Annotated in this window: 45 protein-coding genes (2 of these 45 cut by a window edge); 17 read left to right on the top strand and 28 right to left on the bottom strand. The window is 69.9% G+C overall.

The annotated features are described in order from the left end of the window. Positions 1-1,078, top strand: partial view of an ATP-grasp domain-containing protein gene (locus tag AN215_RS18680; RefSeq protein WP_070011852.1) — the 3' portion only. 182 nt of this gene lie to the left of the window's left edge; only the last 1,078 of its 1,260 coding nucleotides appear in the window; its start codon lies off the left edge, out of view; its stop codon occupies positions 1,076-1,078. Positions 1,079-1,202: 124 nt separating this feature from the next. Next, positions 1,203-1,745, top strand: a complete 543-nt coding sequence (locus AN215_RS18675; RefSeq protein WP_070011851.1) for an MOSC domain-containing protein — start codon at positions 1,203-1,205, stop codon at positions 1,743-1,745. An 80-nt stretch (positions 1,746-1,825) separates the two neighbouring features. Here the strand turns inward: AN215_RS18675 and AN215_RS18670 are convergent, their stop codons facing one another. From AN215_RS18670 to AN215_RS18650, 5 genes are read right to left on the bottom strand one after another with little or no spacing between them, the layout of a single operon-like run. Continuing rightward, complete coding sequence (locus AN215_RS18670; protein WP_070011850.1) at positions 1,826-4,375, bottom strand: acyl-CoA reductase; 2,550 nt, start codon at positions 4,373-4,375, stop codon at positions 1,826-1,828. Then, complete coding sequence (locus AN215_RS18665; protein WP_070011849.1) at positions 4,372-5,538, bottom strand: LuxE/PaaK family acyltransferase; 1,167 nt, start codon at positions 5,536-5,538, stop codon at positions 4,372-4,374. The genes AN215_RS18670 and AN215_RS18665 overlap by 4 nt, the downstream gene beginning before the upstream one ends. Continuing rightward, positions 5,535-6,686, bottom strand: a complete 1,152-nt coding sequence (locus AN215_RS18660; protein ID WP_070011848.1) for a GNAT family N-acetyltransferase — start codon at positions 6,684-6,686, stop codon at positions 5,535-5,537. Before AN215_RS18660 ends, AN215_RS18665 begins: the two co-directional genes overlap by 4 nt. After that, the gene (locus tag AN215_RS18655) at positions 6,683-8,164 is read right to left on the bottom strand and encodes an MFS transporter (protein ID WP_070011847.1); all 1,482 of its coding nucleotides are present in this window, start codon (positions 8,162-8,164) and stop codon (positions 6,683-6,685) included. The genes AN215_RS18660 and AN215_RS18655 overlap by 4 nt, the downstream gene beginning before the upstream one ends. After that, a complete protein-coding gene (locus AN215_RS18650; protein ID WP_070011846.1) occupies positions 8,161-9,423 on the bottom strand; it encodes a phenylacetate--CoA ligase family protein in 1,263 nt (420 codons plus the stop codon). The genes AN215_RS18655 and AN215_RS18650 overlap by 4 nt, the downstream gene beginning before the upstream one ends. Before the next feature lie 523 nt (positions 9,424-9,946). Here AN215_RS18650 and AN215_RS18645 point away from each other — a divergent pair. From AN215_RS18645 to AN215_RS28750, 3 genes are all read left to right on the top strand, one after another. Then, positions 9,947-11,188 (top strand): ATP-grasp domain-containing protein, encoded by a 1,242-nt coding sequence (locus tag AN215_RS18645; protein ID WP_070011845.1) that lies wholly within the window; start codon positions 9,947-9,949, stop codon positions 11,186-11,188. Between the two features lie 41 nt (positions 11,189-11,229). Beyond that, positions 11,230-13,260 (top strand): hypothetical protein, encoded by a 2,031-nt coding sequence (locus AN215_RS18640; RefSeq protein ID WP_070011844.1) that lies wholly within the window; start codon positions 11,230-11,232, stop codon positions 13,258-13,260. 467 nt (positions 13,261-13,727) lie between these two features. Further along, complete coding sequence (locus AN215_RS28750; protein ID WP_079123178.1) at positions 13,728-14,756, top strand: lamin tail domain-containing protein; 1,029 nt, start codon at positions 13,728-13,730, stop codon at positions 14,754-14,756. Positions 14,757-15,140: 384 nt separating this feature from the next. Here AN215_RS28750 and AN215_RS29620 read toward each other — a convergent pair whose 3' ends face one another. After that, positions 15,141-15,434, bottom strand: coding sequence for a hypothetical protein (locus AN215_RS29620; protein WP_139140759.1), 294 nt, complete (start codon positions 15,432-15,434; stop codon positions 15,141-15,143). 36 nt (positions 15,435-15,470) lie between these two features. Here AN215_RS29620 and AN215_RS29615 point away from each other — a divergent pair, with 36 nt between their 5' ends. Next, a complete protein-coding gene (locus AN215_RS29615) occupies positions 15,471-15,791 on the top strand; it encodes a hypothetical protein (protein ID WP_139140758.1) in 321 nt (106 codons plus the stop codon). Positions 15,792-16,288: 497 nt separating this feature from the next. Here AN215_RS29615 and AN215_RS18630 read toward each other — a convergent pair whose 3' ends face one another. Next, on the bottom strand, positions 16,289-18,868 hold the full coding sequence (locus AN215_RS18630; protein WP_070031203.1) for an ATP-binding protein: 2,580 nt from the start codon (positions 18,866-18,868) through the stop codon (positions 16,289-16,291). A gap of 981 nt (positions 18,869-19,849) precedes the next feature. On the opposite strand from AN215_RS18630, the gene AN215_RS18625 reads away from it, so the two are divergent. Next, complete coding sequence (locus AN215_RS18625; RefSeq protein ID WP_070011842.1) at positions 19,850-20,824, top strand: helix-turn-helix transcriptional regulator; 975 nt, start codon at positions 19,850-19,852, stop codon at positions 20,822-20,824. 7 nt (positions 20,825-20,831) lie between these two features. On the opposite strand, the gene AN215_RS18620 is transcribed toward AN215_RS18625, so the two are convergent. From AN215_RS18620 to AN215_RS18585, 8 genes are all read right to left on the bottom strand, one after another. After that, positions 20,832-22,310 (bottom strand): phytoene desaturase family protein, encoded by a 1,479-nt coding sequence (locus tag AN215_RS18620; protein WP_070011841.1) that lies wholly within the window; start codon positions 22,308-22,310, stop codon positions 20,832-20,834. Beyond that, positions 22,307-24,313, bottom strand: coding sequence for an ABC transporter ATP-binding protein (locus tag AN215_RS18615; protein WP_245694543.1), 2,007 nt, complete (start codon positions 24,311-24,313; stop codon positions 22,307-22,309). The genes AN215_RS18620 and AN215_RS18615 overlap by 4 nt, the downstream gene beginning before the upstream one ends. A 107-nt stretch (positions 24,314-24,420) precedes the next feature. Then, on the bottom strand, positions 24,421-25,191 hold the full coding sequence (locus AN215_RS18610; protein ID WP_070011840.1) for a class I SAM-dependent methyltransferase: 771 nt from the start codon (positions 25,189-25,191) through the stop codon (positions 24,421-24,423). Beyond that, entirely contained in the window at positions 25,188-25,808 is a 621-nt protein-coding gene (locus AN215_RS18605; protein WP_070011839.1) for a hypothetical protein, read from the bottom strand. Before AN215_RS18605 ends, AN215_RS18610 begins: the two co-directional genes overlap by 4 nt. Next, positions 25,808-26,848 carry an alpha/beta hydrolase gene (locus AN215_RS29315; RefSeq protein WP_070011838.1) on the bottom strand — a complete coding sequence of 347 codons (1,041 nt, stop codon included), beginning with the start codon at positions 26,846-26,848 and terminating at the stop codon, positions 25,808-25,810. Before AN215_RS29315 ends, AN215_RS18605 begins: the two co-directional genes overlap by 1 nt. Then, on the bottom strand, positions 26,845-27,717 hold the full coding sequence (locus tag AN215_RS29310) for an HTTM domain-containing protein (protein WP_139140757.1): 873 nt from the start codon (positions 27,715-27,717) through the stop codon (positions 26,845-26,847). The genes AN215_RS29315 and AN215_RS29310 overlap by 4 nt, the downstream gene beginning before the upstream one ends. A gap of 103 nt (positions 27,718-27,820) precedes the next feature. Continuing rightward, the gene (locus AN215_RS29885; protein WP_070011836.1) at positions 27,821-28,033 is read right to left on the bottom strand and encodes a hypothetical protein; all 213 of its coding nucleotides are present in this window, start codon (positions 28,031-28,033) and stop codon (positions 27,821-27,823) included. Between the two features lie 54 nt (positions 28,034-28,087). Beyond that, the gene (locus tag AN215_RS18585; protein ID WP_070011835.1) at positions 28,088-28,282 is read right to left on the bottom strand and encodes a hypothetical protein; all 195 of its coding nucleotides are present in this window, start codon (positions 28,280-28,282) and stop codon (positions 28,088-28,090) included. Between the two features lie 262 nt (positions 28,283-28,544). Between AN215_RS18585 and AN215_RS18580 the strand changes: the two genes are divergently transcribed. Next, positions 28,545-29,201 (top strand): GOLPH3/VPS74 family protein, encoded by a 657-nt coding sequence (locus AN215_RS18580; protein ID WP_171904219.1) that lies wholly within the window; start codon positions 28,545-28,547, stop codon positions 29,199-29,201. Between the two features lie 151 nt (positions 29,202-29,352). On the opposite strand, the gene glnA is transcribed toward AN215_RS18580, so the two are convergent. Continuing rightward, entirely contained in the window at positions 29,353-30,768 is a 1,416-nt protein-coding gene (glnA, locus tag AN215_RS18575; protein ID WP_070011833.1) for a type I glutamate--ammonia ligase, read from the bottom strand. A gap of 201 nt (positions 30,769-30,969) precedes the next feature. Here glnA and AN215_RS18570 point away from each other — a divergent pair, with 201 nt between their 5' ends. Continuing rightward, entirely contained in the window at positions 30,970-31,440 is a 471-nt protein-coding gene (locus AN215_RS18570) for an RDD family protein (RefSeq protein WP_070011832.1), read from the top strand. A gap of 163 nt (positions 31,441-31,603) precedes the next feature. On the opposite strand, the gene AN215_RS18565 is transcribed toward AN215_RS18570, so the two are convergent. The 3 genes from AN215_RS18565 to lipB all read right to left on the bottom strand — a co-directional run bounded on the left by AN215_RS18565 (position 31,604) and on the right by lipB (position 34,549). After that, positions 31,604-32,296 (bottom strand): DUF4191 domain-containing protein, encoded by a 693-nt coding sequence (locus tag AN215_RS18565; RefSeq protein WP_070011831.1) that lies wholly within the window; start codon positions 32,294-32,296, stop codon positions 31,604-31,606. A 359-nt stretch (positions 32,297-32,655) separates the two neighbouring features. Next, on the bottom strand, positions 32,656-33,594 hold the full coding sequence (gene lipA, locus AN215_RS18555) for a lipoyl synthase (protein ID WP_070011829.1): 939 nt from the start codon (positions 33,592-33,594) through the stop codon (positions 32,656-32,658). Positions 33,595-33,754: 160 nt separating this feature from the next. Continuing rightward, a complete protein-coding gene (gene lipB, locus AN215_RS18550; protein ID WP_070011828.1) occupies positions 33,755-34,549 on the bottom strand; it encodes a lipoyl(octanoyl) transferase LipB in 795 nt (264 codons plus the stop codon). 277 nt (positions 34,550-34,826) lie between these two features. Between lipB and AN215_RS18545 the strand changes: the two genes are divergently transcribed. Beyond that, complete coding sequence (locus AN215_RS18545) at positions 34,827-36,611, top strand: NsdA family TPR-like regulatory protein (protein WP_245694542.1); 1,785 nt, start codon at positions 34,827-34,829, stop codon at positions 36,609-36,611. A gap of 343 nt (positions 36,612-36,954) precedes the next feature. Here the strand turns inward: AN215_RS18545 and AN215_RS18540 are convergent, their stop codons facing one another. From AN215_RS18540 to AN215_RS18530, 3 genes are all read right to left on the bottom strand, one after another. Beyond that, a complete protein-coding gene (locus AN215_RS18540; protein WP_070011827.1) occupies positions 36,955-37,476 on the bottom strand; it encodes a DinB family protein in 522 nt (173 codons plus the stop codon). A 49-nt stretch (positions 37,477-37,525) separates the two neighbouring features. Next, positions 37,526-37,897, bottom strand: a complete 372-nt coding sequence (locus AN215_RS18535; RefSeq protein ID WP_245694541.1) for a GNAT family N-acetyltransferase — start codon at positions 37,895-37,897, stop codon at positions 37,526-37,528. Positions 37,898-37,980: 83 nt separating this feature from the next. After that, the gene (locus tag AN215_RS18530; protein ID WP_070011826.1) at positions 37,981-39,312 is read right to left on the bottom strand and encodes a sensor histidine kinase; all 1,332 of its coding nucleotides are present in this window, start codon (positions 39,310-39,312) and stop codon (positions 37,981-37,983) included. A gap of 327 nt (positions 39,313-39,639) precedes the next feature. Between AN215_RS18530 and AN215_RS18525 the strand changes: the two genes are divergently transcribed. From AN215_RS18525 to AN215_RS18505, 5 genes are all read left to right on the top strand, one after another. Further along, a complete protein-coding gene (locus AN215_RS18525; protein WP_070011825.1) occupies positions 39,640-42,069 on the top strand; it encodes an MMPL family transporter in 2,430 nt (809 codons plus the stop codon). Positions 42,070-42,311: 242 nt separating this feature from the next. Then, a complete protein-coding gene (locus tag AN215_RS18520) occupies positions 42,312-42,683 on the top strand; it encodes a 5-carboxymethyl-2-hydroxymuconate Delta-isomerase (RefSeq protein ID WP_070011824.1) in 372 nt (123 codons plus the stop codon). Further along, complete coding sequence (locus tag AN215_RS18515) at positions 42,680-43,567, top strand: Gfo/Idh/MocA family protein (protein ID WP_070011823.1); 888 nt, start codon at positions 42,680-42,682, stop codon at positions 43,565-43,567. Before AN215_RS18520 ends, AN215_RS18515 begins: the two co-directional genes overlap by 4 nt. 159 nt (positions 43,568-43,726) lie before the next feature. After that, positions 43,727-44,383, top strand: a complete 657-nt coding sequence (locus AN215_RS18510; RefSeq protein ID WP_070011822.1) for a response regulator transcription factor — start codon at positions 43,727-43,729, stop codon at positions 44,381-44,383. Between the two features lie 108 nt (positions 44,384-44,491). After that, entirely contained in the window at positions 44,492-47,605 is a 3,114-nt protein-coding gene (locus tag AN215_RS18505) for an alpha-N-acetylglucosaminidase (protein WP_070012093.1), read from the top strand. Positions 47,606-47,678: 73 nt separating this feature from the next. Here the strand turns inward: AN215_RS18505 and AN215_RS18500 are convergent, their stop codons facing one another. Next, positions 47,679-48,089, bottom strand: coding sequence for an ester cyclase (locus AN215_RS18500; protein ID WP_079123174.1), 411 nt, complete (start codon positions 48,087-48,089; stop codon positions 47,679-47,681). A 214-nt stretch (positions 48,090-48,303) separates the two neighbouring features. Here AN215_RS18500 and AN215_RS18495 point away from each other — a divergent pair, with 214 nt between their 5' ends. Next, positions 48,304-50,331, top strand: coding sequence for a hypothetical protein (locus AN215_RS18495; protein WP_245694540.1), 2,028 nt, complete (start codon positions 48,304-48,306; stop codon positions 50,329-50,331). Between the two features lie 246 nt (positions 50,332-50,577). Here the strand turns inward: AN215_RS18495 and AN215_RS18490 are convergent, their stop codons facing one another. From AN215_RS18490 to AN215_RS18470, 5 genes are all read right to left on the bottom strand, one after another. Further along, positions 50,578-51,648: a LacI family DNA-binding transcriptional regulator gene (locus AN215_RS18490; RefSeq protein ID WP_070011821.1), complete on the bottom strand. Its 1,071-nt coding sequence runs from the start codon at positions 51,646-51,648 to the stop codon at positions 50,578-50,580. After that, positions 51,645-53,333, bottom strand: a complete 1,689-nt coding sequence (locus AN215_RS18485) for a glycoside hydrolase family 13 protein (RefSeq protein ID WP_070011820.1) — start codon at positions 53,331-53,333, stop codon at positions 51,645-51,647. Before AN215_RS18485 ends, AN215_RS18490 begins: the two co-directional genes overlap by 4 nt. Positions 53,334-53,405: 72 nt before the next feature. Next, entirely contained in the window at positions 53,406-54,320 is a 915-nt protein-coding gene (locus AN215_RS18480; protein WP_079123173.1) for a sugar ABC transporter permease, read from the bottom strand. A gap of 2 nt (positions 54,321-54,322) precedes the next feature. Beyond that, positions 54,323-55,375, bottom strand: coding sequence for a carbohydrate ABC transporter permease (locus tag AN215_RS18475; RefSeq protein WP_070011819.1), 1,053 nt, complete (start codon positions 55,373-55,375; stop codon positions 54,323-54,325). Between the two features lie 32 nt (positions 55,376-55,407). After that, a complete protein-coding gene (locus AN215_RS18470) occupies positions 55,408-56,685 on the bottom strand; it encodes an extracellular solute-binding protein (protein ID WP_070011818.1) in 1,278 nt (425 codons plus the stop codon). A gap of 195 nt (positions 56,686-56,880) precedes the next feature. Here AN215_RS18470 and AN215_RS18465 point away from each other — a divergent pair, with 195 nt between their 5' ends. Beyond that, positions 56,881-57,671 carry the 5' portion of a LacI family DNA-binding transcriptional regulator gene (locus AN215_RS18465; protein WP_070011817.1) on the top strand. It continues 298 nt past the right edge of the window, so only the first 791 of its 1,089 coding nucleotides appear in the window; its start codon is at positions 56,881-56,883; its stop codon lies off the right edge, out of view.

Below are 57,671 nucleotides of genomic sequence, written 5' to 3'. Positions count from 1 at the left end.
GCACACGGGGGATGCCGACGCCACGGTCGCGGCCCTCGCAGCGCACACGCCTGTGAGTCTGCTGGCAGGCATAGAGAGCGGAGTCGAGGTCGCGGACCTGTTGAGCGAGGCGCTCGGCCTGCGGACGAACGGCACGGCGCTCAGCCCGGCCCGCCGGGACAAGTTCCGCATGATGGAGACGGTCAAGGAGGCAGGGGTGCCCGGCGCGGGTCAGATCCTGGCCTCCGACCTGGACACGCTGCTCGCCTGGTACCAGGAGGCCGAAGGCCGGGTGGTACTGAAGCCGTTGCAGAGCGCGGGAAGCGACGGCGTCCACTTCTGTGACGACGAGGACCAGGTGCGCGCTGCGTTCGAGGCGCTCATCGGCACCGAGAGCGCGCTGGAGCTGCACAACCACGCGGTCCTGGCACAGGAATACCTGGTCGGCAGCGAGTACATCGTGAACACCGTCAGCCTGGACGGCAAGCACCACGTCACGGACATCTGGAAGATGCACCACCTCCGTGCCAACGGCGTGCACGACATGGCGGCCGGGGCGCAGCTGATGCCCCGTCATGGTGCGGACCAGGACGCGCTGGTCGAGTACAACGGCCTGGTCCTGGACGCCCTGGGGGTGCGCAACGGTCCCGCGCACACCGAGCTCAAGCTGACGCCGCAGGGCCCGCGGCTGGTCGAGAGTGCCGCCCGGATCTGCGGCGCGGACGTGCATGTGCCGGCCAAGGGCGCGATCGGCAGTAGCCAGCTGGACTGGACCGTGGACGCGTACGTCGACCCCGAGCGCTTCCTCGAGCGCTGGGAGACCGGCTACGAACTGACCCGGCACGCCGGGATCGTCAACATGGTCTCGCCGACGACGGGCAAGCTCGTCGGCTATCCGAAGATGGCCGAACTCCGCGGGCTGGAGAGCTTCCACGACATCACCCTGAACGTGCACCCGGGGGACGAGATCCATCGCTCGATCGACGACTGGACCTATCCCATGCGCGTGTACCTCGTGCATGAGACCGAGAGCGTCGTCATGCACAACATCCTGTCGGCGCGGTACATGGACGGCGAGGGCTTCTACGAGGTGGTCTGACCGTGACGTCCGACCGCGTCAGTTGCGGTCCGCCCCGGATTGAGGGTGGCTGCCGCGCCTGGCGGTCGAGGGTCAGGGTCGTGGCTGATCATTGTTACGGCGGAGGAGGAGGGGGTTCCGAGGTATGAGCGGGATGGTGACGGCGGTCAGCAGCAACGGCCAGTACTCGTTCACCAAGCCGAACCGGGGCAGCATCACGCTGCTCGCCGGGCTTGGTGTGGAGGGCGATGTACACGCTGGTGTGACGGTCAAGCACCGCTCGCGCGTCGCTCAGGACCCCACCCAGCCGAACCTGCGTCAGGTCCACCTCATCCATGAGGAGCTATTCGCCGAGGTCGGCGAAGAAGGGTTCGCGGTGGCGCCCGGTGAGCTCGGCGAGAACATCACCACCCGCGGCATCGATCTGCTCGGCCTGCCCGCCGGGACCCTGCTGCGCATCGGCGACGAGGCAGTCCTCGAGGTGACCGGCCTGCGGAATCCCTGCCTGCAGATCGACAACTTCCAGGAGGGGCTCCTGAAGCAGGTCGTCGGCCGTGACGAGGCCGGGAACGTCGTACGCAAGGCCGGAATCATGAGCATCGTGAAGGAAGGCGGCACGGTGCGCCCCGGCGACACGATCAAGGCGGAGCGCCCCAATGGGCCGCATCGGGCTCTGGAGCGGGTCTGACGTCTCTCCTGGGCAGCAGTGTGGCCCGCGGAAGACGCCGGAAGGCGTTTCCCGCGGGCCACCAGGGCCACGCACGAACGTCATCCCGTCCTGCGCCGGTCCACGAACGTGCGCAACTTGCCGCTGGCCGAGGTCCGTTCGAACGCGGCCCCGTCGGTGATCTCGACCGTGCAGGTGAGGAGGTCCTCCTCCTCGACCGCGGAGCGCAGGCCCGGAACCTCCGCCAGGAAGGCGGCCCGGGCCGAGTCGGCGGACGGGGCGTAGCACTCGTCGAGCCGGACGGTGAGCCGCTCCCGCGCTGCCTCCGAGGTGAGGACGATCTGGAGTTCGCCGCGGTAGCCGAGGTGCCTCTCGGCGGCGTCGACGAAGCGCCGGTAGTGGTAGGAGTTCGTGCCGATGCGTGCCACATCGCCGTGTCGGCCGAGGAGTTCGATCCGCGGGGCACGGCTGCCGCAGGGGCACACACCGCTCAGTGCCCGGCCGATGTCGCCGATCTGGTAGCGCTCGAGCCGCTGCCCGGACCGGGCCCGGCTGGTGAAGACCAGTCGCCCGGGTTCCCCGTCCCGTACCGGCCGGTCCTCCTCCGGGTCGAGGATCTCCAGGGTGTGCAGGTCGGTCAGCACATGATGGACGGAGCCTTCGGCGTGCTCGCACTGGTACGCCAGCGGCCCGAGATCGGTGCTGCCGTACGCGGCCGACCGGATCACCTCGACGCCGAAGTCCTCGGTGAGGACGCGGCGTTGCTCGGCGGTGAAGTGCTCACCGCCGTAGTACACCTTCCGGACTCCCCCGTAGGCGCGCAGCGTCTCCCCCTGGGCGTGGAAGAGCTGCCAGAGGTAGGAGGGCATGCCCAAGAGGGTGTCGGCCCGGTAGGTCACCAGGGCTTCGGCGACGGCGGCGAGGTCGGTGCCCGCTGACAGCGGGATCTGGGTGGCGTTCAGCCGCTCCAGTATGGAGAAGAAGCTGATGAAGCTGCCGTACAGGCTGCCGCTGTAGAAGAGGTTGGCGGCGCGGTCGCGGGCCGGGTCGAACCCGGAGTCGAGCAGGCCGTTCGCGGCGGCGCGCATCTGCGTGTCGTAGTCGGCGTTGGTGAAGACGGAGAGGGCGGGCGCGCCTGTGCTGCCGCCGCTGCGGAAGTACAGGTGGGCGTGTTCGGGTGCCAGGCTCTTCAACTGCTCCTGGACGCCTGCCTTGTCGAGCAGCCCTCCGGTGGGCGGGGCCGGCTGTACGGCCGGAGCCACGAGGTCGTCGAGGCAGGAGGTGGCGGTGAAGCGCTCGTCGGCCTGCACGGCGACCCGCCTGCTGTACCGCTGCAACGCGTAGACGCCGTCGTGGGGTTCGCCGTCGTATGCGTCGAGCATGGCGCCCACCGGGGTCACTCGCGTGACACCCGCGGTGACGACGGAGCAGGTCAGTTCCGCCACGTCCGCCCGGGTGCCGGCGATCGCCGCGGTCTGTAGGTAGCGCCGCATGGGCCGCAGGGTGGCCGTCACGTCGCGGCGTGGCAGCGGCTTGACCCAGACACTGCGGTGGAGCGGAGAGGCGGTCATCGCGGGACGGGTGTCGGCGAGGACGCGCCAGGAGCCGTCGTCGGCGGCCACGACCCGGGTCAGGCCGAGGTGTTGTTCGAGCCGGGCGACGAGTTCGGTGTTGGTGACCTCGGCGTGCTCGGCGACGTCGAGTTCGGGGAGAGGCAACTTGCCGGAGACCTGGGCCAGTTGGGCCGCGAAGCTGTCCGCGAAGGCGAAGACCTCCTCCGGGTCGTCGGTGTCGAGGTAGACAACCTGAGGGCTGGAACAGGCCTGCTGGTCGAGGCGGCAGACGTCCGCGGCGAGTTCGGACTGGACGAAGGGGTCGCTCCAGGCGTCGCGGGTCAGATACGCGAAGGAGATCTTGTGGCCCCACTCGACCAGGCGGCAGCCCGGCGGCGTGAGCTCGGCGATGCCGGCCACGGCGTCCTCGCCGCCCCAGACGGCGACCGCGTCGGCCGCGGCGCACAGGCGCTCCAGCCATTCGCGGCGGCTGGAGGGGAAGCTCAATGCGATGACACGGCGGGCGAGGATGCCGGTCTCGTCGGCGGCGCCGAGTTCGTCCAGCAGAAGCGGTGCGAGCGGCGTGTCGGAGCTGCTCGTCTTCAGCACGTTGAGGTTGCCGGTCAGCAGTCCCTCGACGACGCTCAGCGGAGCCACGCCCGCCGCGTTGCCCGGTGCGATGTGCACGACGAGGCCGAGCGGTGCCCACGCCTCGTAGACGGTCTCCCGCGCATCGGGCCGGGTGAGCCGCTCCGGGCGGAGTCCGCCGAGTTCGCGGCGGAGCTTGCGCTCCAGCGCCTGGCGGCTGAGGGCCCCGGCCAGCTCGGCGAGCAGGGAAGCCGCCTCCTCCGGTTCCGTACCGCCCTCGATGAGACAGTCCGTCAGCCGGGCGTGAGCCGGGTCGCCGGGGGTGCGCAGCGCCTCGGAGAGCCGATCGCAGGCGCACAGCACGACGTCGGTGGGCAGCTGCTCCGCCATCGTGCGCTCGGTGAGGGCGGGCAGGCCTGCGAGGAGCTCGCTGACCTCCGCGTCGTCGACGAACGCGCCCTGCCACAGGTGGAGTCCGCTTGTCGCCCCGGAGGTCGGTGCGCTGGTCATGACATTCCCTTCAGAAGTTCGGCGGCGGCCACCGCACAGCTGCGGTTGCGGCTCACTCCGGCCCGGCCGTGGACGGTGAACCACGGGGTCGGCTGCGCGCAGCCGCATTCCTCGCCGGGGTGCAGCGAGGCGAGGTCCCCCATGAGCACGCTCTGCGCAGGGACCGAGGTGATGTACGGGGAGACGAGGTGGAGGTAGCCGCGCTCACCGTGGGGAAGCGGCTCAAGGGTGGCGGTGTCGCGTACGGCGGCACGGGACCACACCGGGACGTGCAGCCGGTGCCGTTCGCACTCGACGTAGGGCACGCAGTGCTCCACGGACCCGAAGGTGTCGCGGATCCGCTCGGAGGGGATGCCCAGCTGCTCGGTGACCTCCGAACGGAAGGCGTCCTTGCCGATCTGACGGTCGGCGTGGCCCTTCCAGCCGCCGCCGAGCACGACGAGCGAGCCGGGTGGCAACTGCACCGGAGGCACCCCCAGGGAACGCATCCGCTCCAGGGTGAAGTGGAGGAACGCCGGGAAGCCGAAGATCCGCACCGGCAGACCTTCGCCGGCGTACCGCTGGAGCGCCTCGATACACCCGCGCACGTCGAACTCGTGTCCCGTACCGGTGTGGCGCAGCGCGTGAGTGGTGTGCTGCGCGGGCGCGAAGTCGCACAGGTAGTTGTCGGTGAAGGACGTGCCGAGCTTCAGCTGCGGTGCGGGCTCGTAGCTGTAGAGCAGGTAGTTGACGGGCTGGTCCGGGGTTATCCACCCGTAGTGGTCGAAGACGCGGGCCACCATGCGCTGGGCGGAGCGGATGGTCCACTCGTCGAAGAACATCTGCGATTTCTGACCGGTGGTGCCGGAGGAAGTGAGGTGGAGAAAGACCTCGTCCCGGGGGATGGAGAGCACCTCGTGGCGCTTGAAGAAGTTGGCGTGCACCAGCGGGGCGCGGACGTCCGGGCCCACGCCGGGGGACGGCGTCCCGGGCTCGTCGGTGAGCAACGACTTGAAGAACGGGGAGCGTCGGGCATGCCAGGAGTTGCTCTCGGCCATCGCGGCGGCGAAGAGGGCATCGCTCTCCGGGCCCTGCTCGTAGGGTGCCGCGAGGTCGCACAGTTGCTGGACGTGCGGCAGCGCCGCCGGATCGGGGACCTCGACGGGAAGCAGATGGGGATTCATGAGACAACCTCGTGAAGTGGAAGGTACATCGCGGTCCAGGCCCTCAGATACGCGCTCAGATACGGCTGCACCAGCGAACTGACGGCGGTGGCGCGGAAGTCGATCTGGCGGTTGGTCCGGGAGAGCACGACGTAGTCGTGGAAGCGGTCGCCGAGGCGGCGCATGGCCGGATAGATCGCGCTGGGAACGAATCCCGCGGCCAGGAAGGCGCTGAGCCCCGCGGTGTCGGAGAGCGGGAGCAGCGTCTCGACGTAGTCCACGCCGGTACGGGTGACCGCGGTCATCAGTGGTTCCAGGGCGTGCGCCATGGCCGCGGGGTAGGGGTGCACCGCGATGAGTGAGCAGCTTCCGGTGGCCGGGTCCAGATCCGCGTACGCCTCGAACTCACCGTTCTCCGGGGTGAGGATCGTGTTCGGGGAATGCAGCGGGAAGAAGCGACCCGCCGGGTCGGGGAACCGTTCGAGGAAGCGGCGGCCCACGAAGTGGCGGGCGGTGACGGTCTCCATGGCTGTGGTGGCGGGTACGACCGGTCCGGAGAGCAGGCCGGTGCCCGGCGCCTCGATGGGGCGGACGCTCGCGTAGCCGATGCCCGAGGTCTCCTCCACGGCGGTGAGGAGCGGAGCCAGCGGGGCGGGCACGCTCGGTACCTGCTCGCGGTTGTTCAGTACGTCGTCGGCGTAGCGGGCGAAGAGGGCGAGGCTTTCGCAGCCCGCCACTTCGACGGCGTTGGGCATCAACCCCAGGGGGCGGAAACCGTTGCGCACCACGATGTGCTGGGGGCCTTCGGTCACCACCCGCACCGTCGAGTAGATCGAGTCGAGGGAACCGGTGGCCAGTGCGGCGCCGCAGACCGCGCCGGTCAGCCGGCCGGCCAGTCCCCCCTCGCGGTGGACGGGGTGGACGGCGAGTCCGACGAGCTTGCCGATCCGGCTCCCGGGATCGGCCTGTACGACCACGGAGCCGGCCAGTTCCCCGGCGCCGGGCTTGCGTGCGACGAGCCAGTGGGTGTGCGGATCGGTGATGAGCCGCCGCATCTCCGCGGGGTCGCTGCCGAGCGGCACCGGGTATCCGTGGCCGTAGACCTCGAAGTACAACTGCCGCAGTTCCGCGACGTCCTGGAGGACGGCGGGAGTGATCGTGACGGTCATCGTGCTCCTCCTTCAGCGGTGGCGGTGGCGGTCGCGGTCGCGGCGGCGGTGGGAGTCGGGACTGAGGTGGGCGCAGCGGCGGAGGTGTCCGGCGCGGTCGTGTGCCCGGCGCCGGTTGCCGTCGCCCCGAGGCCGGGTGAGTACGTCCGTTCGTCGGCGGCGTTCCCACGGGCGCCCGTCCACCACAGGAGGAGGGCCACTGGCACCAGGCCCGTCGCCTGGACCAGGCAGAGGGTCTGCGGTGAGACCTGGTCGCCCAGGACTCCGAACAGGAGGGAGGCGAGCGGGAAGGTGGCTCCGAGCAGCGACTGCATGACCGCGAAGAACCCCGGCTTGTCGGCAGGCGGTACGAGCCGCTGGAAGAGGGCCACGAACCGCACGCCGACGGCGCCCACGCACCACCCCGCGACGACCATGGCCACCGCGTAGGCGGTCCGGTCCGCGAGCAGGCCCGGAAGGGCGAACGAGGCCGCCATGAGTCCCAGGCAGACGGCGCCGGCCATGGTCGGGCGGCCCCGCAGTCTGCCGCCGGTGAACGACCCGGCGAGGGTGCCGACGCCGAGCGCCGCTTCCAGGAGCGCCACGGTGGAACCGTCGGCACGCAGCACGGAGGCGGTGTAGAGCGGCATCACCACGAAGACGGCCGTGGTGAAGACGTTCGCCGCGGCGAAACTGAGCAACACGCGCCGGATGAACGGCAGTTCGGCGAGGATCTGCCGCAGCGTACGACGCGGGGCGGCGGATGGTCCGCTGCCTGGCGCCGGTTCCTCGGCGGACCGTGCGGCCGCTCCTCCGCCTCGCGTCCCCTCCACTCCCGTGCTGCTCCCGGCTGCCGTCCCCCCGACTGCCGTCCCGCGGGGCGCCGCTCCGGGGAAGCGTGTGACGCAGATCAGCCCGGCGGCCAGCAGGTACGCGCCGGCGCATCCGGCGACGATGCCCGGCAGCCCCCAGGCGTCGACCACGAGCGGGCCCAGGAGGCCGCCGGCCAGCCCGGCGAGGGATTGCGTGGACAGCTCGAAGCCGGTCGCCGCCTCGATGTCGGCGTCGTCGACGAGTTGGGGCACCGACGTGGTCAGACAGGGGTCGAACAGGGCCTGGCAGCCCGACAGGAGCAGGGCCGCGCCGTAGGCGACGCCCGTCGGCAACGGAGCCGTGAACGCCCACGCCGCGGTGCACGTGGCGACCAGTCCGGCCCCGGCGGCCGCTGCGGCCATCACGGACCGGTACGGGTTGCGGGCGATGACAGCCGCGACCACGGGAGCCAGGGCGACCGCGGGGAGCGTGCTCACGGCGAGGAACGCGCCGGAGGCAAGACCCGGATCCGACCCGGCGGCGTACTGGACGAGCCACCAGACGATGCCGACCTGGAACATCCGGGCCGAGGCCTGGGTGAGGACCTGGGCGATCCATACGGCGCCGAAGGCGGGGTTGCGCAGGACGACGGGCAGTCTCCCGCGAGGCCCCTTCGCCGCGCTCATGCGTGCGGACGTTCGTCGATGGCGCGGATCAGCTTCCCGGAGCGGGAGTTGACGGCGAGGTCGGCATGCCGCACCCACTCCACGGCCATCGGGTGGACGTGCCGGGCGGCGACCGCCGCGGCGTACATCGGGCGGGCCGCCCGGAACGCCTTGTCCACGGCCGCGGTGAGTTCGGGCAGGTCCTCGTCCCGCAGGTCGGAGCCGAGTCGCAGCACCAGCCCGTCGCGGTCCTCCCAGCGGCGGACCACCAGTTGCAGACCGGTGATGCGGCCGGCGGGATCGGCTGATCGCACCAGGTCGTGCACGTCCTGGGTGTGCAGCGCCACCGGGCCCACGCGGAGCCCCTCCTCGGCGCGCCCGAGAATGCGGAAGTGCCCGGCCGCGGTGTCCGTCCACTCGGCGCGGTCACCGACGGGGTAGCGCAGGACAGGCATCAGGCGCCGGCGCAGGTCCGTGACGACGACGCGGCCGGGGACACCGGCACGGGTGACGGGTTCTCCGCTGTGCTCGTCGAGGATCTCCACCACGGTGTGCGGAGTGAAGGCGCGGTGCAGCCGCGGGTCGCCGCCCGGCACGGCAGCGCCCACGAGTCCGGCGTCCACCGCGGCGTAACCGACGGAGGCCACACGGGCGTTGGGGAAGGCCGTCGCCAACAGGCGCTGCTGGTCGCTGAAGATGCTCTCGCCGCCGAAGAACAGGGTGGTCACGTGCGGCAGTCGGCGGCTGCCGGCCCGCAGATGCTCGGCGAGCGAGCAGAGAGTGGTCGGGGTCCCGGCGATCACCTCGACGTCGAACTGCTCGAGTGTGCCCACGGTCGAGTCCAGGGGCGCGGCGCCGCCGATCGGAAGGCGGACGTTGGCGACAGGGGCCCGGTGCAGTGCGTCCAGGATGAAGGTGAAGCTGGCGTAGAGATCGCCCGTGTAGAAGAGGTCGGCGACCCGCTGACCGGGCCGCAGCCCGGCCTCGACCAGCCCGGCGCCGAAAGCCGTGGTGAATTCGTTCCATTCATCCCGGGTGTAGAAGGAGAACTTCGGCGCACCGGTGGTCCCGCCACTCTTGAAAACCACTGCCTCGTCGAGCGGGCCGGTCAGCAGTGTGTTTCCGCGGGGGTTGTTGGCCTGCCAGAACTCGGTCTGAGGTATGACCGGCAGTTCGGTCAGCTCCTTCACGCGGTCGGGCAGACCGGAGTAGAGCGACGCGTAAAAGGACGAATTGCGGCGGACGAAGCGTACGAGCTCCGCGAGTGATTGAACGGGCATAGTCTCCTGCTTTGCGGCATGCGAAGGAGAACGGCGTCCCGGAAGAGCGGACACCGTTGAGGCTTGGCGTGGTGCAGTTCAGCTGCTGGTCATGCAGTGCGGCGTTCTACGGCCTGGCCCGGAAGTTTCACGGGTGGCCGGAATTCCCCTGGAAGACCGTGTGCAGAAGCCTCGCTTCTGTTTCGGCCAACTCTGGCTTTCTTCTTACTGCTTGAGGCTTGCGCCGACACATGACATTAACACTCTTCCCACACCCCGATTACACCCTGCACCGCGCTGCGACGGTGAGTTACATCTCATGGCGGGGTAATTGTCCGGACAGCGACTGGTACCTCCCGGCTCCGAAGTGGCACAAGGCGTGGGAGGCCGTGCCGCGCGAGGAGTTCGTCCCGCCGGAGATCCGGCGACGGACGGACGCCACGGCGGGAGTCAGGTGCTTGCGCAGCAGATCGCCGGGTACGCGCCGGGTACGGAATGCCAGCCACACCGTCGACGAGCGCACACGCCGAAGGAGTAACGGTCCATGCCACAGGGCGAATCGGCCACCAGGAACCCGGACAAAGGCTATGTAGCGCTTCTCGGCTGGAGTCTCAATGCGGTGGAGGCCCTCGACCGGTTCGACCGGCGATACGTCGTCGTGGCGCCGGAGTGGGCCGAGGAGTACTGCGTCGACCACGACATCCCCTACGTGCCATGGAATTTCGAGCGGCTCAACGACCGCTCCATGGAGATCGCCGAGACACTTCAGAACGAGGGTGTCGACGTCGCGATCCCGCTGTTCGAGGAAACGGTCGAATGGGCAGGGGCGATCAACTCAGTTCTGCTGGACAACCCGCGTCTGTACGGTCAGGCCATGCTGTTGCGGGACAAGGCGCTGATGAAGCGCCGCGCCCAACTCGGCGGAATCCGGGTCGGAATCTTCGAGGAAGCCCACGACCGGGACGACGTGATCCGCTTCCTCAAGCGCGTCAATCAGACCCTTCTCAAGCTGGACGGTGACCCGAACGACCCGATCCATCTCAAGGCGTTCGACAAGGCAGGATGCCTCGGGCACCGCGTCATCCGTACCCCGGACGAGGTCGACATGATTCCGGAAGAGGAGTTCCCGGTTCTCATGGAATCCCACCTCGACGGCTGGGAGTTCGCGGTCGAGGCATGGGTGCACAAGGGGAAGATCAAGTTCCTCAACATCTCCGAGTACGTCACGCTGGGATACTCGGTGTTCGCGCCGGCGACCCCTGAACTGGAGCGGTACCGCCCGCAGATCACGGCGCAGATCGAGAAGCTCATCAAGACGTTCGACATCGAGTTCGGCTTCGTGCACCCGGAGTACTTCGTCACCAGTGACGGCGAGATGCACTTCGGCGAGGTCGCCTACCGGCCGCCGGGCTTCAAGGTGTTCGAGCTGCTGGAGCGGGCATACGGGTTCAACGCCTACCATGGCCTGGTGCTGGCCTTCGACCCGAAGACGACCGAGGAAGAGATCGACGCCTTCTTCCCGCGCGAGGTCGTCGACGCGTCCGGGGTCGCCGGCTGCTTCGGTGTCTACCCGCGCCGCCGCGTCGTCAGCGGCCTGGAGATCCCGGAGGAGACCGAGGACGACGACTACTACGAGTCGCACGACCTCTCGACGCCGCTCGAGGAGACTGTCACCAAGAGGACCGCGTTCGGCACCCACTGGGGCCTGGTGTACTTCTTCGGTGATGACCCCTACCGGATGCGCGACCTGTTGAAGAAGCAGGAAGAGCTCGACTTCTACGTCTGATCGACCCCGTGGACGCAGGAGACCAACCCCAGGGAAACCCTTTGAAACCGACCGTCGACGCCAGCGGTGAGGCCACGACGCTGGACAAGCGCGTGACCTCACTCGACGACGCCATCCAGGCCATGGCCGAGACCCGCGACTTCGGCAAGCACACGAAACTGCGGCGGGTCCTGGAAGCATTGCGGCGGGTGCTCACCCAGCCGGGCGGCGCCGCGGCGGTGCAGGCCAGGGCTCAGGCCCTTGAGGAAGCCGGGCTCTTCCGGGAGACGGACTGGGCGTCACCGGAGATCCTCATCCCGTCGCTGGTCAGCCCGGGCCTGCACAGCGGCGACGCGGACACCGTGGTCATGGAGGCGGCCAGCGAGCTGCGGATGCTCGCCGTCGCCCGCGGCGACTTCGCACACCCGACGCTGCCGGCCGAGGACGCCCGCCAGTTCCTGTCCCAGGTACTGGCGACGAACCTGGAGCTGCTGTTCACCCCGCCCAGCGAGGCGGAGCGCACCCAGCAGGGCCGGACCGCACAGCTCATCCGGGACCTGTTCCGCCACCTCGCCGACGAGATCGGTTACGACAGCGTCCTGGACAACCTGGTCGACGAGATCTGGCGGATCCTGCGCCAGCGGCCGATCCAGGTCGAGGCGGTGCAGTCCTTGATCACCCGGATCGCGGTCTACCGCGACGACCCGGACGTCGCTCTCGGCCCGTCGTCAGGGCAGGGCATCGACCGGCTCATCACGAGCCTGTTCGGGACCACCGAGGCGTGCCGCGAGGACCCGGGCATCGACGTCTTCCGCTCCCGGCTCGAGTCGATGGACGCCGGCGGCCTGCAGTACGAGGCGACGGGGTTCGCGCGTGCCATGCACGACACCGGCCTGGTGTCGCCGTACCACGCGGAGCTGCTCCGGTTCCTCCTGCGGGAGAGCGACTACCTCGTCGGTGAGGCGCTCGGGCTGTCCGACACCGGCCGGAACTGCCTGCTGCGCTACAGCCAACTGGTGCACCGGCTGATCGAGGTGGCCGTGCACCCGCAGACCGCGCAATGCATCTACGGGCTGGCGCTGCTGCTCGACCGCGGCATCCTCTACGAGCCGCCGGTGGTGCCCGCGTTGTGGCGCCAGCTGGCGCTCGATCTCTCCCCGGCCGCGCGGGAGCGGCTGACGACGGTTTTCGGCGAGGTGCCGGGGCCGCAGGCGCGGCTGGTCGCGGGGGTGCTCTCGATGCTGGGCCAGCCGCTCGGCGTCGGTCAGGGCGACAACCCCACCTGCCAGTCCGCCCGCGCGCTGTCGATGTGGTCCTACAACGACCCGGACTACCTGCTGCAAATGGTGGTCTGGGCGGCCCGCGACGACGAGATCCTCATGCACTTCGAGGGTCAGCCGATCTCGTCGAAGGACAGCGCGACCGGAGTCGCGAGCACGCTGCCGATGGACCTGGACCCCGTGTCGCTGGTCGTGGTGCCCCACCTGGACCGGATCTACGCGGAGATGGGGCGGCGCTGCGCCGCGCGGCCAGGGGACCCGCACCGGTGGGTCAACCCCGAGTTCCACGGCTGGTGGGCGGCCCGTGGGTTCCACATCAACGTCGACGTCGCGACCGGGAACCTGGTCGATCTCGACGGGTTCCTGCGGCAGTTCCACGCCGGCTACCACCCGTCCTACAACGGCGAGCAGCCGCTGATCCATCCGCAGCCGGCCGGCGTCGCCGTCACCGACAGCGCGGCCCGCTACGTCGGCTGGCACGCGATCACGATCCTGCGGGCCGCGCCGGACCCGCAGGGCGTGATGCGGGTGTATTTCTTCAACCCGAACAACGACAGCGGCCAGGACTGGGGCGACGGCGTCATCGTCTCCACCGCGGGAAACGGCGAGCGGTTCGGCGAGGCCTCACTGCCGTTCGACCAGTTCGCCTCGCGGCTCTACATCTTCCACGCCGACCCGCTCGAGCGCGGCGAACCGGAGCGGGTGCCCGCCGAGGACGTCGCCCGGATCATCGGCTACATCGAGCGCAGCTGGGGCAACGACCGGCTGCCTGCGGGGACGTTGCAAGCCCTCGAAGGGCCCACGAGCCTGTGAGCCTGTGAGCCGCAGCATCCCGGACGGGCGTCCCGCGTGAGGCCCTGACAGCCTCCCCTGAGCCGCGACACCCGTGGCGGTTTCGGCCTTCGGTCTCGACGTTCCTTCCGGCCTGCCGGCTCGTGGTTCGGGGCCGTCCCGGCCGGCATGTGTCCCGGCAGGGTGCCGATTGTCCGCATACCGTCACAGTCGGACCGTCCATGAGGTTTCTGGTGAGTGGCGCGGACTCGCCCGATTATATTGAAGCGTCAACGACCGACAGGTGAAGCGGCGATCACCCGGCCGGAAGCAGGTACGTCACGAACTGCACCGGCAAGAACGGCAGTTCCTCCGGACGCCTGCGAACACGTGCCGAAAAGGCTCATCGGTCAGCTCAGAAAAACATTCACCAGCTTTTCCGGAGAACGACGTTCGGCTCCCGAGGGAGAAACGTCACCGGAGAGTGACTCAGCAGACTGGAGAAACAAGTGAACAAGAAGCTCATAATCGCGGGTATCGCAGCCACTTCAGCGATCACTTCGTTCGGCCTCGTGGGTACGGCCCAGGCCGAGTCCGTTACGACGCTGCGAGAGGGCCAGTTCCTGGCGCAGATCAGTGACACCCGGACCGAGGGCCACGTGATGTTCGGCACCGACGGCCTTTCCGTGGTCACCGACTCCAGCACCAGCCAGTCCAAGGCCGCCGAATACTGGAAGTCCGAGATGACGCTCGCCGACGCCGGTGAGCCGGCTCTCGACTGGCGCGGCACGGACGCCAAGCCCGGCAAGCAGCTCCTGGTCGACATGGACGACGATGAGTCCACGTCGATGTACAACAACCAGGGCTACAAAGGCGCGGACGCCATCCTCGTCGGCGAGGACGTCTACACCCTCGACGGCAAGCCCGACTGGTGGGTCCCGGCCTCCGCAACGCAGGCCGTGAAGGACGCCGCCCCCTCGCACCAGGGGGGCTCCGGTTCGGAGAACCACGGCACGCTGGACGGCTGGCGTGCAGCCTTCCCCGACGCGAAGGTCGTCGCCGCCGGTTTCTCGCTCGGCTCCGGCATGCGCGGCTCGGGCGTCATCAGCAAGGTGACGGTCGGAGACCAGACGTACAAGTTCACCGGCAAGGACGAGGTCGTCACCCCGCCGGCCGACACGCACGAGGCGTTCAAGGTCACGAAGATCGTTTTCGATCCCTCCGGCAGTGACGCCAAGAACCCCAACGGTGAGTACGTCCAGGTGAAGAACCGTTCCGCGGCCGCGGTCGGCCTCAAGGACTACAAGCTCGTTGACGCGGGCGGGACTTCGTACAGCTTCCCGGACGTGTCACTGGGCGCCGGGAACACCGTGACGGTCAGGATGGGCAAGGGCACGAACAGTGCCTCCACCCTCTTCCGTGGCAGGAGCAACATCCTCAACAACGACGGCGACGCGATCCTGCTGCAGCGCGGGAACGGCACCGTGAGCGATGCCTGCGCCTACACCAAGACCGTGAAGGTCTCCAAGACCTGCTAGTCGAGCAGCAGCGGTGTGGTCCAGGTGGGGCTTGTACGGATCACCTGGACCCGCCCCTCAACTACGGCGCCGCCCGGTGCACATGAGGACGGAACAGACGGTGGCCCGCGGAAGACGCCGGAAAGGCGCTTCCGCGGGCCACCGAAGCCGCGCAGCGTCGAAGGCCGGTCGACCGGCCCCCTTCCTAGATGTCGAAGAAGTGATGCGCCCGTTCCATGACCTGCGAACGTACGGGAGACCAACAGCCTGACCTGCGCGTTGGCTGTTGACCTCTGTCGTCGTCTGTCACCGTTGGGCTCCCTCGCACGGCCCCACGACGGCCCGAACCCCGGCCTGCCGGCCTCGCGTTGCGAACTATTGGGCACGACGCTTGCTGAGTTCACGTCAGCCGGTCGGCTGGCTGTCCGGAGGCATCGCCGTCCGGCTGCGGTCACCGTGGTTGCCGTACTTCGCCGCCGTACTGCAATCGGAGATAATCAGCTCATGGATGCTGGGTTGGCGGCTGTGCTTGGTGCCCTGGCAGGGGCTGCGGCCACTATCGGAGCTGCGCTTGCGACAGGCTGGTCCACTCGCGAGCAGGCTCGGATCACGGCGCGGGCAGAGCATCGGCGCCAACGACACGAGCCTCGGCGCGAGACGTACCAGGGCTTTCTGCGTTCCGCGAATGCGGTCGAGCATCACTTGGCTCCGCTGGGCACCCTTTCTGGGATCAGGTTGGAGCGACGGGTCACTGAGGAGTACAGGGCAGAGCTGAGGGCCTTAGTCGACTCTCTCTACGAGCAGCGCGACGCCATCCTGCTTGCTGGTCCAGCTCTAGTAAGTGAGAGCGGTGAGTACATAGCTGTTCGTTCTAGGAACATCCAGCTCAAGCTCGATGTGTGGGCCTCGCGAAGGGCTGGCAATGATGACAGCGGCGATTCGTTCCTAGAGGAGACACCGCAAGCTATTGAAGAACTCTTGCGTCAAATCTGGCTATTTGCGAGAAGGGCCAGACAGGCTTTGGATGACGATGGAATTTCCGGGATGATCGGCTGAACTCGCGGTCGGTGTAGCGGCTTTGGACTGGGGCTGCCTTGGGGCGAGAGGTCAGGGGCTCGTAAGCTTGCCGCGACTCGGGCAGTCTCCTGACCTGCCCGCAATAGCCCGAAGTAAGTGCGGCCCACGGCCCGTTCACGGCCCAGGAGAGCTAACGAGTGCTCTGACCTGCGCCGTTTCTAGATGTCGAAGTACAACTGAGAAGAAACCCTGACCTGCACGGAGAGAGAAGTTTCAGCGGGCCGGTGCACAACGGGTGCACACACCGTTCGCCGGCCGGCGGCTGGAGCGGCAGCCCATTTTCCGACGAACCTCTGGACAAGGCCTGCCGGGTCGGCAGCGGCTGCTGGGCCGGCGTCCAGGCCCTGTTCCGTCGGCTGCCTGCGGAGCTCCCGTTCCCTGTGTCCTGAGCGAGCACACCGCCAGGGGCACAGAGACGTAGCAGGTCAGAGGCCAATTCCGTTCTGTGGGCGGGAAGATCTCCGGCTGTGTGGTGGCTATTCCTTGCGAGTGTGTTCGGTGGAGGCTACCCAGGTGACCACGTGTGCTCGGGTCTGCAGGTTCAGTCTGATCTTCACGGCTTCCAGATGGCTCGCGGCGGTACGTGGCGAGATGTGCAGACGTGCTGCGATCTGCTGGTTCGTCAGGCCCTTTGCCACAAGTTCGGCCACCTGCCACTGGCGGGAGGTGAGAACCGAATCGGGGTGGTCGCATCGGCCCGGCGGCCAGGCGTTGTGCAGGGCGTAGCGGATGGCCTCGTCAGGGCTGAGCTCCTTCCCGTCCGCCAGCGCGGCGGCGGCACGGGCCGGGGGCAGGTCCTGGCGGGCTCGCTCCGCGGTCGTCTGCACCATGTCGTTCCACCATGCGTCAGCGACCAGATGTGATTTCTCCCGGATCGTTTTCGCGGTGGAGAGCAGGCGCAGTCCGCGTTCGGGCTGGCCGTCGGTCATGGCGACGAGCGCCAGGCCTTCCAGGTTGTACAGCTTGCCCTCGGCGTCAACGGACTGCATGGTGAGCGCCATCGTGAAGTACTGGGCGGCCTCTTCGAACCGCTGCCGGGTGATGGAGACGCCAGCCGCGGTGTGCAGGGTGGCGCTGAGTGCCTCCGGCGCGTTGTCGCTGTCAAGGAACGACAGCGCCTCTTCTATGTGCCCGGTCGCCTCGTCGGCCCGGCCGATCATCAGCAGCTTCCAGGCGAGGCGGTTCAGGACCATCGCGAGGAGTGTGGGCTGCTCCAGTGTGCGGAGCAGCTCCACCTGACGCTGATATATCCCGAGCGCCACGTCGTGCTCGCCCAGGCAGCTACGTACCCGGCTGAGCGCACCGAGCGCACGGACGATGAGCGTGGGGTGCTCTCGGGTCTGGGCGATGCCAAGAGCTTCCTCCGCCGGGGCGACGGCGTCCTCGTGGTGCCCGCGTCGGCAGAGTGCGTCCGACAGCATGGTGGACAGGCAGGCACGTCCTACCGAGGGGGATGGGTGGGCTGCGAGCAGCCTCTCCGCGAGCCTCTCGGCCTGGCGGGGAACGCCTCGCCTGTTCCAGCAGGACGTGAGCGCGGCGCCGAGGAGAGGTGTTCGCGGATCGCCGAGACGTTCTGCGGTGGTGACGGCGTAGTGCAGGTTGTGGCGTTCCCGGTCGAGTTGTCCGGCGAGGTCGACGGCAGGATTGCTGGTCCACAGCAACAGCCTCTCCGAGAAATCCGACATCCAGGCCAGCAGCCGCTCGTGCACTTCTTCGGACTCGTCTGCCGCGTCGAGGCATTCCCCGCCGAAGACCCGCAGTGACTCCAGCATGCGGAATCGACCCGTGGCTGCCTGGTCACTCACCAGCAGGGACTTGGCGGCCAGGGCGGTCAGCAGTGACCACACACGATTTCCGGACAGTCCGTGACCGGCGCACAGAGCCGTCGCCAACGGCTCCTCGAAACCGCCTGGGAGCACTGACATCCGGCGGAACACCTGCTGCTGCTCCGCGTCGAGCAGGTCATAGCTCCAGCTGACGGCGGACCGCAGGCTCTGGTGGCGGTGCGGAGCGGTGCGCAGACCGCCCACGAGCAGGTCGAGCCGCCGGTCGGCGTCCTCCAGCAGACGGGTGGGAGAGAGGAATGCGGTCTGCCGCGCGGCCAGTTCGATGGCGAGTGGGATGCCGTCGAGACGCATGCACACCGCCGCGACGGTTTCGGCCATCGTGTCCGTGAGGGTGAAGGACGGCTGCACCGAGCGCGCCCGGTGTACGAACAGTTGGACGGCGGCGCCAGAGCGGGCCGCGGTGCCCCTGCCGGATCCGGGTACGGGCAGGGGTGTGACGGGGAAGACGGTCTCACCGGTGATCTGCAGAGCCTCGCGGCTGGTCGCCAGCACACTGAGCCGGGGACATCGCTGCAGTAGCCGTTCGACGAGTTCCGCGCAGCTCTCGATCACATGCTCGCAGTTGTCCAGCACGAGGAGGGCGGACCGGGAGCCGCAGCCGTCCGAGACGGCATCCTCGACGGAACCGGTCGGTATGGATCCGCCAAGGACTGCCGATGCGACCGTGGGCGCGACCAGCGAGCCGTCCGACAGGGGCGCGAGGTTCACCCACCGCACGCCACCACCGTAAGAAGCGCGGATCTTCGCAAGGCATTCCAGGGCCAGCCGCGTCTTGCCCACGCCACCCGGACCGGTCAGGGTGATCAGCCGGCTCTTGGCGAGCAGCGGACGCAGGTCCACGAGCTCGCGTTCCCGCCCGACGAGTTGGTCCAGTACGGCCGGGGGATCGCCGTCCTGCTGGCGTGGCGGCGCTCCTGGGGAGGTGGCCGGTGCGTCGGCGAGCGTGGGCCGTCCGCGCGCGTCCAGTCGTTCGCCCGTCTCCGTGTTCGCCTCCGTGGGCGCCGGGCCGCCGCGGTGCTGTCCGATCGCGAAGACGCCGTGTCGAGAGTGGAACTGCCGGTGCAGCGTCATCGCCGGCATGTTGAGTGTGACGGCGAGCTGACGCCAGCTGGCCCCCCGCTGCCGGGCACGTGCCACAGCGGCTCGCAGGGCCCAGCCACTGGTCCTCTGCAGTTCGGCCAGTACCGATGCCTGTTCCTTCCCGCTCACGCCACTCGGAGATGTCCGCGCCATTACCTCCAGGCGCACCAGGTTGCTCACCAGAGTGCGGAGGGAAGCGGAAGCATCCTGCTCTTGGTTCACCACCTCAGCATGCATGTGGCCCCGAAGTACGCGGAGTTCATGGTGCATGTGTGACAAGGACGAGGATGGGGTGTGTGTGAAGTCGAGTGGCGTTTGACCCCGTTCTCTTGCGTCCCACCTCCGCCTGTGCGTGGTGCTGTCTGTCACGCGGCCTCCGTACCAGATCGGTACGCCCGCGGGCGTCCTGCCGTCACCCCCGGTGGCCCCTGCCGCCCCCGACGTCCGGTCGCGGCCGGCCACGTTGTGCGGGTGCGGATTCGCACCGCCCCTCATCGCTGCACTATCTGCCGATGCACAGTCAGTCAGCAGCCGGTGAGGATCGAAAGACAGGTGATGGGGCAGATCACTTTGGCGCGTAGTCCACACACTTCGGGCCGAAGAAAATGAGTCTGGAACCCAGAGATGACTGCGATGAGCGAGATCATTCAGATCCACGGCACAGAGGACGCACAAGCGCGGCAAGCAGGTCGAAGGCGTTCGGCGTCACCGGACTGGGGGCGGACCTCCAGTTGCCGAAGACAGCCCACCTGAAACGCCGCCACAGATTCTGTGAACCTCGATAACGACCAGGCCGGTCGCGTCGGGCGATACCCGACGCATGGGCGCGCGGGCCCACGAGCAGTGCGAGCACCGCACCTTCCACCAAAGACCGCCGGGGTCACTCACCAACTGCCAAGAGAGTTCACGGACGGCCGGCACCGGTGAGCGGTGTGGCCTGTCCACGTGAACCTTGCCCTTGAATGAGGAGCTCTGAATCCAACTCCCATGCGTGATGTGCTTATCAGCGTCCCTGCTCCCACGCCACCGCGTCGTCCGGCGCGCATCAGCGCAGGTCGCCAACCCCAGCCGACCCAAGAGCAACGTGGGCGCGGGTTGGACACCAATGCGATGGCAGTGCTCGGCGTGAGCGCGGCCGAAGAGAAGGTCTACCGGTACTTCCTCCGCAACCCGAACACCCCCGTTGAGGAGATCCATGCGGAGCTGAACCTCGACACGGAGTCAGTACCGGACTGTGTCGACAGGTTGCTGGACCTGGGCATGCTCCGCATCATCGGCGGGTGCCGCATGATCCCTACCGATCCGGACACCGCCGTCGCGCGGCTCACGGACCAGCGACTGGGAGCGCTGCACAGCGAACTCCAGCGGGTCACCGGGTGTCGGCAGGTCGCCGATTCGCTGCGTACCGAGCAGAGTTCACGGACTACCGCCTCGTGTGACGTCGAGCAGCTCACGGATCTGGCGGAGATGCGCAATCGGATAGACGACCTCTGCTTCTTCGCGAGGGAGGAAGTGCTCTCCGTCGAGCCCTACGAGGAACTGCAGCCGGAGAGCATCGAGTACGCCCGCCGCCTGGACCTGCGCTGTCTGCGCAGGGGAATCCGGCTGCACATGATCGTGCTGCGCGCCGCGCTCGATCATCCCCCAACAGCCGCCTATCTGCGCGAACTGGCGGGCCTAGGAGCACGGATCCGGGTGGTCGACGAGACCACGGAACGCATCCTGGCCTACGACCGGAACGTCGCCGTCGTGCCCGTGGATCCCGCGGAAACGTCACGGGGAGCGTTGATAGCCCACGAGAGCGGGTTGGTCTCCAGCATCGTCGCCCTCTTCTGGCGGATCTGGGAACAGGCCGAGGAACTCCCGGCCAGAGACGAGGAGTCGGCCGACGAAGCGCTGATCGCCGCGACGCTGCAGGAGGTGCTCGTGGCCATGTGTTCGGGCGACAAGGACGAGGCCGCCGCACGGAGCATCGGCGTATCGGTGCGTACGTTCCGGCGCAAAGTCGCAGCCGTGATGAAGCACCTGGGGGCTGACAACAGGGCACAGGCGGCACTGTTGGCCCGCGAGCGGGGCTGGATCTGAACCCGGGTCAGCCCATGCCCTCCGCCACAGTCGGCTCGGGTGCCAGTGAGGGTGTGGTGGTTATGCCGAAGCGTGTGCGCAGTGCGGATTGTGCGGCCAGGTAGCCGGACATGCCGTGGACGCTGGGTCCTGGTGGGGTTGCGGCGGAGCACAGGAAGAGGCCGGGTAGTGGGGTGCGGTAGGGGTCGATGCTGAGGGTGGGGCGGGCGAGGGACTGGGTCAGCGTCATGGCGCCGCAGCCGATGTCGCCGCCGACGTAGTTGGGGTTGTGGGTCTCGTAGCCGGCACCGGTGATGGAGCGGTGGGCGAGGATGGTGTCGGTGAAGCCGGGGGCGTAGTGCTCGATGCGGGAGCGCACGAGTTCTGCGGGGTCTCTGGTGTCGCCGTTGGGGACGTGGGCGTAGGTCCACACCGGGCGTTTGCCGGGGCGTGCGCGGCCGGGGTCGGTGACGGCCGGGTCGACCAGCAGCACGAAGGGTTCCTCGGTGAGTATGCCGCGGGCGGTCAGGGTCTCCTGGTGGGTCATCTGGGCGTGGGTGCCGCCCAGATGCACGGTTCCGGCTCTCCCGACGGCGGGGCTGGCCCAGGGGATGGGTTCGGTGACCAGGAAGTCGACCTTGGCGGCGGCTGGGCCGTAGCGGTATCGCTTGAGGCGGCGGGTGTAGCGCGGTGGCAGTCGGTCCTCGGCGAGGGCCAGTAGTCCTTTGACGCTGGTGTCCAGCAGGATCGTGTGGGCGCCGGTGAGTTGGTCCAGGCTGGTGATGGGGCAGGCGGTGTGGAAGGTGCCGCCGTGTGCGGTGATGTCGGCGGCCATGGCCCGGGCGATGCGGGCGCTGCCGCCGCGTGGCAGCGGCCAGCCGGTGCCGTGGGCGAGGTGGCCCAGCAGCATCGTGACGGCTGCGGAGGCGAGGCTGGGGAGTTTGCCCATGGCGTGTGCGGCGACGCCGGTGAGCAGGGCGGCTGCTTCTTCGGTGGCGAAGCGGGCGGCGCCGAGACGGCTGGCGTGCACCGGTATCCGGGTGGCCAGCGCCAGTGCTGCGGCCGGGTCGTGGGGCAGGGCGCGCTGGCCGGAGAGGATCAGGTCCACCACGCCCTGGCTGTGGTCCAGCAGCGGCTGCAGCAGTGTCCGCCAGCGTTCGCCGTCCGGGCCGAGTTCCGTGCAGGTGGCGGCCAGGTCGCGGTGGGCGAGTCCGGCCCGGCCGCCTTCCAGCGGGTGGGCGTAGGAGATTTCCGGGTGCAGGAGTTCCACGCCGCGGGTGGCGAGGTCGAACTCGCGGAAGAAGCGGGAGGCGGCGGCCATGGGATGAACGGCGGCGCAGATGTCGTGGTCGACGTCCCGCTCGAAGAGCGGCTGGGTGCGCAGTCCGCCGCCGATGGTGTCGGCCGCCTCGTACAGCTCCACCTTCAAACCCGCCCGGGTCAGAGTCACCCCCGCCGCCAGCCCATTGGGCCCAGTACCCACAACCGCCACGTCGGCGGAGGTCATACGGTGCCGCCCACCGGTTCCGGGAACTGCTGGCCGGCCTGGACGTCCGAGGTGCCCTCCGCGCTCTGCGGCTGGAACGCGTCCGCATCCGGCCTGAGTTGCTGCGGCGGGTGCTCGAACGCCTCGTAGGCCGGGTGCTGTTGCTCCAGTCGCGGAATGACCGGCTCGCCCACGAGCCCTGACTCGGCGTGGAGCTGGGAGCCGGCGAGACGGCGGTAGAGGTCGTCCCGCTCCATCAGATCGTCGTGGACTCCGGTGGCACGGACCCTGCCGTTCTCCAGCACGACGATCTGGTCCGCGTCGATCACCGTGGAGATGCGGTGCGCGATGGCGATGACCGCACAGTGCCGGGAGATCCGGTGGAGCACTTGCCGGAAATCCCGCTCCGAGTCGGAGTCCAGATGGGAGGTGGCCTCGTCCAAAAGCATGATCGCGGGCTTCTGCAGCAGCGTGCGGGCGATGCACAGCCGCTGCCGCTGACCGCCGGAGAGCCCGCTGCCCTGATCGCCCAGATCGGTATCGAGTCCTTGCGGCAGACCTTGGACGACATCCGAGAGACCGGCCATCTCCACGGCCTCGCGGATGTCGGCCTCTGCGGCATCCGGGTTGGCGTAGGTGAGGTTCTCCCGGATGGTGCCGCGCATCGTCGCGCTGTCCTGCTGTACGTAGCCCACCAGTCCGCGGACGGTGTCCAGGGGCAGTGCTTCGATGTTCTGGCCGCCGAGAAGGATCCTGCCGCCGTCCAGCCGGTAGAAGCGCTCGATGAGCTGGAACAGGGTCGTCTTGCCCGCTCCGGACGGGCCGACGATCGCGGTCAGCCCGCGCGTCGGTACGTGGAAGGACACGCCCGCCAGCGCGTTCGCCTCCGCACCCTGCCCGTCATACCCGAACCGGACGTTGTGGAACTCGATCGCGCCCCGGTCCTGGATCAGGGATCCGACGAGGGCGGGCTGCTGGACCCGTTCCTCCTGCCCCTCCTGGGGCAGTACGGCCAGCCCGTCCACCCGCTGTACCGCGGCGCGCCCCTGTACGAACTGGCCGATGGCCATGAAGAACAGCACCAGCGGCGACACCAGGTGGAAGAGGTACATCACAAAGGCGGTCAGGTCGGCGATCGACATCGCTCCGCCGGCCACGCGGGTCATTCCGACGCCCACCACGATGGCCAGCGCCGCCTGGGTACCGACGTTCATGGACGGCATCAGCAGCGCGTTGAACGCGTTGACCCGGATTCCCGACGTACGTGCGAGGTGGGCCTGTTGGCCGATCCGCAGCAACTCCCGGTCCTCCGCACGGGAGGCCTTGACCGTGGGCAGCGCCGAGAGCACCCGCTGCACCTCGGTGCCGAACGCACCGGTGTCCTCACGGTTCTGCACGGCTACCTGCCGGAGTTTGCGGGCGAGGCCGATGGACACCAGGCTGGCCACTCCCAGACAGGCCAGCGTGATCAGCATGAGCGAGACGTCGATGGCGAACATCAGGGCGACACCGCCGATGATCGTCGCCCCGCTGATGAAGAGCTGCGCCAGGCTCTGCGAAAGTGCGATCTTCACGAGGGAGGTGTCGGTCACCGTCCGGGTGAGGATGTCGCCCTGTGGCTGCTTGTTCACCGACGTCAGTTCGGCCCGTAGCAGCCGTTCGATCAGGATCCGGCGGACGTCGAAGACGATGCTCTCCCCGGTTCGTCCGATGGCGTAGGCCTGGAGTGAGGAGAAGGCCGCGTCCGCGCAGAAGAGTACGACGAGCAGAGCGATCGGCCCGGCGAGCGACTGGTCCAGCTCGGCAGTCTCGATCAGCTTGCCGATGGCGTACGGCTGGGCGAGCGAGGCGACGACACCGAGTAGTCCCAGCAGCATGCCCGTGATCAGCAGCGCCCGGTGCCGGAGAGAGACGGTCCAGACGGATTCCGGCTTGCCGCGGGTCCCCTCCCAGGTGGTGCGGTCGGTCTTGCGGCTGTGCCGTCCGCGGCCCCGCCGACGATCGGTGTACCGCGTGGCTGTCATTGCGGGCTCCTCCCGGAGTTGACGGGTCGTGTCCCGGAGTTGGTGAATCGTGCTTCGGTGGGCCGGTGGGTTCCGCGCCGGGCTCGCCGGCCCGTCTCACCATCCCGTCAGGGGACCTCGTAGACGGCGATGTACATCGCGCCGCGCTCGTCGTATGCCGTGCCCTGCCAGTCCGACCAGCGGTGAACCAGTTCCAGCCCGGCCGCGATGGCGTAGCGGTCGACCTCCTCCGGCGGGATGAGCCGGTTGACGTCGGAGGCGATGCGGAAGCTGTTGTCCTCGAACCAGGCGTGGGACGACTGCCACAGACCCGTGTCCTTCTCGACCAACCAGGAGGTGAGCAGCCCGGTGTTGGGGTCCGGGTAAGGAGCGAAGGAGGTGAAGTGCCCGCTGTCCTGGCTCATGGCAAGGATTCCCGGGGTGTTGAAGTTCTCGATCACCAGGCGGCCGCCCGGTGCGACGCGGTGTGCGGCCCTGGCGACCGCCTGCCGCTGCTGCTCGGGGTCGAGCACCATCGAGAGGGTCCCGCACACCAAGTAGACGAGGGGATAGCTGCACTCGTCCTCGTATGTGCGCAGGTCACCGTGAACGGCCTGGACCGGAGCGCCGGCGCGTTCCACGTCGCGGCGCAGTTCCTCGAGCATCTCCGGGGAGGAGTCGACGCCGATGACAGCGCCGATGCGTTCGGCGAGCGGTATGGCGATCCGCCCGGTGCCCACGCCCAGTTCCAGGGCGGGACCGCCACCGGCCATGGATGCGAGGGCCTCGGCAGTCGCCTCCGCACCGGCGTTCTTGGGGAAGAGCTTGTCGTAGAAGTCGGCGAACCTGCGGCCGTAGCCGGGGTCGTCGACCTGCGGCGCGGCCTCGCTCTTCGTCATGCCGCGGGCTCCAATCGGTCTGCGGCGCCAGCGTGATCGGCGTCGTCGGCGTGGTCCGTGGGGTCTGGCTCGGGCAGCCGGATGAAGGGAGAGATGAAGGAGTACTGCGGGTCCTCGGAGTCGTCGTGCCCGCTGTAGAGCACCACCAGGAACTGGAAGCCCTTGAGCGAGCCCCGTCGCGGGTCGGACTCGTCGAGGTGCCGGGTGACGAAGTCGCGAAGCAGCCGGTACGCCGCGCTGTCGGTGACCTTCACGTCCTTACGGACGATCAATCGGCCCAGTTCGCCGCACACGTCGAAGATGGCCTTCTCCTGACGGCGTCCGGGGAACCAGACGGCGTGCGCCCATTTCCGTTTGTTGATCTGTGATGCGGACCGCCAGGCGGACTGCTCGCCGTCGGTGTCCAGCGTCCGGTACAGCAGGTGGTAGTCGTGCTGGGCGGGGGTCGGGGCGAAGAACCGCCAGTTGGGTATGAGCAGCCCGACCTTGTCGCCTGTCCGAAGCCGATCGAAGGTGGTGTTCGGGTGCTGGCTCAGTATCGTGATCGTCAGCCAGCTCGCGAAGCCGAGCTCCACCGCCCGCCTCATCACTTCGCTCTTGGTCCTGGGCAGCAACATCAGCGCACCTCCGGCGCATCGGGTGTTGGGCGGAGCCCGCACGTGCGGAGCCCGACGGTGAACTCCCGGATCAGCTCTGCTACCTGGGCCGCGGGCTGTTCGTTCATCACGAGCTCGTCGTGCCTGGCGTCCTCGATCAGGCACAGGTCGCCGTCGGGCGACGTGCCAACGAGCTCCCGGTGCAACCCGGCCTGGATCGGATCCCTGGCGTGCGTGGTGGCCGCGGCCACCAGCCGGAGCGGTACACCGACCTTCGGCAGCACGCCGTCGTGGTTGAGGAACTCGGTGTGGGTCGCGCGCCATTCACGAACGGTGGCCTTCCACAGCTTCCAGTCGCGGAACTGGTCCAGAATCAGCGGCCGCATGTCCTCAGGCAGCCACCGCAGCCAGGGAGGCGAGGCGAGCAGGCTGCCCAGACCGAGCCGGGCGGACTCCGGCATGAGCGCCAGAGCGGAGGTCAACACGTTGGCGCCGTCGGCCTGCATGCGCGACCGCAGCAGCTCAGCGGGGTGGCTGGGGTCCAGCAGCACAACACCGATCACCAGATCGCGCAGCGGCTCGATCGTCCGCAGCGTGAGATGGCCGCCGAGCGAGTGTCCGACGAGTACCACCGGCCTGGAGGGGCAGACCTCACGGACCAGGTCGCGCAGGTCGGCGACGGCCGCGGCAAGGGAGAAGGGCTCCCGCAGCCGGTACTCACTTCGTCCGTACCCGGCCCGGTTGTACGCCAGAACCGGGTGGTCGCGGCCGAGCATGCGGCGTAGCCAGGTCCAGTGCTCCACGGTGGAGCACAGGCCGGTCTCGCAGACCAGAACAGGCGACGAATCCGGCCCTTCGGCCTCGGTGAGCTGATAGGCGAGCACGTTGCCCGTGGACGTCTCGAAGAACGACTCGTCGCCCTGACCGCGCAGCACCCTGCGGTGTCGAAGCTGCTGGACGGTCAGCCCGCTCGCGACGACGGCGCTCAGCAGGCCGCCGGCGATGCGAGGGAGCGCGTCGTTGCGTACTGGGGGCATCGTGATCCTCGTGGTTGCGGTCATCGGCTGCCTCCGCCGGGCTTCGTGGACTCGCGGCTCTGGGTGACGTAGAGGATCGCGGGGTAGGTCGCCAGGAAGGCCCACACGAAACGGCTCAGACCCATCACCCGGGCGTTGACCACGTGGAACGAGCCGAGTCCGGCGAGCATCGCCGGGGTGAGGCGTCCCTTGGCGAGGAATACCGCGGGGAAGGCGCACTCCATGGCGAGTACCGCGTGCGCCAGCTTCCGGGATGCCTTGGGATAGCGCTTCATCAGGTCGTAGACCTTGCGGTCCCCGTAGGTCTCGGTGCGCATGATGCCCGGCAGGGCCTCGCCCGAGCGCCAGAGAGGGCTGACGATCTTCACATAGCCCGATGTCGCGTACGAGAGAGTGGCCTGGAGCGCCACGTACCACAGGCAGCTGTCGACGAGTGCCGGCTGCCGCTGGCCGAATCGGGCGATCATGGCCGCGGACTGCACGAGGAAGGAGAGCTGGTCCGATCCGTCGGTGCCGTAGTGGTGCCTCGGGTAGATGGCGACCGAGGTGAGGGCGAGGAAGCCGTTCGCGGCAGCGCGGTGGTGCCGACCGGTGCCCGGTACGAGCAGCGAGGCGCTGGCAAGTGCGCGGGCCCCGTGGATCCACCGGGTCACGTCCGGCCTGGCGATGAAGTCGAGCGACTCGCGCACCTTCGGCGGTGCCCATGAGTAATTGTCCCTGGCCAGATCCCAGTTGTTCAAACCGCCTTTCTGGCGGTCGCGTTCGGCTGCCAGTATTTCCAGGCTGCTCATGAGATATGCGGTCGCGCTGAGCTGTTCCGCGGTGGTCAGTCCGCGCTCCCGGCCTATGACCGGGGAGGAGAGTAATCTCCGTGCCGCAGAGGAGATGTTCATTTTCGCTTTTCCCTTTCCCTTCCCCGGTCATAGGAGTTATGCGCCGCCTCTCACCGGCGTGGGTAGCACGTGGTTATCGAGAGGCGGCATCGCGCGAGGCGGGTCAGCCGCCCGCGGCCTGCCCGGCGGCGTTTCCGACCGCGATGCCGGCAGCTCCCGCACCGGCGACGGCGGCTGCGCCGGCCAGCCCGGCGCCGACCGCGGCAGGGGTGGCGAGGACCGGAGACATCCGGCCGTTCCACTCGTTCTCACCGGCGTGGATCGAGACGCCGTCGAGTTCCTGGCTTGCGTTGACCTTGATGGAGATTGCAGTCACGTTCACTCCTTGAGCGACGGTTTGATTCTGCTTGGGGCGCTGATGTGGCGGCTGTCAGCCGTCAGCCTGGGCCTGGGTGACCCCGAGCCCGACGCCGGCTCCGAACGCGCCCGCGGTAACCAGGGCTCCGCCGGCAGCGGCAGCCGGGGTGGACAGGACGGGCTCGGCCGACGACAGGTCCTCCACGTTCGCGACGTCCATCGATACGGCCTCAAGCAGGTGACTGTTGTTGACCTTCTCAAGCAACATGAGTGTGTCTCCTTCTTTCTCGTGCTTTCGTGGTTTCTCGTTCGGCACCGGACTCGGGAGCCGAGTGCGCGGAAATCGCGACCTGGAATCCCGTCACCAGGATGGTGATTGGATTCCTCGGCAGCTCGCTTCCGGCATCACAAACGATTGCATGCGTCAATCTCCGAACGAAGGGGTTTTGGTGTCATCTTGCTGCCTCTCATGCGGCAGCATCAGGCCTCCATTAGGCCGCTGGCCGTGTGGGAGTTTTGTGGGTATGCGAATGACACTCGACGAGCAGGTGGTTCTGCTCTCCATTGACGCTCGGGGGCGCTTTCCGGAGCCGTGGCGGACAGATTGCGCCGCCGCCGGAGCTGTCCTGCTTGAACTGGCCTTGGCAGGGCGGCTCGACGTGGACCACCACAAGGTCGTCGTAGCCGACCGGACACCTGTGGGTTCTGCCGTACTGGACGACGTGCTTGCGGTGTTGGCCGCACGCGAGAAGCCGGCCACCGCGCAGAGCTGGGTGCGTGAGCTCCGTAAGAGCGCTCGCGGTAGGGCACTGGACCGGCTTCGGGAGAGGGGGACAGTGCGCGAGGAGGTGTGCAGGACGCTGGGGCTGTTCACCACACGTCGCTACCCCACGCTCGACAGCTCCGTAGAGGTCGCGCTCCGCGATCGGTTGGCCGGTGTGGTGCTACGGGGCGAGACACCGGATGAACGCACCGTCGGCTTGGCGGTTGTGCTCAGTGCTGCTGGTTTGTACGAGTGCGCCTTCCCCGGGGTCCCGGCCCGGGACGTCGAACGGCGCACGGCGAAGCTGGCACATGACAACTGGGCCGCTCCCGCAGTACGCAGGGCCCTGGAGGCAATGCAGTACGAACTCGTCGCCGTCGTGGGCGCCGCGACCGTGGGCGCCGCCGTCGCCGGCACCAGCTAGTGACCTGACCCGTCAGCCGATCCGGCGCCCGGTGCACATCCGGTGCACATGAGGGTGGAAACAGGCGGTGGCCCGCGGAAGACGCCGGAAAGGCGCTTCCGCGGGCCACCGAAACCACGCAGCGTCGAAGGCCGGTCGACCGGCCCCCTTCCTAGATATCGAAGTACAGCTCGAACTCGTGCGGGTGCGGCCGCAGTTGCATCGGGGCGATCTCGTTCTCGCGCTTGTACTCGATCCAGGTGTCGATCAGGTCGGCCGTGAAGACACCGCCCGCCTGGAGGTACTCGTTGTCCGCCTCCAAGGCGTCGAGGACCGCGGGGAGGGAGGTCGGGACCTGCGGCACGCCCGCGTGCTCCTCGGGGGCCAGCTCGTAGAGGTCCTTGTCGATCGGCTCGGCCGGCTCGATCTTGTTCTTGACGCCGTCGAGGCCCGCCATCATCAGCGCCGAGAAGGCCAGATACGGGTTCGAGGACGGGTCGGGAGCGCGGAACTCCACGCGCTTCGCCTTCGGGTTGGAGCCCGTGATCGGGATGCGCATCGCGGCGGAGCGGTTGCGCTGCGAGTAGACCAGGTTGACCGGCGCCTCGAAGCCCGGGACCAGACGGTGGTAGGAGTTCACCGTCGGGTTGGTGAAGGCCAGCAGCGACGGGGCGTGCTTGAGGATGCCGCCGATGTAGTAGCGGGCGATGTCGGACAGGCCCGCGTAGCCCTGCTCGTCGTAGAAGAGCGGGGAGCCCTCGTTCCACAGCGACTGGTGGACGTGCATGCCGGAGCCGTTGTCACCGAAGATCGGCTTGGGCATGAACGTGGCGGTCTTGCCGTTGCGCCAGGCGGTGTTCTTCACGACGTACTTGAAGAGCATCAGGTCGTCGGCGGCGGCGAGCAGCGTGTTGAACTTGTAGTTGATCTCGGCCTGTCCGGCGGTGCCCACCTCGTGGTGCTGGCGCTCGACCTGGAGTCCGGCCTTGCCCAGCTCCAGGGAGATCTCGGCACGCAGGTCCGCGAAGTGGTCGACGGGCGGGGCGGGGAAATAGCCGCCCTTGTAGCGGACCTTGTAGCCGCGGTTGCCGCCGTCCTCGATAGTGCCGGTGTTCCAGGCGCCGGCCTCGGAGTCGATGTGGTAGTAGCCGGCGTTGGCCTTGGTCTCGAAGCGCACGTCGTCGAATACGTAGAACTCCGCCTCGGGACCGAAGAACGCGGTGTCGGCGATGCCGGAGGACGCGAGGTACGCCTCGGCCTTCTTCGCCACGTTCCGCGGGTCACGGCTGTACTGCTCGCCGGTGATCGGGTCGTGGATGAAGAAGTTGATGTTGAGGTGCTTCTCGGAGCGGAACGGGTCCAGCCGGGCCGTGCTCAGGTCGGGGACGAGCGCCATGTCCGACTCGTGGATGGCCTGGAAGCCGCGGATCGAGGAACCGTCGAACATCAGGCTCTCGTCCGGGTCGAAGGAATCGGCCGGGACCGTGAAGTGCTGCATGATTCCCGGCAGGTCGCAGAACCTGACGTCGATGAACTTCACGTCGTTGTCCGCGATGAATTTCTTGGCCTCGGCGGCGTTCTGGAACATCCATTTCCTCCTAGTCCCGCCGCGGAGGGACGGGAATTGCTCGGGGCGCGGGCCGGTGCGGGTGGGCACGCGCTGTGGCCGACGATAGGCAGGCACGATTTCTCAAGCGTGACCCAGTTGTTTCGCTGATGTTAACCAGTGCCCTGCCCGTGTCCGATGACCTGCGAACAAGGTCATTTCCGCGCGCGATACCGTTGTCCTGTGAACAACAGGGATGCCATCGGCTCATGGCTGTCCGGCCCCCGCGCCGCGGCCGAGGACATGGGGGCGGACTTCGGCCACCGGGGTGAGAGGCTGGGGCTGCCCGCGGAGGGGCCCCGCTCGATCGCGCCGGTGGGGCGCCGTCTGGGTGCGCTGTTCAGCGACTGGGCGGTCTCCGTGCTGATCGCGTACGGACTGTTCGCGGGCGGTGACCTGAGCAGCGCCGACAACTGGGCGCTGGCGGTGTTCCTCGTGATGAGTCTGCTGACGGTCGGCACCGTCGGCAGCACCCCGGGCAAACGGCTGCTGAGGCTGCGCGTGGTGACCGTCGAGGGTCTGGGCCGGCCGGCGCTGTGGCGGGTGGCCGTGCGTACGGCCCTGCTGGGGCTGGCCGTGCCGGCGCTGGTATGGGACCGCGACGGACGCGGCCTGCACGACCGGCTCTCCGGCACCGTCCAAGTGCGGATGTAGGCAGCACCCCGGACGCCCGGACGCGGACCCGGGCACCCCTACGGGATACGGCTGCGGACGCGGGCGGCGCACGTCCACCTACGGCTTCGAGGCCCGGACCGCCGGTACCGCGGACCGTCGGGCCCGCCGGCCGCGCCGGCAGGCCCGCCCGTCGCGGCAGTGTTCAGCGACCGCCCTGGCCCCGCGGCATCCGCATGCCCTTCGGCATCGGGCCCTTCGGGATCGGCATGTTGCTCATCAGGTCGCCCATCGCGCGCAGCCGGTCGTTGACCTGCGTGGTCTGCGGGCCCGTCTGCACGCGCGGCAGCTTCAGCAGCTTGGTGCGCAGCTTCTTCAGCTCCACCTGGCCTTCGTCATCGCCCACGATGAAGTCGTGCACGGGCACGTCCGAGACGACGCGGGCCATGCGCTTCTTCTCGGAGGCCAGCAGCGACCGCAGCCGGTTGGGGTTGCCTTCGCCCACGAGGACGATGCCTGCGCGCCCCACGGCTCTGTGGACGACGTCCTGGCTGCGGTTCATCGCGACGGCAGGCGTGATCGTCCAGCCCTTGCCGATGTTCTCCAGCACGGCCGCCGCGGCGCCCGGCTGTCCCTCCATCTGCCCGAAGGCGGCCCGCTCGGCCCGGCGCCCGAAGATGATCGCCATCGCCAGCAGGGCCAGCATCACGCCCAGGATTCCGGCGTAGACCGGATGACCGATCAGGAAGCCGACGGCGAGGAGTACACCGAAGGTGACAAGCCCCACGCCGGCCAGGATCAGGCCGATCTTCCGGTCGGCACGCCGGGTCATCTTGTACGTCAGAGCGATCTGCTTGAGCCGCCCCGGGTTGTTCTCGGAGTCTTCCTTCCTCGCCATGCGGGGAAGTTTACGTGGCGGCCGGCCTTCGCTCCGCCGCGGCCTCCAGTACTCGCTGGGCCTCGGTGCGTGCCGTGGCCCGGCGGCGGTCCTCGAGGACCGCTGTCCAGGCGTTTCGGCATGCTGTCCGGTGGCCCCTGCCCATCAGCAGGCTCTCGAAGCTTTCCAGCGCGCGCAGCGTGGTCCGCAAGACGGTTCCCCTCCGTGAGTCACGTGGCTGCCGTGAACGGGATGTCGTGAACGGTATGTACAGCCATCGTCACCGTTAGGTGTTACCAGCGGATGACGAGCGGGTCAAAGGCCGCGAAAGCCGATGCGGCCAACGTCACGCCGCAGCCCCCGTCACGGAGTGGTCCCGGTCACGCCGCCCGGGCGTCACGCGCCTCGATCGCCTGCTTGTACAGACGGCCCGCACGGTACGAAGAGCGCACCAGCGGCCCGGACATGACGCCCGCGAAGCCGATCTCCTCGGCCTCCTGCTGGAGTTCGACGAACTCCTGCGGCTTCACCCAGCGCTCGACGGGGTGATGGCGGGCGGAAGGCCTCAAGTACTGGGTGATCGTGATGAGTTCGCAGCCTGCGCCGTGCAGGTCGCGCAGCGCCTCGCTGACCTCTTCGCGCGTCTCGCCCATGCCGAGGATGAGGTTGGACTTCGTGACCAGGCCGTCCTCGCGGGCCCGGGTGATCACTTCGAGCGAGCGCTCGTACCGGAAGGCCGGGCGGATGCGCTTGAAGATGCGCGGCACGGTCTCCACGTTGTGCGCGAGCACCTCGGGGCGCGAGGAGAAGACCTCGGCGAGCTGCTCCGGTACGGCGTTGAAGTCGGGGATGAGCAGCTCGACGCCGGTGTCGGGCATCAACTCGTGGATCTGCCGCACGGTTTCGGCGTAGAGCCAGGCGCCGCCGTCGTCCAGGTCGTCGCGGGCGACGCCGGTGATCGTCGCGTAGCGCAGCTGCATCTGCTCGACGGACTCGGCGACGCGGCGCGGCTCGTCACGGTCGAGCTCGGCGGGCCTGCCGGTGTCGATCTGGCAGAAGTCGCAGCGGCGGGTGCACTGTTCGCCGCCGATGAGGAAGGTCGCTTCGCGGTCCTCCCAGCATTCGAAGATGTTCGGGCAGCCGGCTTCCTGGCACACCGTGTGCAGCCCCTCGCGCTTGACCAGGTCCTGCAGCGCGTTGTACTCGGGGCCCATCTTCGCCCGGGTCTTGATCCATTCGGGCTTGCGCTCGATGGGGGTCTGGCTGTTGCGGACTTCAAGGCGGAGCATTTTGCGACCGTCGGGTGCGACAGCGGACACGTCCGGCTCCCTACGTACTTTCGATTCCTCGGCGAACTTCAGGGTACGCCCACCGCTCCCGTGCCTCCCACCGCCGGTGGCCTCACAGACGCAGGGCGCGGTCCTGTGCGGGCGCGACCTCGGGCGGGGATCCGGGTGGAGCCGGGGCGCAGGCGGCGGCTCACACGGCGCGCGGCAGCGGCTCGGACGACTCCAGCACCTCGCGCAGGTGCTTCTCCATGACGGGCAGCACGTCGGCCACCGGCACGCCGTGTGCCAGCTCGTTGGAGAGCGACGTCACACCCGCGTCGCGGATGCCGCAGGGGACGATGCGGTCGAACCAGGTGTTGTCCGGGTCGCAGTTGAGCGCGAACCCGTGCATGGTCACTCCCTTCGCCACGCGGACGCCGATCGCGCCGATCTTGCGGTCCTCACCGCGCTGGCCCGCGTTGGAGGGGGCGTACTCGGGGCCTTGGAGCCGGGCGTCGTACTCGTCGTCTTCGCGTGCGTCCGCGTGCGGGTCGAAGTCGAGCGAGAGGCCGCCGAGATCCTTGCCCGGCCGGGCCGCGGCGTCGCCGAGGACCCATGCGCCGCTGCGGCCCTCGATCCGCGTGGTGTGCAGACCGAAGTCGGCGCAGGTGCGGATCATGGCCTCTTCCAGCCTCCGTACGTGGGCGATCACGTCGACCGGCCGCGGCAGCTTCAGGATGGGATAGCCGACGAGCTGCCCCGGACCGTGCCAGGTGATCTTCCCGCCGCGGTCGACGTCGACGACGGGGGTGCCGTCCACGGGCCGCTCGCTCGGCTCGGTGCGGCGGCCCGCCGTGAAGACGGGAGTGTGCTCCAGCAGCAGACAGGTGTCGGGGATCTCGTCCGCGAAGCGGGCCGCGTGCACGCGGCGCTGCTCCTGCCACGCCTCTTCGTAACCCACGGCTCCGGCGCCGAATCCCAGACGGACAAAGCGCAGCTCGCTCACGGCTCCTCCAATTTCGTGCCGCCGGCACGGGCTGTGCCGGGGCGGCCGGTCCCCGCGGGGGTGGCCGGCCTGTGCGGGACGGGTCGCGCGGGACCCGCCCTGGAGAAAACTGTACGGCCGCGGCGGCCCTTCCCGGCAGCCGGGCACCTCCTCACACGTATGGATGAAAAGGGCAGCGAAGCGGGCAAGTGGCCTGGGCAGGGCCGCTAAGTTCGCGCCGTTCCGCAGGGTGCCACGGCGCCTGCAGCAAGCCGCAGCTCAGGAGCCCGTAAAGCTGATGACCACCGAACGTTCCGGGGACTCCGCCGCCCAGTCCTCCCCCTCCCCCAGCCAGTCCTCGCCGGCTCCGGGCCGGTCCGCGGCGTCCTCTCCGTCCGCAGTGTCCTCGTCGCAGTCCTCGGCGCAGTCCTCGCCACAGCCGACGGCGCAGTCCTCGGCGCAGCGCGTGCCCAACCGTCAACTCTCCGCGCTCATCGCGGAAGCCGGCTTCTCCAATGCCGGACTGGCCCGGCGCGTGGACCAGTTGGGCCTGGAGCACGGTCTCGACCTGCGCTACGACAAGACGTCCGTCACGCGCTGGCTGCGGGGCCAGCAGCCGCGCGGCACGACACCCGCGCTCATCGCGGAGGTCTTCACCCGCCGCCTCGGCAGGCGCCTGACCGCTCAGGATCTGGGCCTGGACGCGTGCGCGCCGGTGTATGCGGGGCTGGAGTTCGCCGCGACGCCGTCCGAGGCAGTGGACATCGTCAGCGGGCTGTGGCGCAAGGACTCGGGCAGCCACGCGGAGCTGCGGAAGATCGCCTTCACCCCTGCCGGGCTGGTCGTGCCCAGCCGTGACTGGCTGATCGGGCGCCCCGACGAGCGGGTCGCCCGGGGAGTCGACCCCGACGGGGGGCCGGGCTCCGCCGGACCGGGCGCCGGTCCGGACGGCTTCACGGGCGGCCTCGGCAGGCCCGGCACCGCGGGTGCGGCGGCGCGGCACGGCGTCGCGGGCGCCCGGGTGCCCTCCCAGGTGCGCGGTCCGGCGCCTGGGCCGGGCGGCCTCCGTGCGGGCGGAGGCGGCCTCACGCCCGCGGGTCACCTGACGCGGGCCGCCGCCGGCGCCGCGGGAGCAGTGCGGTCCGCCGAACGTCCGGACCGCACGGAGCGCGGCCCCGGCCAACGGGTCTCCGTCGGCGACGTCAACGCTCTGCGCTCCGTCGGGGAACTCTTCCGCGCCCTCGACCATGCTTACGGCGGCGGTCACGCCCGCCAGGCCCTGGTGCGCTACCTGGAACACGAGGCGGAGCCGATGCTGCGCGGCGTCTACGGGGAGCAGCTGGGCCGGCGGCTCTTCGGCGCCGCCGCCGACCTGACGCGGCTCGCCGGCTGGACGTCGTACGACATCGCTGCGCACGGGCTGGCCCAGCGCTACTTCGTGCAGGCGCTGCGCCTCGCACAGGCGGCCGGCGACCGGGCGTACGGCAGCTATGTGCTGGTGACGATGAGCAGGCAGGCGGTGTATCTGGGGCACGGCCGGGAGGCGGTGCAGCTGGCGCGCGTGGCGCAGCAGGGCGTGGGCAGCACGGCCCCGCCGCTCGTGCAGGCACTGCTGCATGCGGCGGAGGCACGCGGACACGGAGTGCTCGGCGAGGTACGTGCGTGCACGTCGTCGCTGGCGCGCGCCGAGCGGGCGCTGGAGGCGGCGAAGTCCGGTGAGGACGTGCCGCCTTGGGCACGCCTCTTCGACGAGGCGCAGCTGGCGGACGAGAGCGGGCACTGCCACCGGGACCTTCAGCAGTACCGGGCGGCGGCGCAGCACGCGGAGCGCTCACTGCAGCTGCGCGGCACGGGGTTCGCGCGCAGCCGCCTCTTCTGCCGGGTGGTGCTGGCGACGGCGCGGCTGGGGCTCGGCGAGGTCGAGCAGGCGTGCGCGCTGGCCGCCGAGGCGGCGCAGCAGGCGGCGGAGATGCGGTCGGTACGCGCGCACGAGTACGTACGGGACTTCGAGCGGCGGCTGGAGCCCTACAGGGACGCCGCACCGGTACGGGGATACCGCGAACGCGTGGCGGCACTGCACTGAGCCGTCCCCGGCGAGTGGCCGGGCCGGTGTGAACCGGTGCCGGGCTCGTTGCTCGGGCTCGGGGCTCGGGCCGGGCGTCGGCGTACCCGGCCGAACTTCCCCTGACCGGCGGTCCGTTGCGACCGGGCCTACGGCCTGGTGGCGTCCGCCGCGCAGCGGTGCCGCGGCCGCGCGCCGGCACCGGCGGCGACACCGGCACCGGCCGCGTGGCGGGCGCCGGGCCCGGGGAGCCCCCGGGCGGAGCCCGGAGCCGGACGGGCCGTGCGTACTAGCCGTGCCGGACGGGCCGTGCCGGACGAGCGGTGCCGTAGAGGGCGGGCAGGCGTGTGGCGGCGGCCGCGCGTCAGTCCCCCGTGCGGCCGTCGATGTGCTCCCGTACCAGGTCCGCGTGGCCGTTGTGACGTGCGTACTCCTCCGTCATGTAGAGGAACAGACAGCGCAGGTCCTGGACCTGGCCCTTCGGGCGGCGGAAGGTGTCGTCCAGCGAATGCCGGGCGGCGGCGGCACGCGCCGCCGCGACCTCACGCTCGTAGATCTCGAAGTCGCCGCGGGCGCTCTCCGCGGTGCCGTCGTCGAAATCGCCCTCCAGGTTGTCCTCCGTGAAGAAGATCCACGGCAGGTCCTTCTCGCCGTCCAAGTGGTTGCGGAACCACCAGCGTTCGACACCGGCCAGGTGCCTGGCCAGGCCCAGCAGGGAGAGCGTGGACCGGCCGACCGGCCGCATCACGAGCTGCTCGCCGTTCAGCCCGCCGCACTTGTGGAGGAATGTCGCCCGCTGGAAATCCAGCGCGGTCTCCAGCGCCGTCCTCTCGTCCGCCGTGTACGTGCGGTCCGGGCGCTGCACTTCGGGAGTGGTCCAGGTCATGGCCGAACGTTACGGCCGGGCACTGACAATGCGCCCCGCAGAGCTGGGCTCAACCCAGCCACCGCAGCCCCGCCGCCGTCGGTGCGAAGCCGCACCGCTCGTAGAAGCCGGTGAGGTGCTCCCCGTGGTCGACGTGCAGCCAACGGGCGCCTGCACGCCCTGCCTCGTCAGCCGCGCGGCGCACCAGGCGCACTCCGACGCCCTGCCGCCGCACCGAGGGGTGAACGGTGGTGTCGAGCACGAAGGCATGCACCCCGCCGTCGCCCACGACATTGACCCAGCCGACGAGTTCGTCGCCGCGGAAGGCGGCGACCCACAGCAGGCTGCGCCGCAGCCGGGCGGCGAAGTCGGTGTGCCCGTGCTGCGGCCAGGAGGCGGCGAAGAGGGCGTTGAGCTCGCCGTCACCGAGCGGCTCGGACACTTCCAGCCGGACCCCTGCAGCGGACGGTCCCGGTCGCGGTCCTGCGCCCGGCCCGGCTTCCGGCCCCGCTCCCGGCGGTCCGCTCATCGGCGACGCAGGATCTCGCACGGGATCTCCATCGTCACCATCGTCGGACCGCCCGGCGGGCTGCTCACGGCGAGGATGCCGTCGAGCTGGCCCAGCCGCCGCTCGATGCCCGCCATCCCCGAGCCCTTGCCGAGGTCGGCGCCGCCCCGCCCGTTGTCGGTGACGGCGATGCGCAGCATGCCCTGGCCGCGTCCGTCCACCGCCGCCGCCTCCGCGAAGTGGACGTCGAGCCATACGCGTTCGGCCCGTGCGTGCTTGGCGGCGTTGGTGAGGACCTCGCTGATGGCGAAGTACGCGGCGGACTCGACCGGTTCGGCGAACCGTCCGTCCAGCTCGACGTCGGTCTCGACCGGGACCTGCATGCGCAGGGCCAGTGCTCTGGCCGCGTCGCCGAGGCCCCGTTCGGCGAGCACCGGCGGGTGGATCCCCCGTACGAGGTCGCGCAGTTCGGTCAGCGCCTCGGCGGAGTTCTCCCGTGCCTGTGCGATGAGCTTCTTCGCCTGCGCCGGGTCCTTCTCGATGAGCGCCTCGATCGTGCCGAGGCTCATGCCCATGGAGACCAGACGTGCCTGCGCGCCGTCGTGCAAGTCCCGTTCGATGCGGCGCAGTTCGGCGGCGGAGGAGTCGACGGCGTCGTGGCGTGTCTCGTACAGCCGCTCGACGCGTTGTTCCAGCTGTGCTCCGCGGCTGGGCGAGATCATGCCCTTGACGATGAGGAAGTGCCCCTTGATGAAGTACGGGTTCACACTCGTCGCGAGCACGATCAGCAGGGCACCGAGGCCCGCGCACAGGGTGGCCGTACCGAAGCCTTCGACGGGGATGAAGGCGTACCAGTAGTTGTGCTGCACGGCACGCCAGACGCCGGCGAAGATGACGAAGCCCTCGATGCCGTACCCGACGAGCGCGGCGGGGAAGAGCGCCGTGACGAAGCCGAAGACGGCATCGGTCAGCAGCCAGATCAGGTCCCGCCATGTCGCCGGGTCCCGCAGCAACCGCATGCAGCGCCGGACGGTGCCGCCGGCGCCGACGGCCGGAGGCAGCGGCCGGTAGGGGGGTGGGACGGTGATGCCCGTCCAGTCGTGGGCGAGCCGGCGCCGCTGATTGGCGTGCATGCGCACCAGGTGCGTCACCGCGGGTGTCGTGAACAGTCCGACGCCGAGCACGATGAAGACGATGGAGAGGACGCTGGCGATGAACAGCGCCAGGGAGACCCCGAGCGACAGCAGGCACAGCGCCAGCCCCCGCGCCGCAGCCAGAAGGGAGGCCTGGACACGCTTGCGCAGCGCCGGCCCCGCCGTCCCCTCCCCCGCGCTCGGCCGCGGGGTCATGTCGAGGGTCCCGGTCCCCGCTGCTGATCGTTGATTCACCGTTGCCGCTCCTTCTGCCTGGCCCCCGCAGCCGCTCGCCGCTCGCGTGCCCTGGCTGTTCCGTGCGCCGGGTTCCGCTCCAGTGTGCGCCGCGCCGGTCCGTACGGGCAGGGGGACCGGCACCCGTACGACGGTGTACCTGACGACACCCCCGCACTCCTCCGGCCCCCTCCCCGAAGAGGGGACCTCGGCGGCTGTGGAGGCCGGACGCCGCTTCCTAGCGTCGATGCGACCGATCGACATGGCCCCGGCTCCCGCCGGGACAGCCCTGGAAGAGGGGGAGTTCGAATGCTCGATACGCCGGAGCAGGCAGCGTCTCGAAGAGACCGGCTGCCGGACACGGACAAGGGGCCGCAGCACAGGCCACGACGACGCCGTCCCGGCCTGGCCGCACGGCTCGGCGGCTGGAGCACACGCCACCGCAGGACGGCGGTCTTCGGCTGGCTGCTCTTCGTCGTACTGGCGGCGGCCGCGGGCGGCGTCACGGGTGTGGCCGAGATGAACGAGTCCGAGGGCATGTCGGGCGACTCCGCCCGCGCCGAACGCATCCTGGAGGACGCCGGGATCGAGGCGCCCGCCGGCGAGATGGTCATGGTGACCGGTGAGGGCCGGCAGGGCTGGCAGCAGGTCGCCGGCGAGGTCGCCACGGCCGTGGAGGCCACCGGCGAGGCCGAGCAGGTGCGCCGCGCCGTCCCGTCGGAGGACGGCAGGGCGGGCCTGCTGGAGTTCCGGATGAAGGGCGAGGCGGAGAGCGCGGGCGAGCGGGTCCAGCCGGTCATGGACGCCGTGGAGAAGGTACGCGCGGCACACGAGGGCGAGGGCGTCACCGTCCACCAGTACGGGCAGGCCAGCGCAGACAAGTGGCTCGGCGACATGCTCGGCGACGACTTCGCCAAGGCCGAGTGGACGGCCGTACCGCTGGCGCTGGGCATCCTGCTGGTCGCCTTCGGGGCGCTGGTGGCCGCGCTGCTGCCGGTGGCACTGGCCGTCACCGCGTTCGTCGCGGCGAACGGACTGCTGGCCGTGGTCAGCCACCAGTTGCACATCTTCGACACCACAAGTTCCGTGATGCTGCTGATGGGCCTCGCCGTCGGCATCGACTACTGCCTGTTCTATCTGCGCAGGGAACGGGACGAGCGTGCGGCCGGCCGGGACGCGGAGACCGCGCTGCGGATCGCCGCCGCCACCAGCGGACGTGCGGTCCTGGTCTCGGGGCTCACCGTGATGGTGGCGATGGCCGGGCTCTTCCTGTCCGGGCTGCTGATGTTCAAGGGCTTCGCAGTGGCCACGATCCTGGTCGTTTTCATCGCGATGCTGGGCTCGGTGACGATCCTGCCCGCGCTGCTGTCCTGGCTGGGCGACCGCGTCGAGCGGGGCAGGCTCCCGTTCACCGGCGGCAGCCGCCGCGCACGGCAGGGCAGGCGCGGGAAGCACACCGGGAACGGGCAGGACGAGAGCGGACAGCGCATCGGCGGGCACCGCAAGAGCGGACACCGTGAGAGCGGACGGATCTCGGCCGGAGTGCTGCGTCCCGTACTGGCCGCGCCGAAGGTGTTCGCCGTGCTTGCGGCGGCGGTGATGCTCGTACTGTCCGCGCCGATGCTCGGCATGAAGACCGAACAGCTCACCCTCGACAAGCAGATGCCCTCCGGCTCGCCGCTGCGCACCTCCAGCGAGGCGATCAGCGACACCTTCCCCGGGGGCCCGGCGCCCGCCCGGGTGATACTCAGGGCCGACGACATCGGTGCGCCCCAAGTACGTGCCGCCATCACGGAGTTCACCGACCGAGCCCGCTCCGACGGGCACTTCGGCAGAGGCGTCGAGACGGTGGTGCACCGCTCCGCTGACGTCGCCGAGATCACCGTGCCCCTGGCGGGCGACGGCACGGACGACACCTCCAAGGCGGCGGTCGAACGGCTCCGCGGCACGCTGGTGCCGCAAGTCCTGACGCCGGTGGCCGAGGACGGTCAGGCGTACGTGGGCGGCGAGCTGGCCGGTTCGATGGACTTCAACGACCAGCTGCACCGCGGCATCGTGCCGGTCCTCGTCTTCATCACGGCCGTCACGTTCCTGCTGATGCTGGTGAGTTTCCGCTCGCTGCCCGTCGCGCTCGCCTCGGTCGTGCTCAACCTGCTCTCCGTGGGAGCTGCTTACGGCGTGATGACGGCCGTCTTCCAGCACGGCTGGGGCGCGGAGCTGCTGGGCACGGAGGCGGTCGGCGCGATCGAGTCGTGGATGCCGCTGTTCGTGCTGGTGGTCCTCTTCGGCCTGTCGATGGACTACCACGTCTTCGTCGTCTCGCGTATCAGGGAGGCGCACGAGCGGGGCGCACAGACCCGGGAGGCGATCCGTGAGGGAGTGCGCGCCACGGCCGGTGCGGTGACCGGCGCGGCGGTGATCATGGTGACGGTGTTCGCCGTCTTCGGCACGCTGTCCATGCAGGACATGCAGCAGATGGGCATCGGGCTCGCGGCGGCCGTGCTGCTGGACGCGACGCTCGTACGGATGGTGCTGCTGCCCGCCGTGATGATGCTGCTCGGCGAGCGCAACTGGTACATGCCACGCATGCTCCGCCGGCTGCCGGACCTGTCACACGGCGACCCCGCGGAGACCGCCGGGCCGTACGGCGACGGACCGCACGCCGCCGTCCGGTCCGACGACGGCCACGCGGCCCACCGCTCATCAGCCGGCTCGGCTCCGGCCGCACGCTCCCGCTGACACGGGCCGCCGGAAGCCCGGGACGCGAGCCACTCCGGGCGCCGGGTCGTGTCCCGGCCGCGTCCCGTCACATGGCCCGGTCACCCGCCCCCGGTCGCCGCGGCACACCCAGCCGCAGCGACCGGGGGCACGTTTGCGCAGCTCAGAGCGTTAGCGGAGGCCTTCCTGCGCGTGTGCGGGCACATGGCCCGATCCGGCGAGCTTCCCTCGTGAGGCGCAGCCCCAGCCCGTACGCTGCACCCATGCCGCACATCACTGTCGACTACTCAGACGCCCTCGCCGACACGTTCGACCGCCGCGGCTTCGGGCTCGCCCTGCACCCCCTGCTCGCCCGCACCGTCGTGGGTTCCGTGACCGGCTGCAAGACCCGCTTCCGGCAGATCGAGGAATGCGTGATCGCGGACGGCACGGACGAGGTCGCGCTGCTCCACGTCGAGGTCGCGCTGCTCTCGGGCCGTACGCCCGAGGCGAAGGCCGAACTCTCCCGCGCCGTTCTCGGCCTCGCCCGCGACCACGTGAAGCCGACGCCGGGCGTCACGCTGCATACTTCCGTCGACGTCTGCGACCTCTCCCGCGGCAGTTTCGCCAGTCACACCGAAGAGGATCACGCATGAGATTCGGACTGCTCGGCACCGGCCCCTGGGCGGCCAGGACACACGGCCCCGCCCTGGCCTCGCACAAGGACGCCGAGCTGACCGGCGTGTGGGGGCGCCGTTCCGAAGCCGCCCGGGCGCTCGCCGGCGAGCTGGGCACGCGCGCCTACGACGACGTCGACGCGCTGCTGAGCGACTGCGACGCGATCGCCGTGGCCCTGCCGCCCGACATCCAGGCACCGCTGGCCGTGCGCGCGGCGGAGGCGGGCTGCCATCTGCTGCTGGACAAGCCTGTGGCGACGACGCCCCGTGCGGCACGCCAGGTGACCGCCGCGGTGGATGCCGCGGGCGTCTCGTCGGTGGTCTTCTTCACGCTGCGCTTCAGCGAGCCGACGGCAGCGTGGATCGAGGAGCAGGCCGCGACGGGCGGGTGGCTGACGGGCCGCGCCGACTGGCTCTCCCCCGTCTTCGGCGGCGCCGACTCGCCGTACACGGCATCGCCCTGGCGCCGGGAGAAGGGCGCCCTGTGGGACGTCGGGCCGCACGCGCTGTCCGTACTGCTGGCGGTGCTCGGCGATGTCGACGACCTGGACGCGGTAAGGGCGGGGCGCGGCACCGGCGACACCGTCCACATGGTCCTCCGGCATGCGCAGGGCGCTTCCAGCACCTGCACGCTCAGCCATTCCGTGCCGCCCGCGGCGGCCGGCGTCACCGCCGAGGTCCGGGGCGCGGCGGGTGTGGCGACGCTGCCCGGGCGGGACGAGTCGCCCGTCGACGCCTTCTCGCGTGCGGTGGACGCGCTGGCCGAGTCGGTGCGTACTGGCGAGGCGCACCCCTGCGATGTCCGTTTCGCGCAGCGGGTGACGGACATCCTCACGAGCGCGGAGGCGGCCCTGCCGCAGTAGCCGGCGGTACCGGGGAGGGCGCGGGACGGCGGGCGGGGCCCCGGGGTCCGGTCACAGATCGGTACGCATGCCGGACGTATACCGGACGTAAGCCCGCAACTGCCCCCGCGGGCCGGTAGATTCGCCGCATCCCAGCTTTCCGTCCACCGTGGAGAATCCGTGCGCGTCGTCATCGCCGAAGACCTGTTCCTGCTCCGCGACGGCCTGGTGCGGATGCTGGAGGCGTTCGGCTTCGAGATCGCGGCCGCCGTGGACAACGGACCCGAGCTGAGCCGGGCGCTGAAGGACCTGGAGCCCGATGTGGCCGTCGTCGACGTGCGGCTGCCGCCGTCCTTCAGCGACGAGGGGCTGCAGTGCGCGCTGGAGGCCCGCGCCGAGCGCCCCGGGCTGCCGGTGCTGGTCCTCTCGCAGCACGTCGAGCAGCTGTACGCGCGGGAGCTGCTCGCGGACGGCACGGGCGGCGTCGGCTATCTGCTCAAGGACCGGGTCTTCGACGCGGACCAGTTCATCGACGCGGTGCGCCGGGTCGCCGAGGGCGGCACCGCCATGGACCCGCAGGTGATCCAGCAGCTGCTCTCGCGGCGTTCGCAGGAGGCGCCCATGGCCAAGCTCACAGGGCGCGAGCGGGAAGTGATGGAACTCATGGCGCAGGGCCGTTCCAATGCCGCGATCGCCACTCAGCTCGTCGTCACCGAGCGGGCCGTGGCCAAGCACACGTCCAACATCTTCGGGAAGTTGGGCCTTCCGCCCTCCGACGACGACAACCGTCGCGTGCTCGCGGTGCTGGCTTATCTGGACGGGTCCGACCGGGGCTGACCAGCATTATCTTGCCGCGCCCTCTCGTATAAGCACACAACACTCCATTAGCGTGCGCACCACATGTGTCAGCGGTGACCGTCATTTGCCGGAGAAGTGGAGCACGCCGTGGAGGACATCAACAGACGCACACTTCTGGGTACGGCCGGAGCACTCGGAGCGGGTGTGGCGCTGGGACCCAGCGCCGGTCCGGCAGCGGCCGTCCCCGGATTCCAGACCGCGGCGGCCCCCGACATGAAACACGCCTCGGCCGCCGTGCGGCGTCTCCTCCCCGACCACCACGACCAGATCTCCTTCACCGCGCTCACGGACGGCGAGGAGCGCTTCAAGGTCTCCGGCAGCGCGGGCAGCATCGAGGTCGCCGGCAGCTCTCCGGCCGTCGCTCTCACCGGTCTGCACTGGTATCTGAAGTACACGTGCGCCGCCCACATCTCCTGGTCGGGCAGCCAGACCGATCTGCCCGAGCGGCTTCCGGCGCCGGGCAGCCCGTACGAGCGCAGCGCCACCGTGCCGCACCGCTTCATGCTCAACGACACGCACGACGGCTACACCGCCCCGTACGCGGACTGGGACCACTGGGAGCGCTTCATCGACGTGATGGCGCTGCACGGCTGCAACGAGGTGCTGGTGACGACCGGTTCCGAGGTCGTCTACCACCGTCTGCTGAAGGACTTCGGCTACTCCGACGTCGAGGCCCGCCAGTGGATCCCCGCACCCTCGCACCAGCCGTGGTGGCTGCTGCAGAACCTCTCCGAGTACGGCGGTCCCGTCTCCACCGCTCTGCTGAACAAGCGCGAGGACCTGGGCCGCCGCATCGTGACGCGGCTGCGCGAACTGGGCATGCACGCCGTGCTGCCCGGCTACTTCGGCACCGTCCCCGACGACTTCTCGGACCGGAACCCGGGCGGTACGACCGTCCCGCAGGGCGACTGGAACGGGCTGACCCGGCCCGCGTGGCTCGACCCGCGCACGTCGGTCTTCCGCAAGGTCGCGGCCGCGTACTACAAGCACCAGAAGGACGTCTTCGGCGAGATCCGCCACGTGAAGATGGACCTGCTGCACGAGGGCGGCAAGGCCGGCAACGTACCCGTCCCGGACGCGGCGCGGGCCGTGGAGAAGGCGCTGCAGACCGCGCTGCCGGGCGCGACGTGGATGATCCTCGGCTGGCAGAAGAACCCCCGCCGCGAACTGCTCGACTCGCTTCAGCACAAGAACCGCGCACTCGTCGTCGACGGTCTCTCCGACCTGGAGAAGATCAAGAGCCGCGAGACCGACTGGGGCGGTGTGCCCTACGCCTTCGGCACCATCCCCAACTTCGGCGGACGCACCACGATGGGCGCCAAGACCCAGATGTGGGCCGAGCGGTTCACGCAGTGGCGGGACAAATCGGGCAGCAAGCTCGTCGGCACCGCCTACATGCCGGAGTCCACCCACCGCGACCCGCTCGCCTTCGAACTCTTCAGCGAGCTGGCGTGGCGCGAGGAGGCCGTCGACCGGAAGCAGTGGTTCGCCAACTACGCACGGCTGCGCTACGGCGGGGACGACGAGAAGGCACGCGGCGCCCTCTCGGCCCTGCGCGGCACGGCGTACGAGATCATCAGCGCCGACGGCAGGCCGCACGACAGCATCTTCGCGGCCCGCCCCAGCCTCGACGCCCGCGCCGGCGCCCACTACGCCACGCACAACCCGGCCTTCGATCTCGCGGACTTCGACGCCGCGCTGACCGCGCTGCTGGACGTGCGCGAGTCGCTGCGCGGCAGCGACGCCTACCGCTACGACCTCGCCGACGTCGCACGCCAGGCCCTCGCCAACCGTTCGTGGCTGCTCATCGGCAGGCTGAAGGCCGCGTACCAGCAGGAGGACGCGGAATCCTTCCGCAAGATCAGCAACCTGTGGCTGTCGCTGATGAAACTGAGCGACGAGGTCGCCGGCACCCACCGTGCCTTCCTGCTCGGCCCCTGGCTGGCTCAGGCGCGGAACCTGGCCGGGGACGAGGCGGCCGAGCAGGACAAGCTCGAACTCACCGCGCGCACGCTGATCACCGCGTGGGCGGACCGGCCGGCAGCCGACAAGGGCAGGCTCGCCAACTACGCCAACCGCGACTGGCAGGGCCTCATCGGCGACTTCCACGAGCCGCAGTGGCGCGAGTACCTGGAGGAACTGGAGGACGCCCTCGCGGACGGCAGGACGCCCAAGAGCTTCGACTGGTACGAGAAGGAGGAGGCCTGGACGCGTGAGCACAAGACTTACCCGCAGCGTCCCTCCGGCGACGTCCACCGCACCGCACAGCGCGTGCACGCCGCGCTTGCCAAGGCCCCGTTCCAGGGGAGCCTCGCCGTCGAGTCGGATCCGGCGACCCTGGCTCCCGGCTCGTCCGGCAAGTTCAAGGCCGTCTTCCGCAACGAGAGCGGGCTGCGCGCCACGGGCACCGTCGACTTCTCCCTCACCGGCCTGAAGGACGCCGAGCCGCAGGGCTCGACCTCGGTGCTCCGCGTCGGACAGGGCAGCCGCGCCGCCGTCTCCTGGCTGGTGCGGGCGCCGAAGGACGAGCTCAAGGACCCGCTGAAGCCGCTCGACTACGAACTGGCGGTCGAGTACGGCCCCGAGGGCGAGCGCCGGGTGCGGATGCCCCAGCCCGGCAAGCTCTACGTGGCCGGGCCACTGGACGACGACCTGTCGACGGTCAGCACCAACGACGCCGTCTTCGGCCAGCTCGGCCGCCGCTTCGCCGTCAACGGCGCCGGCGACGACATGTGGAGGGGCACATCCCACTTCGGTGCCGTCTACCGCGAGAAAGCCATGCGGGACGGCGTCTCGGCGACCGTGCACGTCACCTCGCAGGAGGTGACGGGGCCGTGGGCACGTGCGGGGCTCATCGCCCGCAACGAACTGCCCGGCGCCGCCTCGCGCGGCTTCGTCAACCTGTCGGTCACACCGGACAACGGCGTGGTGCTCTCGTACGACTCGGACGGCGACGGCGAGCTCGACACCTACGAGCGCGTCAGCGGCGTCGGTGCCCCCGTCACGCTGCGGCTCAGCCGCGACGGGCGCTCCTTCCACGGCGAGCTGTCCAGGGACGACGGCGCGAACTGGCGCTCGGTGGGCACCGTCACGGTCTCGGGTGTGCTCTCGCGGCAGGACGTGGGGATGTTCATGTCGGCGACGAACGGCGGCACGGGAACCCGGGGAACGGTGGAGTTCCGCGACTGGGACGTGCGCTGACCCCCGGGGCCCGCCCCGCGAGCGAGCGGTGGCAGGGCTCAGGGCTCAGGGCTCAGGGCTCAGGGCTCAGGGCTCAGGGCTGCGTAACCGTGCCCACCCAGTATTCGGCGAAGCGGCCTTCGCTCGCCCGCAGGATGTCGTTGCCGGTGAAGGTCACCGTGCCCTCCGGCGTGACGCCGCGGCCGGTCCAGCGGGCCGCGACCAGGTCGCCCTCGACGAAGGGGCCCACCTCCAGCGTGAAGGAGATCTCGCTGAACATCTCCCGCAGTTCGGTGACCGCCGCGGCGAGACCCTCCGGTCCCCTCACCTCACGTCCCGGCCAGTGGCCTGTGAAGTCGGGACTGACGATCCCGGCCGCGGCGCCGGGGCTGCCGTTCCACAGATCATCGAGCCAGCGGCGGTAGAGCGCGTGCAGCGGCCCCTCCTGGCTGGGGCCGTGGCTGGGGCCCTGGCTCGGATTCCGGCCGGGGTCCTGTCCGTTCATGGCCGCTCCGTCCCTGTCGCAACTTCCAGTGGTCCCCCACGCCGCGGGGGTACGTACGGATACGGCCCTCGGCCCCAGGCCGACGGTACGCGGGTCGCGGCACCGGCACACCGGATGGGCCAGGTGACCAAGCCACCTGTCGTTCGTTCTCGTGAACGTGGCCCTTTCGGAAGCGACTTCGCAGCATTCAACGGCACCGGCCGGACCCGTCGACGTGGACCAGGCCCAGGCGGCGCTCGTCGAGCACTACCCGCGCCTGGTGCGGCTGGCCTATCTCGTCCTGCCGCCCTCGCTCGCCCGGCACCGCCGTGTGCTGACGGCGCATTCGCTGGTGCAGCGGGCGCTGCCGCGCGGCCGCGGCTCCGACGAGGTGAGGCCGCTGCCGGCGCAGCGGCGCGGCGGCTCCGACGCCGGCGCCGCGGGCCACGGCGGCGACGGTGACGGTCGAGGTGCGGGCGACGGTGACACCGCCGCCCGGCAGGAGGGCGCCGGCGACGCTCCCCGCGGCGACGCCTACGTCTACCTCACCGCCCGAGTGCTGCGCGCGGCGCTCTCCGGTGAACGGCCGCGCCGCCTCGGCCCGTTGAGGCTGCGGCCGCTGCCCGTGCGGCCGGGTCTCTTTCCGCTCGTCCTCGGACTCCGGCTGTTCCCGCGCTCGGGCGGCGCGTACGAACTCGCCCTGGAGAAGTCGCTGTCGGAGGTCTCGGGTGCCGCGCGCGCGGCCTGCGCCCTGCGCGGCTGGGAGGGCATGCCGGACGAAGAGGTGTGCCGCATGCTCGGGTCCGCCGGCGTGGAGGATCCCGCCGCGGCGCTCGCCGAGGCCGGTGCCATCCGGCTGCCGGCGGGCAGCAAGGACCGGCCGGTGCTCGGCCCTTCGGAGTTCGACCCGTGCTCCCTCCAGGCACGGCCGACCGATCTGCTCAAGCGCCGTCAGCACCGGCGCGCGGCCCTCGCGGCTCTCGCGGCGGTCGTCGTCTGCGGCGCCCTGCTGGGGCTGCCCGGCGGTACATGGGGTCCCGACGGTGCGGCCGCGCCGCCCTACGCCCGTAACCCGGTGGCCGAAAAGGCCCTGGATCCGGGCGCGTTGACCCGCGTACCGGCCGACGCCTGGAAGGAGTCGTCCCGCGCGGACTTCTCCGCGTGGCCCGCCCGCGGCGACCTCACCCGCGACCGTGGTCTGCTGCGCCGTGCCCTGGCCGTGTGGGCCCGTCCCGGCGGAAAGGTGACGGTGTCCGTGACGCCGGGGACTCCTGCCGGGCCGCCTTCAGGTCCGCCCCAGCTGCTGTACGCGGGACGGGTGGACGGCGCCCGTATCGTCCTGCTCCACGACGGGCTGCGGGTGGCGCGCTACGCCGAGCCCGAGGGCGCGGACGGCGGCGGCGCCGTGCTGGACATGGCGCGTACGGACGGGGCGGACACGGCGGAGTCGGGTGCGCTGGTGATCTCGCGCAGCGACTCCAACGTCCGCTATCTCACCGCGCCTTGGGTCTCCAAGGCCGCCGAGGTCGATCTGCTGCAGCCCGACGACGACGGCCGGCGGCTCAGCCGCGAGGACGACGGCGTGCTCACCTCGCTGACGGCCCCTTCGGACCGCGGGCGCGCATGCCACCGCTGGCCTGGGCTGTTGCTGTCCACCTCGGGGTCCACGCCGGGACACTCCACACGTCGTCTCTACACGGATCTGGGCGAGTTGACGGCGGCGCGGATCACCGGCGGGAACCCCGGCAAGAAGGTGCACGAGGCGACGGGAGCCTCGGTGCGGTCGAGGCTCGCCCGCACCGCCTGCGGATTCCGTATGCTGGTCGGGAGCGGTGTGCGCTCGGTCAACTCCTGGAAGTTCGCGACGCAGACGCTGCCGGGCGGCACCCTTTCGGCGACCTGGACGTGCACGCGGGGTGAGACGTGGCGGGGCGAGGGCGCGCGGATCTTCACCGGTTTCCGGCGGTCCGGCATGGAGCCGGGCGAGCAGGCGGTGTTCAACGGGCGTGCGGTGAACACCACCGCCTGCGGGCCGCGCCGGCCGCACGTGGTGAGCGGAACGCTGTGGAAGTCCGAAGCCGGCAACTGGTATGTGCTGGCGGCGGGCAGCCGCAAGGTGACGAGCATCCGGGCGTCCGGCGGATCGGACGGTCCGAACGGCACCGCGCAGGGGCGCAAGCTGATGATGTCCGCGGAGAAGGACGCGAAGGTGAAGCTCTCCGCGCGGCTGTCGAACGGCGAGAAGCTGGGCAAGCGGCGCTGAGCCGGCGCCCCCGGAACAGGAGCGCCGGAACAGCAGCGCCGGGCCAGGGGCCCGGCGCCTGGCCCGTACACGTGCCGGATCCGTGAAGTTGCCGGTGCAGCACGGGAGTTGGCAAGAGGGACCGGCCCGACCGGCCGGGCGCGTGCGGTCCGCACTCGGCGGACCACCGGCCGGCCGGACCGGAGGATGGGGCCGGGCACGGAGCGGGGTCAGGGCAGCGCACGGGCGGAGGCGCTGCCGGGACGGTCACCCGCTCCGCGCCCGGGACCTGCCCGCAGCGGCCGCGTGAGCGGGCGCCTGGCCAGTCGATCCCCGTACGACGAGCTCCGGCTGGAAGACGAACTCCGTGTGCGGCACGGGGTTTCCGTGGATCTCCTCCACCAGCGTGTGCACCGCCGCGTTCGCCATCGCGCGCACGGGCTGGCGGACGGTCGTCAGGGGCGGGTCGGTGAAGGCGTTCAGCTCGGAATCGTCGTATCCGACGACCGACACGTCGCGTGGCACGTCGAGGCCCCGCTGGCGTGCGGCGCGTACGGCGCCGAGTGCCATCAGGTCGCTGCCGCAGACGATGCCCGTGCAGCCGTCGTCCAGGAGGTCGCCCGCCGCCGCGTGGCCGCCCTCCACCGTGAACATGGTGTGCCGTACGAGCCCCGGTCCCTGACCCGGCCCTGTCCCCGGCAGTTCCTCCGCGAAGCCCTGCGCCTTGCGGCGCACCGGTACGAACCGGTCCGGGCCGACGGCGAGCCCGATCCGCTCGTGCCCGAGCTCGCGCAGGTGCCGCACCGCGATGCGGGCGGCGGCGCGGTCGTCCGGGGAGACGAAGGGCGCGGCGATGCGCTCGTTGTAGCCGTTGAGCAGGACGTACGGGACTCCGCGGCCGGTGAGGCGCGCATAGCGGCCGGGGTCGGCGGTCAGGTCGGCGTGCAGCCCCGAAAGGAAGATGATGCCGGTGACGGCACGTGCGACGAGCTGCTCGACGAGTTCGTCCTCGGTGGCTCCGCCGGGCATCTGGGTGCCGAGTACGGGCGTGTAGCCGTAGCCGCTGAGCGACTGCTCGATGACCTGGGCGAAGGCGGGGAATATCGGGTTGGTCAGCTCGGGGATGACGAGGCCGACCAGCCCCGCGCTGCGCGGCCGCAGCCGTACGGGCCGCTCGTACCCGAGCATGTCGAGCGCGGCGAGGACCCGCTGCCGCGTCGGATCGGCCACGCCCGCCTTGCCGTTGAGCACCCGGCTGACGGTGGCTTCGCTGACCCCCGCCTGGCCCGCGATGTCCGCCAGGCGGGTGCCCGGAAGCGCCGAGGCCGGAGCCGTCATGCGCCGGCTCCCGTGCCGCCGGCCGCCGTCGCCGCCCGGGTGCCGTCACCGGTGCTCCACCAGGCGGTGGTGTCGGCCGGGAGCGGCCCGGTCCCCTCGTACTGACCGCTCGCAAGCATCAACTCCCCCGGGGCGACCGGGAGTCCCGCGAGTTCGGCGGGCTCCGCACCGGTGTTGGCCGCGCATACGAAGCCGTCGCGGCGGAACGCGATGACCCCTTCCGGTGCGGGCAGCCACTCGACCGACTCCCCCGCGCCGAGCCCGGGGTGTTCGCGGCGCAGCCGCAGCGCGGTGCGGTACAGCTCCAGCGTGGAGCCCGGACTGCCGGTCTGCGCCGCTACGGACAGCTCACCCCAGTCCTCCGGCTGCGGCAGCCAGCTACCGTCGTCGCCGAAGCCGAAGGAGCTGCCGCGCCTTTCCCAGGGCAGGGGCACACGGCAGCCGTCGCGCAGTCCCTCCTGGCCGTTGTCCCGGAAGAACGAGGGGTCCTGGCGGGCCTCGTCGGGCAGTTCGGTCACCTCGGGCAGGCCCAGCTCCTCGCCCTGGTAGACGTACGCGGAACCGGGCAGCGCGAGCATCAGCAGCGCGGCGGCGCGTGCGCGGGGCAGGCCGCCGCCGAGACGGGTGCGGTGGCGTACGACGTCGTGGTTGGAGAGCACCCATGTGGCGGGGGCGGCGACTGGCCGCATGGCCTCCAGGGACTCGCTCACGACGGCACGCAACGCCTCCGCGTCCCAACCGGTCTGCAGATAGTGGAAGTTGAACGCCTGATGCAGCTCGTCCTCGCGTACGTAGAGGGCGGTGCGCCCGGAACTCGGCGCCCACGCCTCGGCGACGCCGATGCGCTCCCCCGGGTACTCCTCCAGGACGCGCCGCCAGTCGCGGTAGATCTCGTGGACGCCGTCCTGATCGAAGAAGGGCAGGCGCGCGTTGCCCAGCAGCCGCAGCTGACCGGTCCGTCCGGTGTCGGGGAGACCCTCGGCCTTGACGAGTCCGTGGGCGACGTCGACGCGGAAGCCGTCGACGCCCAGGTCCAGCCAGAAGCGCAGCACGGTGCGGAACTCGTCGTGGACGGCGGGGTGTTCCCAGTTGAAGTCGGGCTGCTCCGGCGCGAAGAGGTGCAGATACCACTCGCCGGGGGTGCCGTCCGGTTCCTTCACCCGCGTCCAGGCGGGTCCGCCGAAGACGGACTCCCAGTCGTTGGGCGGCAGTCCGCCGTCCCCGCCCTTGCCCGGACGGAAGTGGTAGCGCCCGCGGGCGGGCGAACCGGGGCCGTCCTCCAGCGCGCGCCGGAACCACTCGTGCCGGTCGGAGGAGTGGTTGGGCACGATGTCGACGATGACGCGCAGGCCGAGTCCGTGCGCGTCCTCGATCAGGGCGGCGGCGTCGGACAGTTCGCCGAAGCGCGGATCGACGGCGCGGTAGTCGGTCACGTCGTAGCCGCCGTCGGCCTGCGGGGAGGCGTAGAAGGGGCTGAGCCACACCGCGTCCACGCCGAGGCGGGCGAGATACGGCAGCCGGGACCTTACGCCCGCGAGGTCGCCCATGCCGTCGCCGTCGCCGTCGGCGAAGGAGCGCGGATAGACCTGGTAGATGACGGCGTCGCGCCACCACCCGTCCTTCCGCCGGTGCGCCGCGGCGTCGGCGGGAGCCGGAGTGCCGGCGTGTGCGAGATGCTGGGTCATGTCATCCCTGAGAGATAGAGGTGTGCGAGGGCGGGGCCGTCCGTACGGTCAGGCCGGGGGTCAGGCCGGGGGTCAGGCCTTCGTCGCACCCGCGGTGAGCCCGGCCACGAGATGGCGTTGTGCGAAGCCGAACACGACCGCGGCGGGGACCGCGATGATGACGGCCGCGGCGGTCATCGAACCCCAGTCGGAGCCGTACCGGTTGACGAACGTCTGCAGTCCGCCCGCGAGGGTCAGGTTCTCCTCGCCCGTCATGAAGGCGGTGGCGTAGGCGACTTCGGCCCACGCGGTGACGAAGGTGTAGAAGCCGGTGACGGCCAGGCCCGGCCGGGCCAGCGGCAGTATCAGCCGCCAGAAGGTGCCGAACGGGGTGAGCCCGTCGACGCGTCCCGACTCGTCGATGTCGACGGGGACGGTGTCGAAGAAGCCCTTCATCATCCACGCGCAGAACGGCACCGCCACCGTCAGGTAGGTGATGATGAGACCGACGGGCTGGTTGAGCAGGCCCAGGCTCGCCATGGTGTTGTACAGCGGCACGATGAGCACGGCCATCGGGAACATCTGCGTGATCAGCAGGACCCACATCAGCGGGCGCATCCCGGGGAAGCGGAACCGGCTGATGGCGTAGCCGGTCGTCGCGGCGATGAAGACGCCGACGAGCGTCGTGCCGACCACGACGATCAGCGAGTTCCCCAGCCACGTCAGGAAGTAGGTGTCGGCGACCACGTGTGTGTAGTTGTCCACCGTGAAGTCGCGCACCACGGCAGTGGAGAACGACTCGCTCTTCGGCTTGAAGGACGTCACCAGCAGCCACAGCGGCGGGAAGAGCGCGACGGCCGTCGCCGCAAGCAGACCCGCGTGCAGGCCGAACGCGGCCAGCGGGCCCCGCTCGCCGCGCCTTCTCGGCGCCGCGGTCTTCACCGGTGCGCTCTTCGCCGGTGCGCTCTTCGCCGGAGCGGTCTCCGGGGTCGTCTCCGTGGCGGCCATCGTCACCACACCTCTCCCTGGCGGCGCAGTGCCCGCCTGTAGACGACCGTGAAGAGCGAGAGCAGCACCAGGATCAGCACGCCCCAGGCGGCCGAAGTGGCGAAGTCCCGCGGGCTGTTGATGAAGGACAGCCGGAAGGCGTACGTCACGAGGATCTCCGTGGAGTCCTCCGGACCGCCCCTGGTGAGCAGGTAGATCACAGGGAACATGTTGAAGGTCCAGATGGTGCTGAGGAGTACGACCGTGCTGCTGACCGCGCGCAGACCGGGAAGCGTGATGTTGCGGAACCGCTGCCACGGCCCGGCACCGTCCATCTCGGCCGCCTCGTACAACTCGCCGGGGATGCCCTGCAGCGCGCCCAGCATCGCGACGATCATGAAGGGCACGCCGAGCCACACGTTGACGGCGATGACGGCGACCTTTGCCCAGAACGGGTCGCCCAGCCACGGCACCGCGTCGATGCCGCCGCCGTCGAGCACCTGATTGAGCAGGCCGTTCTTCTCGTTGAAGAGCATCTTCCACGCGAAGACCGACACGAACGCCGGGATGCCCCACGGCACTATCATCCCGATCCGGTAGAAGGACCGGCCGCGCACCTGCCTGTTGAGCATCACGGCGAGCGTCAGACCGAGCACGAACGTGACGCCCACACACCCGGCGGTCCACACCACGGTCCACCCGAGCCGGTCCCAGAAGACACTGTCGCCGAGGATCGAGACGTAGTTGTCGAGGCCCGTGAACTTGTACGTCGCGGGCAGGTGGTTGACGCCGATGACGCGTTCCACGTTGGCCTCGTCGGCGTCGGTGAGCGACAGGTACACGCCGCGCAGCAGCGGATAGCCCACGATGACGCCGATGACGCCGACGACCGGGGCGACCATGGCCCAGGCGTACCAGTACCGCGAGACAGCCCTGCCCAGCCGTCCGCTCGCCCCGCTCTTCCTGCCGGTCCTGTCCGCGTCCCCGCCGCCGCTCCCGCGCCCGGGGCCGGCGGTGCTCCCGCCGTCCCCTGCCGCGGGAGCCGGCCGGCTGCCGGTGGTGGTCTCCACAGCCATGGCCCCTCGGCCGTCCCCTCCGCCCCGCGGGCTTACTTGTAGTCCTGGTCCTTGAGCAGCTTGCGGAAGTCGTCACCGACCTTGTCCGCGGCCTCCTCCGGGCTGCGTCCGCCGGTGAGCACGGCGTCCATCTGGCCCCGTACGGGCTCGAAGAGGGAGTTGCCCTCCGCGATCCACGGCCGCTGGACGGCCTCGTCGACGGCGGGCTTGAAGAACTCGACCATCTTGTTCCCGCGCACCGAGGGCTTGTCGTACACGGACTCGCGCGTGGGCAGGAGGCTCAGCTCCTCGGTCGTGCGCTGCTGCACCTCGGCGGAGCTCATGTACTTGGCGAACTCCTGCGCAGTACGCATGTTCTTGGTGCCCGCGTACACGGAGAGGTTCCAGCCGCCCTGCGGTGAGCCGGCGGCCTTGCTTCCCGCCGGTACGGGTGCGACGCCGAGGTTGTCCTTGTCGTCCTTGAACTCCTTGCCCTGCTGGGCTCCGGCGATGTCCCACGGCCCGTCGACGATCATGGCGACGTCGCCGTCCTGGAAGGCCTTCAGGCCGTTCTCCTGGCCGTCGCTGCTGTCGGTGACGGCTGCTCCGGAGTCGACGAGGTCCTTCATCCGCGCGAACGCCTTCGCGCCGGGCGCGTCGTCGACGGTGACCTTCTTCGCCGTGGGGTCCACCAGGTCGCCGCCCTCGCCGTAGAGATAGGGCAGGAACCAGTACGGATCGTCTCCGCGCAGATAGAGGCCCGTCTTGCCGGTCTTGCTCTTGATCTTCTTCGCGGACTTCTTCAGCTCGTCGAAGGACCCAGGCACTCCGACGCCGGCCTCCTTCAGCATCTTCTTGTTGTAGAAGAGGCCGAGGGTGTCGGTGACCTGCGGCACGGCATAGGTCTTGCCCTTGAAGCGGGTGCTGCCCGCGGCCGTCTTGAGGTAGTCGCCGGCGTCGTCGAGCGCCGGCGTGCCGTCGAGCGGGGCGAGATAGCCGAGGTTGGCGAAGTCGGCGACCCACGCGACCTCGGTGCGCATCACGTCCGGGGCGCCGGAGTTGCCGCCGGCGGCGTTCTTGAACTTCTGGTTCGCGTCACCGAAGTTGACGTGCACGTACTTCACGTCGACCTTCGGGTGCTTCTTCTCGAAGTCCTCGGCGATCTTCTTGTACGTGCCCTTCTCGGCGTCGTTCGAGGTGTCCCAGTAGGTGACGGTGCCCGCGATCTCGCCCTTGCCGGCGTTGTCGCTGCTCCCGCCGTCCCCGCCGCACGCCGTCGCCGTCAGTGCGAGCACCGCTGCCGCCGCGGTGACTGCTGTGACTCGCCGCATGTGTCCATCCCTCCGAAGCACCTCGGCCTCCCGCCTCGGGAGGCCCCGGCGTCTGGACGGCGCCGGATGCCGAGGAACGTAGCGGCGGTGAACGAGATTGCGCAAGAGTTTGCGGCAAGTTTCAGCAAGAGCATTTGCGCCGGGAGGCCCCGGCACTGTGTGCAGTGGTTGCAACGGCGGGTACAGTCCAGCCCTGTGACCGCACGGCTAGCTGACATCGCAGCACAGGCGGGGGTCAGCGAAGCGACGGTCAGCCGTGTCCTCAACGGCAAGCACGGCGTCGCCGCGGCCACCCGTGAATCCGTCCTCGCCGCCCTCGACGTGCTCGGGTACGAACGCCCCGTCAAGTTGCGGCACCGCAGCGCGGGCCTCGTCGGGCTGATCATCCCCGAGCTGGAGAACCCGATCTTCCCCGCCTTCGCGCAGGTGATCGCCCAGGGCCTGACCCGGCAGGGCTACACGCCCGTGCTGGCGACCCAGAGCCCCGGCGGTTCGACGGAGGACGAGCTGACCGAGATGCTCGTCGACCGCGGAGTCGCGGGCATCGTCTTCGTCTCCGGGCTGCACGCCGACACGACCGCCGACATGCAGCGCTACGAGCGGCTCCGCGGCCAGGGCGTGCCCTTCGTGCTCGTCAACGGATACTCGGACAAGGTCCGCGCCCCGTTCATCTCGCCCGACGACCGGGCCGCGATGAGACTGGCCGTCACACATCTCGCCGAACTCGGCCACCGGCGCATCGGACTGGCCCTCGGTCCCGAGCGCTTCGTGCCCGTACAGCGGAAGATCGAGGGCTTTGTGCGCTCGGTGCGGGAACAGCCTGAGCTGGCGGCAGGGCAGACCGGGTCCCCCACGCAGGCGGAGCAGTGGGCAAGGCAGTTCATCCAGCACTCGCTCTTCACGCTGGAGGGCGGACAGGCCGCCGCGAGCGCGCTGTTGGACCGCGACTGCACGGCCGTCGTGTGCGCCAGCGACATGATGGCGCT

It is taken from the genome of Streptomyces abyssalis, from assembly GCF_001751365.1.
In the GTDB taxonomy this organism is placed as follows: domain Bacteria; phylum Actinomycetota; class Actinomycetes; order Streptomycetales; family Streptomycetaceae; genus Streptomyces; species Streptomyces abyssalis.
This window is presented reverse-complemented; position numbering and strand designations above follow the sequence as displayed.

What these genes read in the sequence shown, in the direction of transcription:
- AN215_RS18675 (WP_070011851.1), top strand. Translation starts at nt 1,203, where the DNA reads ATGAGCGGGATGGTGACGGCGGTCAGCAGCAACGGCCAGTACTCGTTC.
- AN215_RS18670 (WP_070011850.1), bottom strand. Translation starts at nt 4,375, where the DNA reads ATGACCAGCGCACCGACCTCCGGGGCGACAAGCGGACTCCACCTGTGG.
- AN215_RS18665 (WP_070011849.1), bottom strand. Translation starts at nt 5,538, where the DNA reads ATGAATCCCCATCTGCTTCCCGTCGAGGTCCCCGATCCGGCGGCGCTG.
- AN215_RS18660 (WP_070011848.1), bottom strand. Translation starts at nt 6,686, where the DNA reads ATGACCGTCACGATCACTCCCGCCGTCCTCCAGGACGTCGCGGAACTG.
- AN215_RS18655 (WP_070011847.1), bottom strand. Translation starts at nt 8,164, where the DNA reads ATGAGCGCGGCGAAGGGGCCTCGCGGGAGACTGCCCGTCGTCCTGCGC.
- AN215_RS18650 (WP_070011846.1), bottom strand. Translation starts at nt 9,423, where the DNA reads ATGCCCGTTCAATCACTCGCGGAGCTCGTACGCTTCGTCCGCCGCAAT.
- AN215_RS18645 (WP_070011845.1), top strand. Translation starts at nt 9,947, where the DNA reads ATGCCACAGGGCGAATCGGCCACCAGGAACCCGGACAAAGGCTATGTA.
- AN215_RS29620 (WP_139140759.1), bottom strand. Translation starts at nt 15,434, where the DNA reads ATGCTCGACCGCATTCGCGGAACGCAGAAAGCCCTGGTACGTCTCGCG.
- AN215_RS18625 (WP_070011842.1), top strand. Translation starts at nt 19,850, where the DNA reads ATGGCAGTGCTCGGCGTGAGCGCGGCCGAAGAGAAGGTCTACCGGTAC.
- AN215_RS18620 (WP_070011841.1), bottom strand. Translation starts at nt 22,310, where the DNA reads ATGACCTCCGCCGACGTGGCGGTTGTGGGTACTGGGCCCAATGGGCTG.
- AN215_RS18615 (WP_245694543.1), bottom strand. Translation starts at nt 24,313, where the DNA reads ATGACAGCCACGCGGTACACCGATCGTCGGCGGGGCCGCGGACGGCAC.
- AN215_RS18610 (WP_070011840.1), bottom strand. Translation starts at nt 25,191, where the DNA reads ATGACGAAGAGCGAGGCCGCGCCGCAGGTCGACGACCCCGGCTACGGC.
- AN215_RS18605 (WP_070011839.1), bottom strand. Translation starts at nt 25,808, where the DNA reads ATGTTGCTGCCCAGGACCAAGAGCGAAGTGATGAGGCGGGCGGTGGAG.
- AN215_RS29315 (WP_070011838.1), bottom strand. Translation starts at nt 26,848, where the DNA reads ATGACCGCAACCACGAGGATCACGATGCCCCCAGTACGCAACGACGCG.
- AN215_RS29310 (WP_139140757.1), bottom strand. Translation starts at nt 27,717, where the DNA reads ATGAACATCTCCTCTGCGGCACGGAGATTACTCTCCTCCCCGGTCATA.
- AN215_RS18585 (WP_070011835.1), bottom strand. Translation starts at nt 28,282, where the DNA reads ATGTTGCTTGAGAAGGTCAACAACAGTCACCTGCTTGAGGCCGTATCG.
- AN215_RS18580 (WP_171904219.1), top strand. Translation starts at nt 28,545, where the DNA reads ATGACACTCGACGAGCAGGTGGTTCTGCTCTCCATTGACGCTCGGGGG.
- glnA (WP_070011833.1), bottom strand. Translation starts at nt 30,768, where the DNA reads ATGTTCCAGAACGCCGCCGAGGCCAAGAAATTCATCGCGGACAACGAC.
- AN215_RS18565 (WP_070011831.1), bottom strand. Translation starts at nt 32,296, where the DNA reads ATGGCGAGGAAGGAAGACTCCGAGAACAACCCGGGGCGGCTCAAGCAG.
- AN215_RS18545 (WP_245694542.1), top strand. Translation starts at nt 34,827, where the DNA reads ATGACCACCGAACGTTCCGGGGACTCCGCCGCCCAGTCCTCCCCCTCC.
- AN215_RS18540 (WP_070011827.1), bottom strand. Translation starts at nt 37,476, where the DNA reads ATGACCTGGACCACTCCCGAAGTGCAGCGCCCGGACCGCACGTACACG.
- AN215_RS18530 (WP_070011826.1), bottom strand. Translation starts at nt 39,312, where the DNA reads ATGACCCCGCGGCCGAGCGCGGGGGAGGGGACGGCGGGGCCGGCGCTG.
- AN215_RS18525 (WP_070011825.1), top strand. Translation starts at nt 39,640, where the DNA reads ATGCTCGATACGCCGGAGCAGGCAGCGTCTCGAAGAGACCGGCTGCCG.
- AN215_RS18520 (WP_070011824.1), top strand. Translation starts at nt 42,312, where the DNA reads ATGCCGCACATCACTGTCGACTACTCAGACGCCCTCGCCGACACGTTC.
- AN215_RS18515 (WP_070011823.1), top strand. Translation starts at nt 42,680, where the DNA reads ATGAGATTCGGACTGCTCGGCACCGGCCCCTGGGCGGCCAGGACACAC.
- AN215_RS18500 (WP_079123174.1), bottom strand. Translation starts at nt 48,089, where the DNA reads ATGAACGGACAGGACCCCGGCCGGAATCCGAGCCAGGGCCCCAGCCAC.
- AN215_RS18490 (WP_070011821.1), bottom strand. Translation starts at nt 51,648, where the DNA reads ATGACGGCTCCGGCCTCGGCGCTTCCGGGCACCCGCCTGGCGGACATC.
- AN215_RS18485 (WP_070011820.1), bottom strand. Translation starts at nt 53,333, where the DNA reads ATGACCCAGCATCTCGCACACGCCGGCACTCCGGCTCCCGCCGACGCC.
- AN215_RS18480 (WP_079123173.1), bottom strand. Translation starts at nt 54,320, where the DNA reads ATGGCCGCCACGGAGACGACCCCGGAGACCGCTCCGGCGAAGAGCGCA.
- AN215_RS18475 (WP_070011819.1), bottom strand. Translation starts at nt 55,375, where the DNA reads ATGGCTGTGGAGACCACCACCGGCAGCCGGCCGGCTCCCGCGGCAGGG.
- AN215_RS18470 (WP_070011818.1), bottom strand. Translation starts at nt 56,685, where the DNA reads ATGCGGCGAGTCACAGCAGTCACCGCGGCGGCAGCGGTGCTCGCACTG.